A 57,671-nucleotide genomic window follows, 5' to 3' on the forward strand; every position below is an offset into this window, starting at 1 on the left:
CAGGACATCGTGCAGCAGCGCGATCAGTACTTCGATCTGTTCCTCGGCGTAGGCGGGAAAGCTGAATACGCCCGCGTCGTCCCGCGCCAGGTTGACGAGCTCGATACCGATCGAGCGGCTATTAAGGTTGTCCCCTGCGTCCCAATGGCTCGCGCCGGCATGCCAGGCGCGCTGGGTCTCGTCCACCAGGCGAAACACGCGCAATTCCTCATAGCCGACGGCGCGATAGCCGGGATCATCGGGGTCGGGCAGCAGGTAATGCGCACTCACCCCATCCTGTGTCAACGTGCGCAGGGAGGATGCAAACGGCGCCGCGGTGTAATGCACGATGACCTGGCGCACGGGCTCGCCATTGCGCCCGTTGAAGCCGGTAGCGGGATAACTGGTGTCGATGACCAACATGAGAGCCGTCCTTTTCAATACAGGCCAAGTCGTTCGGCCCGTTCAAACGCAAAAAAATTACCGCCATCCTGAAGGTTCGGACGCCAGGCGGGCGGTAACTATTTGGCTCTCAAAGAAAAGCGATCAGCGCCGCAGCGGCATGCTCAGCTCGACGCGCAGGCCATCGGGGAGGCTGTCGAAGGTCAGCGAGCAGGCGCAGCGCTGCACGATCGCCTGCACGATCGCCAGGCCCAGGCCACAGCCTTCGCTGCTGCCGTTGCGCCAGAAGCGCTGAGTGAGGTATTGCAGGTCTTCGCTGGAGATCTGCTTGCCATGGTCGCGCACGCGAAATACCACCTTGTCGGCGTGGTTGAACACGTTCAATTCCACGCGGGTGTGCGCCGGAGTGTGGCGCAACGCGTTGTCCAGCAGGTTGCGCAATGCGGCGACCGCCAGGCCCACCGGCATGTCTACCGGGGCGCCGCAGAGGTTGTCCGACAGGCTCAGGTCGATGCGCGCGTTGTCGCCGGCGTTGGCGTCCTGGATGGCCAGACGCGCGACTTCTTCGGCGCTGGACTGCAGCCCATCGTCAAACGAAAGACTGCCTTCCACCCGCGCCAGCAGCAGCAATTGCTCCAGGGTGCGATGCAGGCGGTCGGCGCCCTCCTCGGCGTGGGCCAGGGATTGGTCGCGGGCGGCGCCGTCGGTCATGCGCGCCACCTGCAGGTGAGTCTTGATCGCCGTCAGCGGGCTGCGCAGCTCATGGGCCGCATCGCCGGTGAGGCGGCGTTCGCGCTCGATGGTCTTGGCGATGCGCTGCAACAGTTGGTTCTGGGTGTCGAGCAGCGGTTTGAGTTCGCTGGGCAGCGGGTGGATCTGCAGCGGTTCGAGGGAATCGGCGCTGCGCCGCATCAGCGCGTCGCGCATGCGGTTGAGCGGCAACAGGCTTTGGCCGATGCCCAGCCACAGCAGGCACAGGCACCCCAGCATCGCCACGCCCACCGGCACCGAGGCTGCCAGCAGGATCGACAGGTTCAATGCCTCGCGCTCCACCTGGCGGTCGGCGGTGGTGATCAGCAGGTCGCCACGGGACAAGGTAAAGCTGCGCCAACCCACGCCATCGATGACCTGGTCGCGAAAGCCGCTCTTGCGCGACTCCAAGCCCTCATCCGGGGTGGTATGGCTACGCGCGAGGACTTCCCCGCGCAGGGAACTGACCTGACAGGCCATGCCGCCCGGCACATTGAGTTGTTCGGCACTGAAATGCGCACCACCGCTGACACTGGCCAGGCCCGGCATCTGTTCGGTCAGCCCGGCCACCATGCGCGCAGACGCCACGAGGCGCTGGTCGAGGGAAAACATCATCTGGTTGCGCAGGTCATTGAGCATCCAGGCCGCCGCCAGAGCCCAGATCAACACAAATGCAACGCCCAACTTGAACGTCAGGCGCAGACGCAGGCTTTTCAAGACGCGTCCTTTGCCGTGCCCGCCGGCCCCAGGCGGTAACCGAGACCGCGCACCGTTTCGACGATACCGTTGCCCAACTTGCGCCGCAGGTGGTGGATATGCACATTGAGAGCGTTGCTTTCCAGCTCGTCATTAAAACCGTAGACGCTGTCTTTGAGCTGCTCGCTGGAGAGCACGCGGCCCTTGTTGTGCAGCAGGGCCTGCAACAGCGCCTGTTCACGGCGGGACAGGTCCACCGGCTGACCGCTGAGGAAAGTTTCACGGCTGCTGGGGTCGTACGTCAGGCAGCCGTGCTCGATCAGGTTGACGCTGCGGCCCGCCACGCGGCGCAGCAGGGTTTGCAGGCGTGCGGCCAATTCGCGCAGGTCGAAGGGCTTGAGCAGGTAATCGTCGGCGCCGGCCTGCAGGCCATCGACACGGTTGGTCACCGAGTCCCGGGCGGTGAGGATCAGCACCGGAATCTCCAGGCCCTGGCTGCGTTGTTGCTGCAGCAGCTTGAGACCGTCTTCGTCGGGCAGGCCGAGGTCGAGCACCATGATGTCGAAGGTCGCGGCCTTGAGCATCGCGCGCGCGGCGGCGGCCGAGGCCACGCGCTCGACGGTAAAACCCTGGGCAGTGAGGCCGGCCACGATGCCGCTGGCGATCAGTTCGTCGTCTTCGCAGACCAGTACGTGCATGCTGAACCCTTCATGAAAGATGGGGCGATTAGAAACACAGCCGATTAAGCGCCGATTATGCCGCGAAAAGAGGCCGCCCCAAGATAATCCCTACACTCTAGAATAGCGCCCGGTTAATCATCGGTTAATCAACGCCACACATTGTGGCCTCACTTGCATCGAACTAAGGCTTGACCATGCGGCATCTGTTTACCTTTCTGCTGGTGTTGTTCGCCGGGTTCGCCCAGGCCGCGCCGGGCAGTCCCTTCGACACCAAACCCGAGTTCCTGCCGGTGGGCAAGGCATTCACCTTTACCTCCGAGCGGCTTGAAAGCGGTGAGACCCAGCTGTATTGGCAGATTGCCGACGGTTACTACCTGTACCAGCAACGCATGAAGTTCGACGGCCTCGCCGAAAAGCCCGCGCTGCCGCCGGGTGAAGCCCATAGCGACGAGTTCTTCGGCGAGCAGCAAGTGTATCGCCAGGGCCTGGAAGTCAAGCTGCCGGCGGGCACCACCGGCCAGGTCAAGCTGGGCTGGCAGGGCTGCGCCGACGCGGGCCTGTGCTACCCGCCGCAATCGATCACCGTGGACCTGGGCGGCAACCCGGCCGTCGCCGCCACTGCGCAGGCGCAGGATCAAAGCCTGGCCAGCGGCCTGCAACAACGCAGCCTGGGTTGGAGCCTGCTGGTGTTCTTCGGCCTGGGCCTGCTGCTGGCGTTCGCGCCGTGCTCGTTGCCGATGCTGCCGATCCTCGCCGGCCTGGTGGTCGGCAGTGGCGCCAGCCCACGTCGCGGCCTGGCCCTGGCCGGCAGCTATGTGGTGTGCATGGCGCTGGTGTATGCAGGCCTGGGCGTGCTGGCCGCCCTGCTCGGCGCCAACCTGGCGGCGCTGCTGCAAACCCCTTGGATCCTCGGCAGCTTTGCAGCGTTGTTCGTGATCCTGGCCCTGCCGATGTTCGGGTTCTTCGAGCTGCAACTGCCGGTGGCCTTGCGCGACCGCCTGGATAACGTCAGCCGCAACCAGCGCGGTGGCAGCCTGCTCGGCGCCGGGATGCTCGGCGCGTTATCCGGCCTGCTGGTCGGGCCGTGCATGACCGCGCCCCTGGCCGGCGCCTTGCTGTATATCGCCCAGAGCGGCAATGCACTGCACGGCGGGCTGATCCTGTTCGCCATGGGCATCGGCATCGGCATCCCGCTGTTGCTGCTGGTGACCGTGGGCAATCGTTTCCTGCCCAAGCCGGGCACCTGGATGAACGTGCTCAAGGGCGTCTTCGGCTTCCTGTTCCTGGGCACTGCCGTGCTGATGATTCGTCCCGTGGTGGATGACAGCCTGTGGCTCGGCCTGTGGGGCGCCCTGGCGATTGCCATGGCTTATTGCGGTTGGCGCCTGGCTCAGGACTTCGGGCGGGTGGCCATGCTGTTCGGCGCCGGCTCCGTGGTGCTGGGCCTATGGGGTGCGTTGATGCTGGTGGGCGCCGCCGGTGGCAGCGACGATCCGTGGCAACCGTTGAAGGTCTACAGCGGCTCGGGTATTGCCGGCGCGCCGACGGCCCACGACGCGTTCCTCACGCTCAACGACCCGGCCGCGCTGCAAACCCAACTCGACAGCGCCAAGGCCCAGGGCCAGTGGGTGCTGGTGGATTACTACGCCGACTGGTGCGTGGCCTGCAAGGTCATGGAAAAACAGGTGTTCGGCCGCCCCGAAGTCCTCGCGGCGCTTAAGGACGTACGCCTGCTGCGCCTTGACGTGACTGCCGACAACGCCGCCAGCCGCGAACTGCTGGGCCGCTATCAGGTGCCAGGGCCGCCGAGTTTTGTGTGGATCGGCCCGGACGGTCACGAGCGCCGCGCCCACCGCATTACCGGTGAGGTCGATGCCATGACCTTCCTGCAACGCTGGACCCAAGCCCGGGACGCCCTCTGATGCTGACCCTGACCATCGGCACCTTCGCCATCGCCCTGAACCACATCCTGCTGATCGGCGCGCTGATTCTCGCCACATTGGTGGGCTGGCGCGTGGCCAAGCGTGGCGGTGAAAATCCGGAGTCGGTGCTGTTCAGCCTGTTCCTGCTGGGGATGCTGGCCGCGCGCATCAGTTTCGTGCTGGCGTACTGGGGCTATTACCGTAACGACCCACTGCAGATGATCGATCTGCGCGACGGCGGTTTCCTGGCCTGGCCGGGCGTGATCGTGCTGATCCTAGGCGCCCTGCTCTACGGCTGGCGACGCCCGTCACTGCGCAAACCGCTGAGCGCCGGGGTTATCACCGGCCTGCTGTTCTGGGGCATGACCAGCCTGTCGTTGAACGTGTATGAAAAAGGCACGCGGCTGCCCGACATCACCTTGCGCAATGCCAATGGCGACGTGGTGCAATTGGCCGACTATCAGGGCGGCCCGCTGGTGATCAACCTGTGGGCCACATGGTGCCCGCCGTGCCGCCGTGAAATGCCGGTACTGGAAAGCGCCCAACGCATGCGCCCCGACGTGACCTTTCTGTTCGTCAACCAGGCCGAGAGTATGCAAAGCGTCAGTATCTTTCTCATCACCCAGGGCCTGACCCTGGACAACGTCTTGTTCGATGCCAGCGGCCGCCTGGGCCAGGCCGTGGGCTCCATGGCCCTGCCGACCACGCTGTTCTATACCGCCGACGGACGCCTGATCAACAGCCATCTGGGGGAGTTGTCCCAAGCCAGCCTGGCCCGTGCCCTGGAACCTTTCGACACCGTCCCCGCCGCCACAAGGAAACCGACATGCCCCGCCTCCGCCACCTGCTGACCCTGCTGCCGCTGACGCTGGCGGCCACCCTGGCCCACGCCGAAGACTGGCCGGCACCGATCAAACAGATCGAAGCCAAAGGCGCCAAAATCATCGGCAAATTCGACGCTCCCAGCGGCCTCACCGGCTATGCCGCGCAGTACCAGAACCGCGGCATGGCGCTGTACCTGACCGCCGATGGCAAACATGTGATTGCCGGCAGCCTCTACGATGCCCAGGGCAACGACCTGAGCAACGCGCCCCTGGAAAAACTGGTGTATGCGCCAATGGCCAAGGAAGTCTGGGCCAAGATGGAAAAAAGCAGCTGGATCCAGGATGGCGACGTTAAGGCACCGCGCATCGTCTACCTGTTCAGCGACCCCAACTGCCCTTACTGCAACATGTTCTGGGAACAGGCGCGACCTTGGGTGAAGGCCGGCAAGGTGCAACTGCGCCACATCATGGTCGGTATCATCCGCGAAGACAGCCCCGGCAAATCCGCCGCGCTGTTTGCCGCCAAAGACCCGCAAAAAGCCCTGGAAGAACACGAAGCCGCCGGCAAAGGCAGCAAGTTGCAGGCGCTGGCCAAGATCCCGGCGGATATCGAAGCCAAGCTCGATGCCAATATGAAGTTGATGGATGAACTGGAGTTGTCGGCGACGCCGGCGATTTTCTATCTGGATGACAAGGGCGGGTTGCAGCAGCAACAGGGGGCGCCGTCGCCGGATAAATTAGAGAAAATACTGGGAGCAAAATAAATATCTTGAGTCATGTAAAAACGAAGCCTCCACATGGGAGGCCTCGTCCGTGTTTCAAGGGAAGCCAGATTAAATTTCCTGCACTGTAATTTGGGTCACATCGAAGTCGTTGCCAGGCGCTACTCCCATCTGAAGATTATCCAGACTGAGGCGCATGGTGCTTGAGTCGGCCTCGAATACACCCTCGATCAATTGCCAGGAGGTACCCGGTAGCGTTACGGCAGAAATGTCCTGCCCATTGGCCACCAGGATTAAACGCGGTTTATTAGGGACCCCACTGCCGTCACGAATCTGAGCACTGAACTTGTACTTACGCCCCTGTTCCAGTTCTACGTAGTTTTTGAACAGTTTCTCACGTTGCGTAACAGGGTTGCTGGTGTTGGTATTGCCGTAGTCAAACAGGTAGTAGCCTCTCGGGTTGCCAGGCACTGCGCCTGTCTTGAGAATCAAATCCGAGCTATGCGCGGCGCCCGGTCCTTTCTGCCAAGCATTCCAGGATTCGCCGTCCGGATCAAAGTCGGTGTAATCGTAATACCGATGACGCACGTTCAACTCCAATACAGGGAACTCAATAGCCGCACCCTCGGAAGTGCTGCCGTCCGCAGTCACTTTGCAAGTAAACGTCAGGTCGCTGCGATTCTTCAGTAACTCAAGTTCGGATCGCTGCAGAACATCCTTCAATCCATCCTCCAGCTCCTGCGCAGTTACTCCTTTGCCCAAATACACTTCAAAGGCGTAGCTGCTCCCATCTTTATGGGTGCCCGCACCTCGTAACCAGACCTTCTGCTCCGGCAAGATAAACCACCACGGTTCAACAGTGATATCCGCATCCCCGTCAAAGGTCCGCAAGTCCAGAATGTCACCCGTCGCCTGCGGCACTACCGGCGTAGGCAACCGCGTCGGCCTGCTGATCTTCAACGCAAAGGTTTTGGACGGTGCAAATTGACAGTCGCTGGTAACGGTGTAATCGATAAGGACTGTTTTCCCCGCGCCAAGAATCACCGCTTCACGAGGGGCCGTGAAATCGACATAGCCACGATCGCTGTCTCCGCTCTTGGAGCCAAGCTGCAGGATCGTGCCGTTCGGGTTGATCCAACGCGCTGAGATCGTTTGATGGCGACTCATGCGTGCATAGGCTACTCGTACAGTCACACCAAAGCGGCCGTTCCAAATCGTCAGGTCTGAGCCATCGGCCTCAAGCACGGTAGCTGCCTTGAGATCCAATTCTTTCTGGATAACGTGCAGCTCCAATCGCCGGAATCGCGTCGCGCTGTGCTTATCGGACTGCCCATTGAAATTCACGGCAAAATGCACCTCAAGGTCGCTGCAATCCGCCAGTTTTTCCAACTCCAGGCGCGGCAACGGCGTATAGACGCCACTGGTTAGCCACTCACTCGTCACGGGCACACCTTCCAGCACCTCAAAGCTATAGAGCGTGTCATCCTCCAGCTTCCCAGTCACCCAAAGCCAGCACGGTTGACCCAACGCAATGTAGGGCCAGCGGTCCACGGTGGCGGTGGCGTCACCGGTAAAATGATTGAGATTCAGCGTACCGTTGGTGGCCTCCATGACGACCGGCTTGGGCAGGCCGCTGATACCCAGCACTTCGACTGTTCGCGGCGGCGATAACCACGCACTACCGTCGCACCGACTGACGCGGTACGTGAGCGTAATGTCTTGCTCAAAGTTCGCGCTGATCGCCGATGGCGGTACCGTAAACACCAGGCTGCTTTCACCTTCGACCGGTTGTCGACACTCCAGCAACGGAGAGCCCGGCCCAGGGGTGCCGGAGAATGTCGGGCACACCGTGTCCCCGCAGCACATGCCCTCATACGTCACGACCATATGTGCGCCGTCAACCGTGTTCACCGGGTTGACGACCCAAGCCTCGCCTGTGTTTACCGCTTCGCGCAATTCAGGCGCCGACAGGGTCAGGTGAGGCTCGGTAAGCACCGTCAGTGATAACGGAGGAAACATTCTGTAGACCGGCTGCCCCTCCTTACGAGGGCGGAACTCAACAAAAAAGACCGTATACAACTCGCTGCCATGCTTGAGCTTGGCCAACTCCTCTCGCGGCAGTGCTCTGCTCCAACCCTGCTGAACATCTTCATCAGTCACTGGCGAGTCGAGAAAGAAAACCCACCTGGCATTGGAACCATCGGCATAAGTTCCAGTAACAGCCACATAGACAAGTTGCGTCGTTCCAATAAAGACCCAAGGCGCGACGTAAAGATCAGGATCTTTACAGCACAACAGCGAAAGATCGAGCTTATCGCCATGAGATTGGAGGAACTGAGGCTTGGGGAAATTGGGGAGTTTAATTCGGACCTGACCTAGAGGCGATGTATACGGCTCGCCATCGCGGGTAACGGTGTATGAAAAAAGCGCAAAATTATCCAGGCGCATACCGACGTACAACGGCGGTATGTGGAAATCGATGCAGCCTTCTTCTACCCCATTCTGCGGCTCAATTGGCGCCCAATCACCCGACGTGCTCGCCCAGGACAGGGAGATAGTGTCCGTCCCGCGCATATCTTCGTAACAGACACGGACAGTGCCCCCCTCCAGCAGTTTCAGGGGGTCAATCGAACTCTGGCCCTCAGCCTCGACCAGGATAGGCTCGGGTAAGTGCAACGTCGTATCGACCAACAAGCGCGCGGTAGTGCGCGGGTGAAATTCCAGGGCGTTTTTGGGCAGTTGTGTCTCGAAGATCGGATCAACCGGAACCGCAGGCACGGGAGCCGTGCCATCAAAAATCACTGCCATGTGGACAGTCAGGGACGAATAGTCCTCTCGCTGCGCCATCCAAGCCCGTGAAAGCTTGAACTCGAAGACATGCCCGGCAATCGCCTCGGCCGCCGTCACTACATGGTCCCGGGCTGCCCAGGCAAACGCAAAGGGTGGAAGGTGCTGGTCACCGGCCACGTTGATAAACAACCGCTGCCCGGCCTGAATCATCGGCCACGCGTTGACCTTAATGGTCTCATCGCCGCTGAAGGTGGCCATATCCAGTACCCAGTCGTTGTGGATGTACTGCACATGGGCAAATACCGGCAACGATTCGCGCAGGTCTTCTTCCCTGATCTGTTGGACTTCCAAGTCCAGCCTGAAGGATTTCTGTACTTGGCTACCCACGGTGGCTTCATACCGCACCTGTACCGTGTGCCCAATGCAATAACTGATCGTTTGCGCCGAAATATCGACGACGTTGACACCGTCCGCTACGGCGACAGGCTCGAATACTGGCTCTGTCTGACCCATGATTTCCATGTAGAACATGACGTGGGTGGCCCCTGCTGGCAGTGCCAGCGTTGCTGTCGTGCCGGCAACTGCATCGATGGGGTACAGCACGTTGCCGTTCGCCGCGAACTGAATAATAGGCAAAGGCAAATTTGTTGAAGCCGGCCCCGCTGATGGCGGTGTCGGTGCAACGCTAACGGCTTGGGCGGAAGGTGGGCGTTTTCGAGAGGGTGGCTTAGCCATGATAAAACTCCTTTCCTGCGTTAAATGACCAGCAAGGTTGGCCTTAGGGCCAGGTACTTGAGGCATCTATCTAACGCCTGGATCAGGAGCGCGGCTACTGTCAGATTTGACAGGTATTTAGCAGAATTCCGTTTTTTCGGATGAACGGCCCCCTCAAAATGACTGAAGAAACTCGGGCCAAGATAGGCGCCATCGGGGCATCGGTATCTACACATCCTCGATAAAAACACAGCCTGAAAACGTGAGCTTTTATGGTGAATGGGGCTGCTTCGCAGCCCGGCGCGGGGCAAGCCCGCTCACCACATGTGTCAGTCTTCAGGACTTAAGTAGATGCAACGAGCATCGCAGATCAGAGCCCTTCCAACTCGGCCATCAGATCACTCAACCGATCCACCTTCTCCACACTGATCTCATTACCCGCCAACCCTTCGATGTACTCGGCCAACTCCGCCACGGTGCTGCACTCGAACATCGCGCGCAGCGGTACGTCCCGTTGCAGGGTTTTCTGCACGCGCGATGCAATCTGTGTGGCCAGCAGCGAGTGCCCGCCCAGTTCGAAGAAGTTGTCCTGTACGCCTACCCGTTCGACTTTGAGCACCTCGGCCCAGATAGCGGCCAGGGTGGTTTCCAGTTCATTGCGCGGTGCCAGGTAGTCCTGGCGGTGCAACTGGCCGATGTCCAGGGCCGGCAGGGCATTGCGGTCAAGTTTGCCGTTGGCGTTGAGCGGCAGGCGCTCAAGCCATAGCCAGTGCAGCGGCACCATGTATTCCGGCAGTTCGGCGCGCAGGCGTTGCTTGATGCGGTCCAGGCGTTCGCTCGGGTTGAGCGCCGTATCCGCAGCGACCAGGTAACCCACCAGGTGCTTGCCGTTGGCGCCTTCCTGTACACCGACGGCCGCGTCGCGCACGTGCGGTTGCTCATGCAGGCGCGCTTCGATTTCCCCCAGTTCGATGCGGTAGCCGCGAATCTTCACCTGATGATCGACACGCCCGACATATTCCAGCACGCCATCGCTGCGCCGCCGCGCCAGGTCACCGGTGCGGTACAGGCGCTCGCCCGGCGCGCCGAACGGGTCGGGTACGAAGACCGGCGCGGTGCGCAGCGGGTCGCCGACATAGCCGCGCCCTACCCCGGTGCCGGCCACGCACAACTCGCCGACGGCGCCTTGAGGCACCAGTTCCAGCGCGCCATCGAGCAGGTACAAACGGTTGTTGTCGGTGGGTGTGCCGATCGGCAAGTAGGTGCCACGGGTGGAGGCCAGGTCGACGCGGAAGAACGCCACGTCATCGGAACATTCCGCCGGACCGTACGCATTCACCAGGCCAATCTCGGGGTAGCGCTGCAGCCACTGGTGCGCCAGCTCCGGCGGCATCGCTTCGCCGGTCGGCAGCATCCAGCGCAGGCCGTCCAGGCTGATACGGTCCTGGGCCAGCATGCCCTGGATCAGCGACGGCACGCTCTCCAGCACGCTGATGCCCTGGGCCTGCACATGCATCAGCAAGCCTTGCGGATCGTGGGCCAGGGTATTGGGCACGATGTCCACCCGTGCGCCGAACAACGGCGCGGCGAGAAATTGCCACACGGAAATATCGAAACTCTGGGACGCGGTCTGGGCAATCACATCCGCCGAGGTCAGACCCAGGTACGGCACCTTGCTCAATTGGTTATTGAGCATGCCGCGCTGTTGCACCATCACGCCTTTGGGCAAGCCGGTGGAGCCGGAGGTGTAGATCACGTAGGCGAGGTTGTCCGGGCCGCTATACACCCCTGGGTTTTCGCCTCGCGACGGCACGTCGTCCCACACCAGCAACTGGCAGTCAATCCCGTCCAGCAGCGCGATGGCCTGCTCGCGACAGGCCTCGCTGCACACCAGCAGCGGCGTGCGGCTCAGCTCGATAAGGCGACGCAGACGCTGGCTCGGCAAGCCCGGATCCAATGGCAGGTAGCCGGCACCGGCCTTGAAGCTGCCGATGATCATGCCCAGCAGATCCAGGTTGCGTTCAGCCAGCAACGCCACCGGTTGATCCAGGCCGACACCCGCTGCGATCAAGGCATGACCCAGGCCATTACCGCGGCGGTTCAACTCGTCATAGCTCCATTGCTGATCAAGGCAACTGGCGGCGATACGCTGCGGGTGCGCGGCCACCTGGGCTTCGAACAGCTCCACATAGCTGCGCTCCAGCGGGTAGGCGTGCGCGCTCCGGTTGCAACCCTCCACCAGAAACTCGCGCTCCTGCTCACCGATCAGCGGCAACTCGGCCATGTCGCCATGGAAGCCCTGCACCAGCGCCAGCAGCAGGCGTTTGAACTCGGCGAGCAAGCCTTGCACGGTGCTCTCGTCGAAGTAGCGCTGGTCGTAGGACAGGTGCAAACCGAGGTCATCACCGGGGTAGCACACGGCGGTCAGCGGGAAGTTGGTGTGGGTGCGGCCGGAGTCCGAGGTGGCGTTAAGGCTGTGGGCACGGTCCAGCACCGTGGTGTCCACCGGGGCGTTTTCGAACACGAACAGGCTGTCGAACAGCGGCTGGCCCTTGGGCAGTTCGCTGTGTTCCTGCAGAGTCACCAGCGGCAGGTATTCGTACTCGCGCAATTGCATGTTGCTGTCGAGCAGGCCGCTCAGCCACTGACGCACACTGCAGGGCTGGCCGTCTTCGGGCAGTTGCACCCGCAGCGCGATGCTGTTGATGAACAGGCCGACCGTGTGTTGCATCTCGGGCATGTCCACCGGGCGACCGGCCACGGTCACGCCGAACACCACGTCACGATCGCCGCTGACCCGGCGCAGGACCAAGGCCCAGGCCGCCTGGGCGAACGTATTGACGGTCAGTTGATGGGCCTGGGCCAGCTCCCGCAGTTGTGCGCCGTCACGTGCATCGAGGCGGGTGTAGCAATCGCCCACCACCATGCCGCCACTGTGGCCGGCGTGTTCGCGCAGGAATGGCCGGTCGCTGGGGATTGGCGTGGTTCGTTCGAACCCTTGCAGGTTCTGCTGCCACCACTGACGCGCCTCATCCAGGTTGCGGCGTTGCAGCCAGGCGATGTAGTCGCGATAGCGCGGCGGCGTGGCCAGTTGCGCATCGCGGCCTTCACCGAGGGCCAGGTAGATTTCAAAGAAGTCGTTCATCAGCAGCGAACGGCACCACGCATCGATGAGGATATGGTGGTTGCTCATCATGAACCAATAGCGTGCCTCACCCACGCGAATCAGGCGCAGGTGGAACGGTGCCTGGTTGAGCAGATCGAACCCGGCCTCGCGCTCGGTCTTGAGCAACGCTTGCAGACGCGGCTCGTGCTCGGCTTGCGGGTCGTGGCTCCAGTCCAGGTATTCAATCGGCGCACGGCCCGGCTTGTGGATCACCTGCAGCATGTCTTCGCCGACGTTCCAGCAGAACGAGGCGCGCAGGGCTTCGTGGCGGGCGATTACCGCTTGCCAGGCCTGGGCGAAACGTTCGGGGTCCAGCGCGCTGTTGATGCGGTAGCGGTCCTGCATGTAGTAGAGGCCGGTGCCCGGTTCCAGCAGGGTATGCAGCAGCAGGCCCTCTTGCATCGGCGTGAGTGGGTAGACGTCCTCGATCGCCTGGGCAGGCACCGGCAGGCTGTCCAGTTGCGCCTGGGTCAAGCGTGCCAGGGGGAAGTCGGACGGCGTGAGGCCGCCGGCATCGGTCTTGAGGCAATGCGCGATCAGGCTGTGCAATTGGGCGAGGTAGGCGTCGGCCAGCTCGCGAATCACCTGTTGATCATGGCGTTCGCGGCTGAAGGTCCAGCGCAGCACCAGCTCGCCGCCGTACACCTGGCTGTCGACGCTCAGTTCGTTGGGCAGCGGCGCATCCGGATCATGGGCCAGGCCGGTGGACTCCTCCAGCGGATGGAACAGCGCATCGGCGCCGAAGCTCTGGTCGAACTGACCAAGGTAGTTGAACGTGATTTGCGCGCTCGGCAGTGCGGCCATGCGCTGTGTGCACAAGTCATCGGCCAGGTAGCGCAGCACGCCAAACCCCAGGCCCTTATGGGGCAAGGCGCGCAGTTGCTCCTTGATTGCCTTGATCGAGTCGCCCAGCTCCGCCTGCGGTGTCAGGCGCAATGGATAAGCGCTGGTAAACCAGCCGACGCTGCGGCTCAGGTCGATATCGTCAAACAGGGGTTCGCGGCCATGACCTTCCAGCTGGATCAGTGCCGAGTCATGGCCGCTCCAACGGCACAGCACCCGCGCCAGGGCCGTCAGCAGCAGGTCATTGACCTGGGTGCGATAGGCGCTCGGTGCCTGTTGCAACAACTGGCGGGTGTGTTCGGCATCCAGGCGCACGCTGACCGTCTCGGCATCGCGATTACGCCGTGCGCCTTGGGGGCGCTGCACCGGCAATGTCACGGCCGGGCCGGCCAACTGCGCTTGCCACACGCTCAATTCTTCGCGCAGGGATTCACTCTGGGCATAGGCCTGCAACCGCGCAGCCCAATCGCGCAGCGCACTGGTCTTGGCCGGCAAGCTGACGGGTTGGCCGTCGCTGAGTTGGCGATAGACGGTTTGCAGGTCTTCCAGCAGCACGCGCCACGACACGCCGTCGACGACCAAGTGATGAACCGCAATCAGCAAGCGCTGCTGGCCTTGCGGGCCGTCGACCAGCAGGGCACGCAGCAGCGGCCCGTGCTCCAGGTCGAGGCTGCGCTGGGTGTCGGTGAACAAGGCGCTGCACTGCGCCATGTCGCGCACCTGCGCCTGCATCAGCACGCCGGCTTCCGGCACATCCCGATAGTCGGCATGCCACTGCGCGCCGCGCTGGCTGAAGCTCAGGCGCAGGGCATCGTGGTGCTCCAGCACCGCCAGCAATGCCTGCTCCAGGCGTCGGGGATCGAGCAGGTGCAGCGGTTTGAGCAGCAATGCCTGATTCCAATGCTGGCGCGCGGGGATGTCGGTGTCGAAGAACCAGTGCTGGATCGGCGTCAGCCCGGAGCTGCCGGTGAGTACACCTTGCTCGGCCACGACCCGCTCCGATCGGGTGGCGACGGCGGCCAGGCTTTGCACGGTCTGGTGCTGGAACAGGTCGCGCGGGCTGAAGTGAATGCCCGCCTGGCGCGCGCGGCTGACCACCTGGATCGACAGGATCGAATCGCCGCCCAGTTCAAAGAAGTTATCGTCCAGGCCGACTTGCCGCACGTTCAACACCGCGCACCAGATCGCGGCCAGGGTACTTTCCAGGGCGTTGCGTGGCGCCACGTAGTGTTGGCGATTGGCCTCGGGGTCCGGTTGCGGCAAGGCGCGGCGGTCGAGCTTGCCGTTGGCGGTCAACGGCATGCTGTCGAGGATGATCAGGTGCGCGGGCACCATGTAATCCGGCAGTTGTGCCTTGAGGTGGGCTTTGAGCGCCTCGCGCAAGGCGGCGTGGTCGGCGCCCCCGACCAGGTACGCCACCAGTTGATGGCCGCTCGGGGCCTCCAGTGCCAGCACCACCGCTTCGCGCACCTGAGGATGTTCCAGCAGGCGGGTTTCGATTTCCCCCAGCTCGATGCGGAAACCGCGAATCTTCACCTGATGGTCGATGCGCCCCAGGTACTCCACCAGGCCGTCGGCGCGCTGGCGCACCAGGTCGCCGGTGCGGTACAGGCGCCCGCCATCGGTGGCAAACGGGTCGGCGACAAAACGCTCGGCGGTCATGCCTGGACGCTGGTGGTAACCCTGGGCCAGCCCCGCCCCGCCGATGTACAACTCGCCGCTCGCGCCCTGGGGCACCAGGGCCAGATCGGCATCCAGAATGTACGCCACACGCTCACCGACAATGCTGCCGATCGGCACGCTGCCGGTGCCCTCCTCCCACTGCGGCGGCGCCAGGCTGGCCAGCGGCATCACCACGGTTTCGGTGGGGCCGTAGGCATTGAAAAACAGCTGGGGCTGGAACGCCGCGCGGATGCGCTGCAAGTGCTCGCCGGTCAGGGCTTCGCCGCCGGTGATGCACATGCGCACCGGCGATGTCTGCCGTTGGGTCGCCAGCCACTGCGCCAACTGGCTGCCGTAGCTCGGAGTAAAGCCCAGCACCGTAACGCCATGGGTGCGGATCAGCGCGCAGATCTGCTCGGCGTCCCATTGCCCCTCGGCCCGCAGCACCACGTGGGCGCCGCTGAGCAACGGCACCAGCAAACGCTCGGTGGCGGCGTCGAAGTTGATCGAATAGAAATGCAGCTCACAGTCGTCGGCGCGCATGCCGAAACGCTCAATCACGGCCCGGCAATGCATGGCGATTTCACCGTGTGACACCACCACGCCTTTGGGTTTGCCGGTGGAGCCGGAGGTATAAATCAGGTACGCCTGGTGCTGCGGCAGGTTGATAAAGGGCAGTTCATCAGCCGGGTAATCGGCAAGCGCGGCAAGGTCATCTTCCAGGCACCAATGGGCCACCGTCGCCGGCAATTCGCCGAGGGCTTGGAACATCGCCGCATCGCTGAGCAGCAGGCCGATGCCGCTGTCTTCGATCATGTAATGCAGACGGTCGAGCGGGTATTCCGGGTCCAGCGGTACGTAGGCGCCGCCGGCCTTGAGGATCGCCAGCAGCCCGACCACCATCTCCAGGGAACGGGGCAGCGCCAGGCCAACGCGCACCTGCGGCCCCACGCCACGCTCGCGCAGCATCCAGGCCAGGCGATTGGCGCGCGCATCCAGCTCGCGGTAGCCGAGGGTTTCGCCGGCAAAGGTCAACGCCGGGGCGTCGCCACGCCGCTGAGCCTGTTGGCTGAACAGCGGATGCAGGCACTGGTCGAGGCGATGCACGCCGGGCTCGGCGCCGAGGCTGCGTTGCAGTTGGCCCCGCTCGGCGGCACTCAGCAACGGCAATTCGCTCAAGCGCTGACGCGGGTCGGCGATCAGCGCTTCGAGCAGATTGCGCCAATGTTCGGCCATGCGCGCGATGCGTGGTTCGTCGAACAGGTCGGTGCTGTAGGTCAGGCAGCACCCCAGGCGATGATCGAGATCGGTGACTTCCAGGTTGAGGTCGAACTTGGTGGCGCGCGCATCGTTGGCCAGGTACTCGACGGTCATCCCGGCCAGTTGGCGGCTCTGCTGGAACTCCCAGCGCTGCACGTTGCACATCACTTGGAACAGCGGGTTGTATGCCGCGCTGCGTGGCGGTTGCAGGGCTTCGACCAGGTGATCGAACGGCAGGTCCTGATGGGACTGGCCTTCGATCACGGTGTGGCGGACGTGCTCAAACAATTGGTGGACAGTCATCTGCCCATCGAGCCGGCAACGCAGCACCTGAGTGTTGAGGAACGCGCCGATCAGCCCCTCGCTCTCCGGCCGGATGCGGTTGGCCACAGGGGCGCCGATGCGCAGGTCGGTCTGGCCGCTGTAGCGGTAGAGCAACACGGCCAGGGTCGCGGTCATGGTCATGAACAGCGTCAGGCCGTGCTCGGCATTGAACGCCCGCACGCGCGCGGCCAGTTCATCGCTGAGGTCGAAGCGATACAGCTCGCCTCGGTGGCTTTGCACCGGCGGCCGTGGGCGGTCTGCGGGCAATTCCAGCAAGGGGTGTTCGCTGCCCAGTTGCGCGGTCCAGTAATCCAGCTGGCGCTGACGCTCGCCGCTTTCCAGCCATTGGCGCTGCCACACGCTGTAGTCCAGGTACTGCACCGGCAACGGCGCCAGCGGCGACTCGCGCTCGTCGATAAACGCTTCGTACAGCGCGCTGAGTTCACGGGCAAAGATGTCCATGGCCCAGCCTTCGGTGACGATATGGTGCAGGGTCAGCACCAGGTAATGCTCCTGCTCGCCGGCCTTGACCAGGCATGCGCGCAGCAATGGCCCGGTTTCCAGGTTGAACGCGGTGTGGGCTTCGTGATCGGCCAACTGCTGCAGGCGCTGCTGGCGCTCGGTAGCATCGAGCGCGGACATGTCCCGCCAATCCATGCGCACGCCGGTCTGCGCCGAGACCTGCTGACAGGCCACGCCGTCGACGCTGGGGAACGTGGTGCGCAGGGTTTCGTGACGCATGATCAGGGCCTGCAACGCGGCCTCGAAACGCCCCACGTCCAGCACGCCGCGCAGACGCGCCATGCCACCGACGTTGTAGGCCGGGCTGTCCGGTTCCATCTGCCAGAGGAACCACATGCGCTGCTGGGAATAGGACAGCGGCACCGGCTGGCGACGGTCGACCCTGGCGATGGCGGTGTGCTGATTGCGCTGACCAGCCGCCTGGATCAGCGCGACCTGTGTGGCAAATGCTTCAAGCTCGCTGGCATCGAACAGGGTGCGCAACGGCAGCTCGACATCGCAGACCTGGCGGGTGCGGGAAACGATCTGGGTGGCCAGCAGCGAGTGCCCGCCGAGGGCGAAGAAATCATCACGCAGGCCCACTTGCGGCATACCGAGCACCTCACGCCAGATCGCGGCGATCTGCTGTTGCAAGGGCGTCTGGGGTTCCACGTGTTCGCGGGTATGCCACACCGGCTCGGGCAATGCGCGGCGGTCGAGTTTGCCGCTGGGGCTCAGGGGCATCGCGTCCAGGCGCATCAGTTGCGCGGGCACCATGTACTCCGGCAGCTCGGCGGCCAGGGCGGCTTTGACCGCGTGTTCATCCAATGCGGTGTGCGCGGTGTAGTAACCGATCAATTGCGCGTCACGCACCTGCACCACGGCCTGGGCGATGCCGTCCAGGGCCAGCAGGCGCGCTTCGATTTCTTCCGGCTCCACGCGGAACCCGCGCAGCTTGACCTGCTGGTCGAGACGACCAAGGTATTCCAGCACGCCGTCGCGGCCCCAGCGCACCCGGTCGCCGGTGCGATACAGGCGCGTGCCCGCATCCCCCAGCGGGTCGGCGACGAAACGTTCGGCGGTCAACCCCGCACGTCCCAGGTAACCGCGCGCCAGGCCGATGCCGGCGATGCACAGCTCGCCCGGCACCCCGGCCGGCAGCGGGTTGAGGTGTTCGTCGAGCACGCGGCAGATCACATTGCCCAGCGGCCGGCCGATCGGTGAGCGCTCGCCATCCTCGGCCTGGCAGTGCCAGTGGGTGACGTTGATCGCGGTTTCGGTCGGCCCGTAACGGTTGTGCAACTGCACCGCCGGCAACTGCGCCAGCACGCGGTTGCGCAGCTCGGCGGGCAAGGCTTCGCCACCGCAGAACAGGCGACGCAGACTGGTGCATTCGGCGCTCAGCGGCTCGTCGATAAACAGCTGCAACAGCGGCGGCACAAAGTGCAGCGTGGTCACGCCGTAGGTCTGCACCAACTGTGCGATGCGGTGCGGGTCGCGGTGTTCGCCGGGCCCGGCCAGTACCAGGCGGCAGCCGCTGATCAACGGCCAGAAGCACTCCCATACCGATACATCGAAACTGATCGGTGCCTTTTGCATCAGCACATCGCTGGCGTCCAGCCGATAGGTGGCCTGCATCCATTGCAAGCGCTCGGCCAAGGCCCGATGGGTGTTGCCCACGCCTTTGGGCTGGCCGGTGGAGCCGGAGGTGTAGATCACGTAGGCGAGGTTGTCGCCATGCAGGTGCAGGCCCGGCGCTTGGGTCGGCCAGCTGTCCAGGTGCAGGCTGTCCATGGCGATCACGCACACGCCGTCGGCGCTCGGCACCCGGTCGAGCAGTGCGGTCTGGGTCAGCAGCAAGTGCACGCCGCTGTCCTTGAGCATGTAGGCCAGGCGCTCGGCCGGGTAGTCCGGGTCCAACGGCACATAGGCGCCGCCGGCCTTGATGATCGCCAGCAGGCCGATCAGCAACTGCGGCGAACGCTCGGCGGCGATGGCCACGCACACATCCGGGCCGACGCCTTTGTCGCGCAGGTAATGGGCCAGGCGGTTGGCCTGGCTGTGCAGTTGGGCGAAGCTCAGGCTGCCGCCGTCCCACACCAACGCAGTGGCGTGCGAGGTGTGCCGCCCGAGGGCTTCGGGCAGCCATTGCCGGGCCGGTGCGCAGGGCGCGGCGTTCCACGCCTGCTGCTCGTCATGTGGCAGCAATGGAAGGTCGCCGAGGGCCTGTCGCGGCTGTTCACACACACCGTTCAGCAGGTGGATAAAGTGCTCGGCCAGGCGCTGGATAGTCGCCGCGTCGAACAGTTCGTCGGCGTAGTCGAACGACAGGCTCAGGCGCCCATTGCGGTCCTCTTCGCTGTGCAGCTGCAGGTCGAACTTGGCCTCGCGGCTGTGCCACGGCAATTCGTCGGCGAGCATCCCAGGCAGGCGGCGCAGGGCGCTCAAGTCGCGCTGTTGATGGTTGAACATGACTTGGAACAGGCCCTGTTCGCGGGCCTGAGGGAAGGCTTCCAGCAGTTGCTCGAACGGCAGGTCCTGATGGGCCTGGGCCCCCAATGCGGTGTGGCGGGTGGCGGCCAGCAGCTCACTGAACGGCATACGCCCGTCCAGTTCGGCGCGCAGCACCAAGGTATTGATGAAAAAGCCCACCAGCCCCTGGGTTTCCTGGCGCGGGCGGTTGGCGTTGGGCACGCCGATGCGAATATCGCGCTGGCCGCTGTAGCGATAGAGCAGGGTCTGGAACGCCGCGAGCAACAACATGAATGGCGTGGAGTCGTGCGCCAGGGCGGTCTGGCGAATGGCTTCGCTCAGAGGCGTGCTCAAGCGCACGCTGTGCCGCGCCGCGCTGCGGCGGTGCTGCGCGGAACGCGGATGATCGGTAGCCAGGCTCAGCACCGGATGTTCATCGCCCAGTTGCGCCTTCCAGTACGCCAGTTGGCGCTGGCCCTCACCGTCGGCCAGCCATTGGCGTTGCCAGCTGCCGTAATCGGCGTAGCTCACGGCCAGGGGCGCCAGCGTCAGCGCCTGGCCCTGGACGGCGGCGGCATACAGGCGCGAAAACTCGTCGAGCAGAATAGTCAGCGACCAGCCGTCGGCGATGATGTGGTGCAGTGTCACCAGCAACTGGTGATCCTCATCGTCCAGGCGCACCAGGGTCAGCCGCAGCAGCGGGCCTTTTTCCAGATCGAACGGGGTGTGCGCCTGGTCCTCGCGGATCTGCGCCGCGCGAGCCTCGCGCTCGGCGGTGGGCAGGTCGCCGAGGTCGATGAGCGGCAGGTCGAACACCGCCTCGGCGTCGATGCGCTGACAGGCCTGGCCGTCGCGTTCGTAGAAGCGTGTGCGCAGGGCATCGTGGCGCTGGATCAACTGCGCGAAGCTGGCGCGCACGGCGTGTTCATCCAGCTCGCCGCGCAGGCGCAAAGCGCCGGGGATGGTGTAGGCGCTGCTCCGTGGGTCGAGTTGCCAGGTAATCCACAGGCGGTTCTGCGCCAGGGATTGGGGCCGTTCATCGTCGCGCGACAAGGCGCGGATAGCACCCTGGGCCACACCGCCATCCTGTTGCAGGCGCGCGACCTGCGTGGCGAAACCGTGCAAGGTCGGCGCCTCGAACAGCAGGCGCAGGTTCAGCTCCAGGCCCAGGCTTTCACGCAGACGCGCGATCACTTGGGTAGCGTTGATGGAGTTGCCGCCGAGCAGGAAGAAGTGGTCGTCGGCGGCAACGCTCGGGACCTGCAATTGCTCGCACCAGATCGCGGCGATCCGGCGCTGCAGATCGGATTCCAATGCGGCCTGAGCGGCCGGCACCTGCCGACCGGGGAATTGCGCATAGCTGTCGAGGCTGCCGTCGGCATGGCGCAGCCCACAGGCCGCGCGCTGCACTTTGCCGCTGGAGGTCTTGGGCAAACCGCCGGGGTTGAGCAGCACCACCACCGATGGCGCCTCTTGATAGGCCTCGGCTACTGCCTGGCGGATCGCTTTGATCAGCGCTTCGGGCGGCAGGATTTTCTGCACGCTGCGGCTGATTTCGGCGGCGATGCCAATACCCTCCACGCCCTGGTCGCTCACGGCGAACGCCGCCACCCGGCCTTTGCGCACCCCTTCCACTTCGCGTTCGATGGTTTGTTCGATGTCCTGGGGATAGAGGTTGTGACCGCGCACGATCAACAGGTCCTTGAGACGGCCGGTGATGTACACCTCGCCGTCACGGATAAAGCCCAGGTCGCCGGTGCGCAGCCAGGTACGCCCGGCGTGCTGTACAAAGGTCCTGGCGGTGGCTTCGGGGTTGCGCCAGTAGCCGTGGGCGATGCTCGGGCCGCTGGCCCACAGCTCGCCGACGACGCTGTCGGGCAGTTCGCTCAAGGTGTGCGGATCGGCGATCAGCACCGCGTGTTCCGGCTGGCTGGTGCCGCAGCTCATGATCGCACTGCCCTGCCCCGGCTCGGCACGGTTGGCGGCCAGCGCCTGGTCGTCGACCCGCAGTGCCGCGATGCCCTGGCCGCGAGTACCGCCGGCCACGAACAACGTAGCTTCGGCCAGCCCGTAGGAGGCGAAGAAATGGTTCGCGGTGAAGCCGCACACCGCGAACTTCTCGGCGAAGCGCTCCAGGGTGTCGAGGCGGATCGGTTCGGAACCCGAATACGCCACGCGCCAGCGACTCAGGTCGAGGCGCTCCAGGGCTGACTCGCTGACCCGCTCGCTGCACAGGCGGTAGGCGAAATCCGGGCCGCCGCTGATGGTGCCGCCGTATTCGCTGATCGCTTGCAGCCAGCGCAAGGGCCGGCCAAGAAAGTACGAAGGCGACATCAGCACACACGGCACGCCGCTGAAGATCGGTTGCAGCAGACCGCCGATCAGGCCCATGTCGTGGTACAGCGGCAACCAGCTGACGATCACGTCGTCCGGGTTGAGGTCGATGCCGAAGCCGCGGCGGATCAGCACTTCGTTGGCCACCAGATTGCCGTGGCTGACTTGCACCCCCTTGGGCAGCGCGGTGGAACCAGAGGTGTATTGCAGGAAGGCGATGTCATCGGCTTGCAGGTCGGCGGCGACCCACTGCTCGGCGAGCTGCGCATCGAGGGTGTCGACGCTCAGCACCGGCGGCGCGTTGTCGAGTTGCGCCAGGCCGTCGCTCAGGCTGGCGATGGTCAGCAACAGGCGCGGCTCGGCGTCGCCGATGATCGACAGCAGGCGCTCCTGATGGTGACGACGCGTGGACTCCGGAGGGTAGGCAGGCACCGCGATCACGCCGGCGTACAGGCAACCAAAGAACGCCGCGACGTAATCCGGGCCGCTGGGGAACAACAGCACCGCGCGGTCGCCCAGGCTCGCGTGCGCCTGCAGGGCGGCGGCGATGGTGCGGGCGCGCAGGTCCAGGTCGCGGTAACTGAGCACCACGTTGTGCTCGACCGACTCGGCCAGGAAGCGCAGCGCCACCTGATCCGGGGTGTGCGCGGCGCGACGTTGAAGGGACTGGACCAGGGTACGGGGAAGTTCGAAGGCGTCCATCATGGGGTTCCTGCCTGAAATCGGCTTACGGGGAAATCGGAAAAATTGAGGGCGTTCAGCTGGCGGCCAGTTGCCGCGCCTCGCCATTGCGCCAGCGCGCCAGGTGCGCCTCGGCATAGCGCCGCACGCAGCGCAGCACTGCGCTTTCCTGCTGCATCAGGAAGAAGTGGTGACCGTCGAACCAGTCCAGGGAGAAGCCGCTCGCGGCCTCGCGCTGCCAGTCGAGCAATTGGTCGGCGCGTACGCTGTCCTGCTTGCCGCCCAACACATGGATCGGCATGCCCAGCTGCGGGCGCTCGCCATAATTGAAACTGCCGCAGAGCAGAAAATCGGCGCGCAGGATCGGCAGCATCAGCTGCATCAATTCGGGGTTGGCCAGGGCTTCTTCAGTGGTGCCCTGCAATTGGCGCAGGCGGGCGATCAGTTGCTCATCGGTTTTTTCAATCGCGTATTCGCTGACGTCGCGCTGCGCCGGCCCGGCGGTGCCGGAGGCGAACAGCGCCAGCGGCGCGGGAAGGTTGCGGGCATGCAGCGCGTGGGCCAGTTCGAAGGCCAGCAGGCCACCAAGGCTGTGGCCGAACAACGCATAGGGGGCGCTCAGGTCGTGGCTGATCTCCTGCGCAAGTTGCGCCGCGAGGGCCTTGATGTCGCGCTGCAAAGGCTCTTCCATGCGCATGCCACGGCCGGGTAACTCCAGCGGACAGATGTGCAGCCAGTCCGGCAGCGCGCGCCGCCAGCGCATATACACCATGGCGCTGGCGCCGGAATAGGGCAGGCAATACAGACGCATTCGGCTCGGTGCGCTCATCGCTGGAGCACTCCGATGTGAGACACGCTGTGTGCACGATAAAAACCCATCTCGCCCTCCTGCGGGTGCTGATCCTTGGCCGCTGCGCTAACGGAACTGTCACCCAAGAGAACGGACGGCATCGGCAAATAATTAGTCGCCGGCGGCGCACACGAGGCGTGCCTATGCCGCGCCGAAAGGCATAAGATTAGTTCGTCTTCTCATTTGACAATCATTATCATTAAGCATAATTTGTTGCCCGATGTGTAGGAGGCCTCAGCAAGGAAGCCCTCCCCTAACCTCTCAGCGACAAGGTGATTTCCATGACGGAACCAGTAACCACAGGCAGGTGCGACTCACCCCTTCTCCAGGCATTCGTCGACAATCGAACGATCCTGGTGAAGATCGCGGCACGTATCACCGGGTGCCGCTCGCGGGCCGAAGACGTAGTGCAGGACGCCTACTTCCGGTTGCAGTCGGCGCCGACGATTACGTCATCGTTCAAGGCCCAGCTCAGTTACCTGTTCCAGATCGTGCGCAACCTGGCGATCGATCACTACCGCAAGCAGGCGCTGGAACTCAAATACTCCGGGACCGAAGAGGAAGGCTTGAATGTGGTGATTCACGGTGCTTCGCCGGAGACGTCCCACATTAATTTCAACACCCTGGAAAACATCGCCGACGCGCTGACGCAACTGCCCCAGCGCACCCGCTATGCATTCGAGATGTACCGCTTGCACGGGGTACCGCAAAAGGACATCGCCAAGGAGCTGGGCGTCTCGCCAACCCTGGTGAACTTTATGATTCGCGATGCGCTGGTGCACTGCCGCAAGGTGTCGGGAAACCACAGCGATACGTTTGCGCGGCGGGTTTGATGGAGGTTGCGCCCGCCGAGCAACGCGCCGCCGTTCAAGGCACCGGCATCACATCGATGCGGTAAGGTTCGAAAATTTTCAGCATCTGGCCGTTGTCGCGCAGGCCCTTGAGCAGAGCGGCGAAGGCCTCGCCGGTGATCGGCGCATTGGGGCGCAGCAGCGCGTAGTGGTGATACACCTGGTCGATACGTTCGGAGACCAGGAACTGCTCGCCGACTTTCGGATTGCGCACCATGAAGTCACTCAGGTACGAACGCGTCACCAGCGCAATGTCGGCGCGGTCGCGGGCGACCATCTGCAGGTTGCTGTCATGGGAATAGGTCAACGTGGCGTTGAAGCGTTCGGCCAGGAACTTGGGGTCGGCGTTGAAGTTGGCGAAAGCGTAGTGATACCCGCTGAACACCGCCAGACGCTTGCCGGTCAGATCGGCGAAATAGCGCTGGTCGCGCCCGTCCTCACGCTGGGCGACGAAGATTTCCGCGTCTTCCAGGCCCATGTCGACGCTGATGTGGGGAATGCCCTGCCAACCCCAATCGGGGTTTTCAAAGATCGCCATATCGACCCGGCCTTGCTCGAAATCACGGAAACGCCGGGGAATGGAAGTGGGCACCAGCACAAACTGATAATCGCCCTGGGCGCCGTTCAACGCTTCCACCAGCTGGGGCAGCAACCCCGTGTCGGCGCCCTGCTCGGGGCGCACGGTGTAGGGTGGGAAATGCGCCGCACCGATCCGCACCAGTTGCGCAGCCGAAGCGGGCATCCACCCCGCGGTGCCCAGTGCCCATAAAGTAACTCCTGCAGCCAACCGCCATGGCGATAACATCAAGGCACACACCGTTCAATACTCTGATGGCATTAAGCTAGGCGTTTTTGCCCACAGAGACAACTTAACCATCGGCAAATTAACCACTTGCGCCTCAAACCCCCTCTAAAACCATCAACAACGCTTCCTGCGCCAACTGCTCGAGGGTCAGGCTTCCCTCGGCGCGGAACCACGTGGTGGTCCACGACAGTGCACCCGTCAGGAAACGCCGGGTGATGCACACGTCGCCGCGAATGTAGCCGGCGGCCTTGGCCTCACCCAGCACCTGCAGCCAGATCTGTTCATACACGTCTCGCAACGCCAGCACGTGCGCCTGGCCCTCGGCCGACAACGAACGCCATTCATACACCAGCACCGCCATGGCTTCGCCGCTGCCGCCCATGATCGACTGCAATTCACAGCGGATCAGCGCCAGCACACGCTCGCGCACGTCACCCGCCTCTTCCAGCGACGCACGCATCAATGCGGTGTTGTAGTGGATGGTCTCTTGCATCACCGCCCACAGAATCTCGTCCTTGCTCTTGAAGTGATGAAAGATACTGCCGGACTGGATGCCCACGGCGCCGGCCAGGTCGCGCACCGTGGTGCGCTCGAAGCCCTTATTGCGAAACAGGTGAGCCGCCGTCTGCAGCAACTTGCCCCGGGCGCTGTCGGGGTCGGTCAATTGGCCGCCGTCGACCAGGGTGCGCATCACCCGCAGGGCTTTTTGCTCATCCATGTTTCTCTCCTTTCCTGCTCGCGAACGTCTTGGCCGGCAATTTAGGCGGTGCCGGCCACCCAAGCAAGCGCTCGGGCTTAACGTGCAAGTGCAATGTACAAACCAAGTGCTTGCCTGGTAGCCGGTGTGGTGGATTGCCGAGGCGGTGACCTGATGAGGCAGGCAAAGACACCAGGCCCCCACGAAAAAACAGCGCGGAACTACAAGAGCCGTCTACGCTCTATCCCCCAGGACGGGAAGAGTACGGGAACCTGCACCATGCCTCATTGGCTGATTATTGACCTTGAAGCCACGACGGATGAAGGCGGCTGGCCCGTGACGGAGATGGAAGTCATCGAGATCGGCGCGAGCCTGGTTAACCGCCAGGGCCGCGAAGTGGATCATTTCCAGCGCTTTGTACGGCCGCAGCGCCGCCCTTTGCTGACGCCGTTCTGCCGCCAGCTCACCCATATCACCCAGGCCAATATCGACGCGGCGACGCCGCTGAGCGAGGTGTGGCCGCTGTTCGAACGCTGGCTGGGCCAGCACCAGACGCGGTTGGAAGGCTGGGCCAGCTGGGGCGACTACGACCGCCAGCAACTGGAACTGGAGTGGCAACGCCACGGCCTGGACAGCGCCCTGGCCCACACACCCCACATCAACCTCAAGCAACGCTTCGCCAAGGCCCGGCGCCTGGACAAACCGCTGGGGCTCAACGGCGCGCTGCAACTGGCCGGCATGCAGTTCCATGGCCAGCAGCACCGGGCACTGGAAGACGCACGCAACACTGCCCGCCTGTTGCCGCTGATTTTGCCGGTCTAGGCAGCCTTGCCACGCTTGGGCATACTGGCCGACCTTTTCCATAACGCTGCCCTCGCTCCTGCAGGGAAGGCAACTTTTCCGAGGATTCGCCCATGTTCAAAGTCAACGAGTACTTCGACGGCACCGTCAAGTCGATCGCGTTCGGCACCGCTGAAGGCCCGGCGACCATCGGCGTGATGGCCCCGGGTGAATATGAGTTCGGCACCGCCCAGCGTGAAATCATGCACGTGGTCTCGGGCGCCCTGACCGTCAAACTGCCGGACGCCGACGACTGGCAGACCTTCGCCGCCGGCAGCCAGTTCAACGTACCGGCCAACAGCAAATTCCAGCTGAAGGTCGAGGTCGACACCGCTTACCTGTGCGAATACCGCGGCTGAGGATTCCGCCCGGCAAAAAAATGCCCGTCTCCTGGAGACGGGCATTTTTGTATGGGCGCTGAATTATTCGAGGATTGTCACTGGCATGCCGACTTCCAGGCGGCCCACGCCATCGTTGACCAGGTTCTGGCCAAACATCGCGCCGGCTTCGGTCTTGCGGTAACCATTCAAGGTGGCGAACGGTTCGCGATCGGCGCTGCGCTCACCGGTGCGCGGGTCGATGGTGGTGAGAATGCACCGCGAGCACGGCTTGACCACCCGGAACTCCACGTCGCCGATGCGCAGGCGCTTCCAGCTGTCTTCGGCAAACGCGTCGGCGCCTTCGATCACCAGGTTGGGCCGAAAGCGCAGCATCTCCATGGGGCGGCCGACCTTCTCGGACAGGTCGTCCAGGGAGGCCTGGCCAATCAGCAGCAAGGGATAACCGTCGGCCAGCGCCACCTGATCATCGTCCCGGCCATAGCCGGACTGCGTGGTACGCGCACGTTGCGGCGGCATGTGCACCAATCGGGTCGGCTTGCCGATAAATTCGCTGACCCACGCCGCCGCGGCGTCGCCGGCGTCCGGCAGGCGCACGGTGTCACGCCAGATGGTCACGCCACGCAAGTTGGCGTCTTCGCCGGGCAACGCAACGTCGAGGGAGGGGTGGCCGGGGGAACTCAGGGTCAGGCCGCCGGCGCTGTTCCACAACGCCGACAGTTGGCTCATTTTGTTTTCGGTGCGCTGCGTCAGGAAGCGCCCGCTGGGTTCGTCCACCAGCATCCAGCGTCGATCCCCGTCCAGCCCGAGTTTATCCAGGCCGACATGCGGCAAGGGCTGGGCCTTGCCGGATTTCAAGGGATAACGGTACAACGCGCTGAGACGAAGCATGGGCCTGCATTCCTGGGAGACGAAGCCGTCACCCTAAGGTCAAGCCGGCTGTTCGTCCAGCATCAGTCGCTGACGCACCACATCCACCAGTTTGTCGGGTTGGAATTTGGACAGGAAGTTGTCGCACCCGACCTTCTTGACCATCGATTCGTTGAAGCTGCCCGACAGCGACGTGTGCAGCACCACATACAGCTTGCGCAGGCGTGGGTCGTTGCGGATCTCCGTGGTAAGGCGGTAGCCGTCCATTTCCGGCATTTCCGCGTCGGTGAAGATCATCAGCAGCTTGTCGGTCATCACGTGCCCGGCGTCGGCCCAGGATTTGAGCATGTTCAGCGCTTTGAGGCCGTCGCTGGCGATGTGCATCTTGATCCCCAACTGGCCGAGGGTGTCACGCAGCTGCGACAGCGCCACGTTGGAGTCGTCCACCAGCAGCACTTCGCGGCCACGGGCCCGTTCGAGCACCGGGTCTTCGAGCTTCTCCCGCGAGACCTTGGCGTTGTACGGGACGATCTCGGCGAGGACTTTTTCCACGTCGATGATTTCCACCAACTGGTCATCGACCTTGCTGATGGCGGTGAGGTAATGCTGGCGACCGGCACTGGTCGGCGGCGGCAGAATGGCTTCCCAGTTCATGTTGACGATGCGGTCCACGCCGCCCACCAGGAACGCCTGCACCGAGCGGTTGTACTCGGTCACAATAATGGTGCTGTTCGGACCCGGCACCAGCGGGCGCATGCCAATCGCCTGGGACAGGTCGATCACCGGCAGGGTCTGGCCCCGCAGGTTGACCACGCCGCAGACAAACGGGTGGCGCTGGGGCATCAACGTGAGCTTGGGCAGTTGCAGCACTTCCTGCACCTTGAACACGTTAATGGCGAACAGCTGCCGCCCGGCCAGGCGAAACATGAGGATCTCCAGGCGATTCTCACCCACCAATTGCGTGCGTTGATCTACCGTGTCGAGAATGCCGGCCATTAAGAGCTCCTGAAATGCGCTGGTAAGTGCTGCGCCTGGGGATTGTGCAGTTCACTAAGTGGTTTATCGGCGGCGAGCGCCAGATCTTGACCCCGTTAACATGCCACGTAAATTAATTGATGTCACACTGACATCATGCTTTACTGAGCGTGCCTCTTCATGACGGCAAATGAGCCCATTGCGCGACACTCAAATCGACGTAAGGTTCCACCGTGTAAGGGATTCCCCTATACGCAATCAGGCCCAACCTGATATTCGCAATATCTAATAGCCATTAATGTGACGCCATTCTCATTGCATGAATGGAGTCAGGCTTTTGTTTGCCATCCCAAGTCCTCGCCCCCTGGGTCTTCCAGGCGTCCACGTCGCGACAACAGAAGGTGTGCAATCAAGCCCGCGCATGGCGGCTGCGCCGCGCCGTCACCGTCATTTCAATAAGTTTCCTACTCAAAACTCAGAAGCCACCTACAGGTACGAGTCAAATTTCAGCGCTAGTTTTAAGCCATTCACCCGCAGCGACATCTCATCACCCGACCGTATGTTGTGGAGACTTGCATGATGAACGACGGTAAAGAATGGCAGCGCGCACTGCCCGAATTTCTGCTCGAAGCAGAAAAGCTGCTGAACAAATCGGAAGAATGCCTGAGCCACCTGCACCTGATTCGCAATGACAGCGACGCGATCGACTGCATGAAAATCAGCCTCAGCAGGCTCGCCGAAAAGGCCGACGCCCTGGCCCTGCAGGCGATCGGTGAATTCTCGCGGCATATCCAGACCCTGATCGCCAACGCGCAGAACCCCTTGCAACTGCATGACCAGGCCCTGGAAGCATTGCATGCCTGCCTGACCTTGCTGGCGTGGCAGCTGGAGTTGATCGACACCAGGACCGGCGAATTGGCGCTGGATGACACCGAACAAACCACCCTCATAGCCACGGTTACGCTGCAGATTCCGCAGAAGACATTCAGCCACAAGCCGCAGCAACGTTTGCATCATATGTGGTGATGGGCAGCGGTCTTCTAAGGCGACGGATTATCTAAAAGCGACATACGCAAAATATCATTTAGCCATCAACGACAGAATAACTATACAAGTTCGCATAACTTGTAAAACATTCTGAGTTAATGCGATGAGACTGTCTCTGTCCATTAACCGGGATAATCGACCAACGCCGCCTGGTGCCAGGCGACCGACGGTTACAGGGGTGGTACTATGCGCCGCTCGAAGTCATTGAACTTCTTGTATATAAACGCTTCGGCCATGCACTTCAGACTGAGCCTCGTCAGACGTGTCCGAACTTTCGCAACGACTTCTCATTGGCTCCATCCGCTATGTACGCCAGCCTCAAGTCACTCCTCGCCAGGTCCGCGTCCCGCAGCCATGCTCGCCGCCTGATCTTTGGCCTGTGCCTTGCCTCGCTGCTGATCAGCCTGTGGGCCTTTAACCACGCCGCCCCGTTGCCGCTGAGCGTATTGCTGCTGAACCTGGCCACGCTGCTGGTACTCGGCCTGCAACAGTGGCGCTCGCGCAAGTCCATTCGCCTGCAGCCGCAGGAACTGGCCGATCGCCTGCTGCAGGTGCAGGAAAACGAACGTCACCGCCTCAGCCGCGAACTGCATGACGACATCGGCCAATTACTGACCGCCGCCAAGCTTCAAAGTGAATGGCTCAAGCGTCGCCTGCCGCAAGACCTGCAAAGCCAATGCGCGGTGCTATGCAATACGCTGAACGAGACCCTGGCCAAGGTGCGCGACGTGTCGGCCATCCTCAATCCCCGGCAACTGACCAGCCTGGGGCTGGAAGCCAGTCTGCGCGCGCATTTGCTCAAGACCCTTGAAAACACCCCTGTGCACTGGAGCCTGGAATGCCAGCAGCGGCTTACCGGCATCCCGGAAGAGATGGCCGTGGCGGCGTTTCGCATCACCCAGGAAGCGGTAACCAACATGCTGCGTCATGCTCACGCGCATAACCTGCTGGTGCGCCTGCAACGCCTGCCCGAAGGGCTGTCGCTGAGCATCAGTGACGACGGCCAGGGCTTCCTGCCCGCCGGCAACCCAGGCCGCGAAGGCCAGCGGGGCATGGCCGGCATGGCCGAACGCATTGATCAACTGGGCGGCACGCTGTCGGTCAACAGTCAGCCTGGTCATGGCACACGCATCGACGCACTTTTTCCCTGGGCGCCGCGCGCCCTCGAACGGGCCAGCTCCCCTAAGGTTCTCGAGTGACCTGCACATTACTCCTGGTGGATGACCATGCACTGATCAGGGCCGGCGTGCGTGCGTTGATCCAGGATATTCCCGGCTATACGGTGATCGGCGAAGCCAGCGACGGCGCGCAGTTGCTGGAGCAATTCCACGTGCTGCAACCCGATATGGTGCTGCTGGACCTGTCGATGAAGCACACCAGCGGCCTTGACGCGCTGCAGCAGCTCAAAAGCGCCTATCCCCGCTGCAAGGTGCTGATCCTGTCGATGCACACCGACCCGGAACTGATCATGTGCGCACTGGAAGCCGGCGCCCATGGCTACCTGCTCAAGGACACCAGCGCCAACGAGCTGGAACACGCCCTGCGCGCCCTGCGCAACAATGAGCGCTACCTGAGCCCGGCGATCGCCCACACGGTGATCAGCCAGGCGCTGGTACGCAGCCAGGGGCCCGCCGTGCCGGTCGGCCACAGCCACAACCTCACGCCGCGCCAGTTGGAGATCCTGCGCCTGATCGTACGCGGCAAGTCCACCCGCGAGATCGCCCACGGGCTGGGGCTGAGCATCAAGACCGTGGAAGCCCATCGCTCGCAGATCATGAAGCGCCTGCAGATATTCGACGTGGCGGGGCTGGTGTTATTCGCGGTGCGCGAGAAGATCATCAGCCTGGACGACTAGGGGCGAGCCCAGCGGCAGGTGCACCCGCAGCGCCTTGGGCAGTGTTTCGAAACGCAGGTCGTCGCCCTTGAGCGGTTCGCCGTCCAGATTGATGTAAAGCCCTTCGGCCTGTTTGATCTGCACCCACGGCAGGCGCGCGCGCACGAACATGTTGTCCAACCCCCAGCCATTGCTCATCAGCTCGCGCAAAGTGCCGACCACTTCCTGCGGCGCCGGCAGAATGCTCACATCGAGCAAACCATCATCGGCCATTGCCTGCGGGCACAGCACATGCCCACCGCCGGCCTGGCGACCGTTGCCGATGCCCAGCGCCAGCATCTCGCCCTTCCACTGGAAATCCGGGCCTTCCAGCTCGCCGTAGGCAGCCTTCAACTCGCTGAAACGCGTGAGGCCGGTAAACAGATACGCCGCGCCGCCCAGGACTTTCTTCAAGTCTTCGGAGGTATTGGCGGTGACCTGGCTGCCGAACCCACCGGTGGCCATGTTCAGAAAAACCTGGCCGCCCACCTGGCCCAGGTCGATCGCCCGCGGCGCCACGTCCAGCAGTGCCAGGGCCTGGGCCGGTTCCAACGGCACCCCGGCGGCCTTGGCAAAATCATTGGCGGTGCCCAGCGGCATCAGTACCAGGCTGGCATCGGCCCTGGCCTGGGCCATCGCCTCGGCCACGTCGCGCAAGGTGCCGTCGCCGCCGCCGGCAATGATGTGCGTATAGCCCTGCTCCAACGCCTCGCCCACCAGGCGCCGAGCGTCGCCGCCCTCCCACGTCACCCGCACCGCCAGCTCCCAACCCTGCTCACGCCGGGCCAGCACGGCGCTGCGCACGTCCTCGTTGAGGGCTTGCTTGCCGTGAAGGATCAACAGTGCCTTGGGGGTGCTCATGCGGGGAATCTCCTGATTCAAAGGTGCTTGAAGGATGTGGACCTTGGAGGAGAAGAAAAAAGTCAGTGGGATTGGAAATTAATTGGGCGGCCGGGCGCTCCCCATCGCAGGCGCGACGCTCCTTAACGCCTGACACCTGGTTCTGTAGTGAGCAGGCTTGCCCTGCTCGGCACAGACGCAATCAGCTCTTGTGCAACTTACTCATCAACTGCGCCTCAGCCTGGGTCAAGCCGCACGACTGGGTCAGGTCGTCCACCGTCGCGCCCATCCCCACCAGCTTCGCCGCCTGGGCAAACGACAGGTTGGCAGGATCGCGCTGCTCCAGCTGCTCGAGCTTGTCCGGCATCGGAGCGAGGATCGCGCGCAGTTCATGCACCTCATCCCCGACCCGCACCGCGCTCTTCTGGTAATGGTCGACGCGCTTGACCAGTTCCAGAATGCGCCGATCGCGCACAGCCTCGCGCTCGGCCTGCTGCAGTGCCAATTCGCGCTGCTGGGCCATGTAGCGCAGCAGAAAACCCAGGGTCCCGGCCCACAACAGGGCCAGGACGATCACCGCGACCTCAAGGAACAATCAGATGCTCTCCAGTTCCGACCACTCTTCTTCGCTCATCATTTTGTCCAGCTCAACCAGAATCAACAGTTCGTTGTTCTTGTTGCACACGCCCTGGATAAACTTGGCCGACTCTTCGTTGCCCACGTTCGGCGCGGTTTCCACTTCCGATTGGCGCAGGTAGACCACTTCGGCGACGCTGTCGACCATGATCCCGACCACTTGCTTGTCGGCCTCGATGATGACGATACGCGTGTTGTCGCTGACTTCGACCGTGTCCAGGCCAAAACGCTGGCGGGTGTCGATCACCGTCACCACGTTGCCGCGCAGGTTGATGATGCCCAGCACATAGCTTGGCGCACCGGGAACCGGAGCGATCTCGGTGTAGCGCAGCACTTCCTGCACGCGCATCACGTTAATACCGTAGGTTTCGTTGTCCAGTTTGAAGGTAACCCATTGCAGGATCGGATCATCCAAACCTTGTGCGGACGCTGACTTGTTCATATCTCTGACCCCTTCAAATGCCGATGTAGGCGGCGTGTGTACTTCTTTTGGCCGCACACTCGTGCGGCCGTTGTTGTCCCATCAACTGCGTTTGTTCACCGGCATCGCTTTAACCGCACCGCTGGCGATCAACTCGGCCAGTTCGGCGACGTCAAGCAACGCGCACATGTGTTCGATCACGGTGCCGGCCAGCCAGGGCCGCTGGCCCCGGTGGCTGCGCCATTTGATTTCGTTGGGGTCCAGGCGCAACGAGCGGCTGACCTGATGCACCGCCAGCCCCCACTCGTAGCCCTGAACGGAGATCACGTACTGTAAGCCCTGGCGGAAATCGTCGCGGTAGCGGTCGGGCATCACCCAGCGCGCGGTATCCAGCACCTTAAGGTTGCCGGCCTGGCTGGGCAGGATGCCGAGGAACCATTCCGGCTGCCCGAACAGCGGCGTAAGCTCGTGACCTTCGAGCGAATAGATCGAACCCAGGCACACCAGGGGCACCGCCAGGGTCAGACCGGCGACGTCGAACAACAGGCATTCGAACGGCTCGGCGGCCCATGCCGGGCGGCCATCGCCGCTTGCCGGAGGCGGAGTGATGCTCGGTGGCAGGTGCACTTGCACCACCGGTTCGACGACCACGGGCGCCGGCACCACAGGCTCCGGCACCACAACGACGGCCGGCGCGGCGACAGGCACCACGATCCGGGCGTCCCGTGCCTGCTCTTCCAGCACGGCCAATTGGAATTCATCCAGCGCACTGCTGGTTTCGACTATCGGCTCCAGTACCAGCACCGGTTCCGGCAGATCTTCGTCGGTTGCTTCCTGCAGCAGGGCATCCAGGTAGGATTCCAGCGCCAGCTGCGGCCGGGTCTTGGTCTTGAGGTCGACGGGACGGTTCATCATGCCACCTGCGCCACGAGTTGCTGGGACAGCAGGTGCTTGAGCAACGCGCGATAAGCCAGCACGCCACGGCTCTTGCCATCGAACTGCGAAGGGGTGAGCCCGGCGCGGCTGGCGTCACGCAGGCGCGTGTCCACCGGAATGTAGCCTTGCCAGATGGTGTCCGGGTACGCATCGCGCAATACACGCAACGTACCGAGCGACGCCTGGGTGCGGCGGTCGAACAGGGTCGGCACGATGCTGAACGGCAGCGGCTGCTTGCGCGAGCGGTTGATCATCGCCAGGGTGCTGACCATGCGCTCCAAGCCCTTGACCGCCAGGTGCTCGGTCTGCACCGGGATCACCAGTTGCTGGCTGGCGGCCAACGCGTTGACCATCAACACCCCCAACAGCGGCGGGCTGTCGATGACGGCGTAGTCAAAGTCCTGCCACAGTTGCGCCAGGGTCTTGGCGATGACCAGGCCCAGACCGCTCTGACCTGGCGACTGGCGCTCGAGAGTGGCCAGTGCGGTGCTGGACGGCAACAGCGAAATACGCTCGTCGCTGGTGGGCAACAGCAACTGCCCAGGCAGGTCGCCGGGCACGTTGCCCTTGTGCAGGAACAGGTCAAAGCAGCTGTGTTCCAGCGCATCCGGGTCATAGCCGAAATAGCTGGTCATCGAGCCGTGGGGGTCCAGGTCGACCACGACCACGCGCTTGCCCGCCTCGGCCAGCAAACCGGCCAGAGCGATGGAGGTGGTGGTCTTGCCGACTCCACCTTTTTGATTGGCAACTGCCCAGACTCTCATTCGGATGGTTCCTCCCGGCAGGCACAGGCGCGACCGAGACATTGCATAAAGTTATTGAGCCGGTGACGGAGAATTGACGGCGCTCTGACGAACCGGCGGCTTAATCGCTGGCGGTGCAGTTTGTGTGCCAGCACGCCTCAAGGCCGCATCCGGTGTTGCATTGGCGGTGCCGGTGCCGGTCAGGCTGCGGCGCACATCCAGGTTGCGCGACACCACCAGCACCACCCGACGGTTGCGCGCACGTCCTTCCAGCGTGGCGTTATTGGCCACCGGCTGGAACTCGCCATAACCCACCGACGCCAGGCGACCGGGGTTCACACCCTGCATCGCCAGCATGCGCACAATGCTTGCCGCGCGCGCCGACGACAGTTCCCAGTTGGTGGGGTACTGCGCGGTGCTGATCGGAATATTGTCGGTGAAGCCTTCGACGTGGATCGGGTTCTCGAACGGTTTGAGGATAGCCGCCACTTTATCGATGATGGTGAACGCCTGGTCGCTGGGCATCGCATCGGCACTGGCAAACAGCAGGCTGGAATTAAGCTCGATCTCGACCCACAACTCATTGCCGCGCACGGTCATCTGGTTGGAACTGATCAGGTCGCCGAATGCGGCGCTGATGTCATCGGCGATGCTCTTGAGCGGGTCGCTGGTGCCCCCCACCCCGGCGGCGGTTTCATCGCTGTCGTTGACCAGCGGTTTGGCCGGGGTCACGGTGCGGGGCCGTTCCTCACCGATGGGGATCGGCTTGAGCGAACGGTCGGCGTCGTTGAATACGCCGATCAGCGCCTGGGAAATCACTTTGTACTTGCCTTCGTTGATCGACGAGATGGAGTACATCACTACGAAAAACGCGAACAGCAGGGTGATGAAGTCCGCGTAGGACACCAGCCAGCGTTCGTGGTTAACGTGTTCTTCAGGCTCGCGACGGCGACGGCTCACAACCCATACCTCCCATCAATCCATGAAGCCCTGGAGCTTCAATTCGATGGAGCGCGGGTTCTCGCCCTCGGCAATCGACAGCAGGCCCTCGAGCAGCATTTCACGGTAACGCGCCTGGCGCATGGCGATTGACTTGAGCTTGCTGGCCACCGGCAGCAGCACCAGGTTGGCGCTCGCCACCCCGTAGATGGTGGCGACGAAGGCCACGGCAATACCGCTGCCCAATTGCGACGGATCGGCCAGGTTACCCATCACGTGGATCAGGCCCATTACCGCACCGATGATGCCGATGGTCGGCGCGTAGCCGCCCATGCTTTCAAAGACTTTGGCGGCATTGATGTCGCGGCTTTCCTGAGTGAAGAAATCCACCTCCAGGATGCTGCGGATCGCTTCCGGCTCGGCGCCGTCCACCAGCAACTGCAGGCCTTTGCGCGCGTAGCTGTCGGGCTCGGCATCGGCCACGCCCTCCAGGCCCAGCAGGCCTTCCTTGCGGGCGGTAAGGCTCCAGTTGACCACGCGGTCGATGCCGCCGGCCAGGTCGACGCGCGGCGGGAAAATAATCCAGATCAGGATCTGCATAGCGCGCTTGAACGAACTCAATGGCGACTGCAGCAATGCGGCCCCCACCGTGCCGCCGATCACGATCAGCGCCGCCGGCCCGTTGGCCAGGGCGCCGAGGTGGCCGCCCTCAAGGTAGTTGCCGCCAATGATCGCGACGAACGCCATGGTGATGCCGATCAGGCTCAAGACATCCATCAGAGGCAGGCCTCCACCAGGTGCTTGCCGATGTCATCCAGGCTATAGACCGCATCGGCCAGGTCGGCCTTGACGATCGCCATGGGCATGCCATAGATCACGCAGCTGGCTTCGTCCTGAGCCCAGATCGCACTGCCGCCCTGCTTGAGCAACCGCGCACCTTCGCGACCATCGGCGCCCATGCCGGTGAGCACCACCGCCAGAACTTTGTCGCCGTAGGACTTGGCCGCCGAACCGAAGGTGATATCAACGCAGGGCTTGTAGTTGAGGCGTTCGTCACCCGGCAGGATTTTGATCGCGCCACGCCCGTCGACCATCATCTGCTTGCCGCCCGGGGCCAGCAGCGCCAGGCCCGGACGCAGGATGTCGCCATCTTCGGCTTCCTTGACGCTGATGCGGCACAACTTGTCCAGGCGCTCGGCGAAGGCCTTGGTGAATGCCGCCGGCATGTGCTGGATCAGCACGATCGGCGCCGGGAAGTTGGCCGGCAACTGAGTGAGCACGCGCTGCAACGCTACCGGGCCACCGGTGGACGTGCCGATGGCCACCAGCTTGTAGGCTTTGCGCTTGGGCGCCGGCGAGTGGCTTGTCGATGCCGATGCCCGCGCGGGAGCCGCCGCCGGCCGGGCAACCGGCGCGGGGGCCGGACGCCCGAACGTCGAACTGCTCGGCGCCGCCGGAGCAGCCGGAGCAGGTGCCGGCGAAGGCGAAGGCGCGCTGAACAGGCTGCGACGGTTGCTGCGGGAAATGCTGTGAACTTTCTCGCACAGCAGTTGCTTGACCTTCTCGGGATTGCGCGAGATGTCTTCGAAATTCTTCGGCAGGAAGTCCACGGCCCCCGCATCCAGCGCGTCGAGGGTCACTCGGGCGCCTTCATGGGTCAGCGAGGAGAACATCAACACCGGAGTCGGGCAGCGCTGCATGATGTGCCGCACCGCCGTGATGCCGTCCATCATGGGCATCTCGTAGTCCATGGTGATGACATCCGGCTTCAACGCAATGGCTTGATCAATCGCCTCTTTGCCGTTGGTGGCCGTGCCGACCACCTGGATGCTTGGATCGGCGGAAAGAATTTCCGAGACGCGGCGGCGGAAGAAACCCGAATCGTCCACCACCAGGACCTTGACTGCCATAAACACTCCGTTAGGCGGGGCGGGCTGACCGCCCTGCCCCGCCAGAATCAAATACGCCGAGCGGCGTAACGCTTGAGCATGCTCGGAACATCGAGAATCAGCGCGATCCTACCGTCACCGGTGATGGTCGCACCCGACATGCCCGGGGTTCCCTGCAGCATTTTGCCCAAAGGCTTGATGACCACTTCTTCCTGGCCGACCAGTTGATCGACCACAAAGCCGATACGCTGGGTGCCCACGGAGAGAATCACCACATGGCCTTCGCGCTGTTCTTCATGCGCCGCCGATGCCACCAGCCAGCGCTTGAGGTAGAACAGCGGCAACGCCTTGTCGCGCACGATCACCACTTCCTGGCCGTCCACCACGTTGGTGCGCGACAGGTCGAGGTGGAAGATCTCGTTGACGTTGACCAGCGGGAAGGCGAAGGCCTGGTTGCCCAGCATCACCATCAGGGTCGGCATGATCGCCAGGGTCAACGGCACCTTGATGACGATCTTGGAACCCTGGCCCTTGGTCGAGTAGATATTGATCGAGCCGTTGAGCTGGCTGATCTTGGTCTTGACCACGTCCATGCCCACGCCACGGCCCGACACGTCGGAGATCTCGGTTTTGGTCGAGAAGCCTGGGGCGAAGATCAGGTTGTAGCACTCGGTGTCGGTCAGGCGGTCGGCGGCATCCTTGTCCATCACGCCACGCTTGACCGCGATGTTGCGCAGGATGGCCGGATCCATGCCCTTGCCGTCGTCGGTGATCGACAGCAGGATATGGTCGCCTTCCTGCTCGGCCGCCAGGATCACCTTGCCGCCACGGGACTTGCCCGAGGCTTCACGTTCTTCCGGGGTTTCCACGCCATGGTCGACGGCGTTGCGCACCAAGTGGACCAGCGGGTCGGCCAGGGCCTCGACGAGGTTTTTGTCGAGGTCGGTTTCTTCGCCTACCAGTTCCAGGTTGATTTCTTTCTTCAGCTGGCGCGCCAGGTCGCGAACCAGGCGCGGGAAGCGGCCGAAGACTTTCTTGATCGGCTGCATCCGCGTTTTCATCACGGCGGTCTGCAGGTCGGCGGTCACCACGTCGAGGTTCGACACGGCCTTTTGCATGGACTCATCGCCACTGCTCAGGCCCAGGCGCACCAGGCGGTTACGCACCAGTACCAGTTCGCCGACCATGTTCATGATGTCGTCCAGGCGCGCGGTATCGACCCGCACGGTGGTTTCGGCTTCAGTCACAGGCTTGTCGGCCACCGGCGCGGCGGCGGCCGCTCGTGCAGGGGCAGCCGCGGCGGCCGGAGCAGGCGCAGGCTTGGCGGCCGGGGCGGCGGCCTTCGCGGCTACCGGTGCAGGCTTGGCGGCGGCGGCCGTCGCTGCGGCGGCCGGGGCCACTTCGCTGAACTTGCCTTTGCCGTGCAAATCGTCCAGCAGTGCTTCGAACTCATGATCGGTGATCAGCCCGTCGCCGGCGGGTTGGGCCGGTGTCGCCGGTTTGGCGGCGGCCGGTGCCGCAGGGGCTGCTGCGGTGGCGGCCACTTCCGGCAGCGCATCGGCGGCGAAGGTGCCCTTGCCATGCAACTGGTCGAGCAACGCTTCGAATTCGTCGTCAGTGATATCGGTGCTGGCAGTGGCAGCGGCCGGCGCCGGCGCTGCGGCGGCGGGTGCCACGGCGTCGGCGGCGAACTGGCCCTTGCCGTGCAACTGATCGAGCAGCGACTCGAACTCGGCGTCGGTAATGTCTTCGCTGGTCGGCGCCTGCGACGGGGCCGCTGCAGCAGGAGCTTCAGCTTCGGCCTTGACCGCGCTGAGAGAGCTGAGCAGCTGTTCGAACTCGCTGTCGGTAACGTCCGGTTCCGGCGCCGGCTCAGGTTCCGCCACCGCCTCAGCCACGGGCTCGGCCGCCAGGTCGGCAGGCTCCGCGTAACGCGCCAGGGCGGCCAGCAGTTCCGGGGTGGCAGCGGTGATCGGGGCCCGTTCGCGCACTTGGCTGAACATGCCGTTGACCGCATCGAGTGCTTCGAGAATCACGTCCATCAACTCCGAGTCGACGTGCCGCTCACCCTTGCGCAGGATGTCGAACACGTTCTCGGCGATGTGGCAGCACTCCACCAGCTCATGGAGCTGGAGGAAGCCGGCGCCCCCTTTTACAGTATGAAAACCGCGAAAAATTGCATTGAGCAGGTTCGCATCATCCGGGCGGCTTTCCAGCTCGACCAGTTGTTCGGACAGTTGCTCTAAAATTTCGCCGGCCTCTACAAGGAAATCCTGAAGGATCTCTTCATCGGCGCCGAAGCTCATGTGGGTGCTCCTTAGAAGCCTAAACTGGATAACAGGTCATCTACGTCATCCTGACCTGACACAACGTCTTCACGTTTATCGGCATGAATCTGCGGACCTTCACCCTTGGCGAGATGTTTTTGTGGATCTTTTTCCGAGAGGATCGCTTCGCGGTCATGTTCGATGCCGGCGAAACGGTCAACCTGGCCTGCCATGAGCACCAGTTTGAGCAAATTGCTTTCCACTTCGGTGACCAACTGCGTCACACGCTTGATCACCTGACCGGTCAGGTCCTGGTAGTCCTGGGCCAGCAGAATGTCGTTGAGGTTGCTGGACACCGTGCGGTTGTCCTGCTCGCTGCGTGACAGGAACCCTTCGACCCGGCGTGCCAGCTCGCGGAACTCTTCAGCCCCCACTTCCCGGCGCATGAAGCGGCCCCAGTCGGCATTCAGGGCCTGGGCTTCATTGGCCATGCCGTTGACCAGAGGCGTGGCGTTTTCCACCAGGTCCATGGTGCGGTTGGCCGCCGCCTCGGTCAGCCTGACCACGTAGGACAGGCGTTCGGTGGCATCGGTAATCTGCGAGATTTCTTCGGCCTGGGGCATGTGCGGGTCAATCTGAAAATTGACGATTGCACTGTGCAACTCGCGCGTGAGCTTGCCCACTTCCTGGTACAGGCCTCGGTCACGGGTCTGATTGAGCTCATGGATTAACTGCACCGCGTCGCCGAAATGACCTTTTTCAAGGCTGTCGACCAGTTGGTGAGCATGTTTTTTCAGGGTTGACTCAAAGTCTCCCTGTGACGTTTCTTTCTGCTCCATAGCTCCCCCGCGATGGCATTAGCCGTGGATGCGTTCGAAGATTTTTTCGATCTTCTCTTTCAACGCCTGTGCAGTGAATGGCTTGACCACATAACCGTTAACGCCGGCCTGGGCAGCTTCGATAATCTGTTCACGCTTGGCTTCGGCGGTCACCATCAGCACGGGCAGGTTGCGCAGCTTTTCGTCGGCGCGCACCCAGCGAAGCAAGTCGATGCCGGTCATGCCGGGCATGTTCCAGTCCGTGACCAGAAAGTCGATGCCTCCGCTGTTGAGGATCGGCTGCGCCGTGATGCCATCATCCGCCTCGACCGTGTTGGTGAACCCAAGGTCACGCAACAGGTTTTTTATGATCCGCCGCATCGTTGAGAAGTCATCAACGATGAGGATTTTCATGTTCTTGTCCAATTCGACCTCCAAGCAGTCTTAAACGCGCCCAGCACCTGGACGCGCCATTTCAATCAACAGGCATTACACAAAAAGGACTGCCGGGGCCACCACGGGCCGAACCCGCGCAGGCCCATGGCCCACGCGGTATCGCTCTGCAGTGTCCCCACACTGCCTGTCAGCGCGCTCGCCACTCTCCCAGACGTCCCCGCAAGCGGGCGGCGCACTGGCTATGCAACTGGCTGACCCGCGATTCGCTGACCCCCAGCACCTCACCGATTTCCTTGAGGTTCAGCTCTTCGTCGTAGTACAGCGCCAACACCAAACGTTCACGCTCCGGCAAATTGGCGATTGCGTCCGCCAATGCCCCCTGGAAGCGTTCATCCTCCAGGTCGCGCGACGGCTCCATGTGAGCGCTCGCGCCGTCCTCGTGCAGCCCTTCATGCTCGCCGTCCTGCAACAGGTCGTCGAAACTGAACAGGCGGCTGCCCAAGGTATCGTTCAAAATCCCGTAATAATCGTCGAGACTCAATTGGAGTTCGGCCGCAACTTCATGATCTTTAGCGTCACGACCGGTTTTTGCTTCAATTGCTCGAATTGCGTCACTGACCATGCGCGTATTGCGATGCACCGAACGGGGTGCCCAGTCACCTTTACGCACTTCATCGAGCATCGCGCCGCGAATACGGATACCCGCATACGTCTCGAAACTCGCACCCTTGGTGGCGTCGTACTTGGTCGACACCTCCAGCAGGCCGATCATGCCCGCCTGGATCAGATCCTCCACCTGCACGCTGGCCGGCAACCGGGCCAGCAAGTGGTAGGCAATGCGCTTGACCAGGGGCGCATAGCGCTCGATCAGTTCACCCTGGCTGTCACGCGCCGATTTTTTGTAGAGGTTGTAACCGCTCGATGTCATAGCACTGGCCCTGCGCTCGTCTGATGCACCAATCGCTCGACGAAAAACTCCAGATGCCCACGCGGGTTGGCGGGCAGCGGCCAGGTATCGACCTTCTGGGCAATAGCCTTGAACGCCAAGGCGCATTTCGAACGAGGGAATGCTTCGTAGACCGCGCGCTGTTTCTGCACGGCCTTGCGCACACATTCGTCGTAGGGAACTGCGCCGACGTATTGTAAGGCGACATCGAGAAAGCGATCCGTGACCTTGGTCAACTTGGCGAACAGGTTGCGCCCTTCCTGCGGGCTCTGGGCCATGTTGGCCAGGACGCGGAAGCGGTTCATGCCGTAGTCACGGTTAAGGAGTTTGATCAGGGCGTAGGCGTCGGTGATCGAGGTGGGTTCATCGCAGACCACCAGCAATACTTCCTGCGCGGCGCGCACAAAGCTGACCACGGACTCGCCGATCCCCGCAGCGGTGTCGATCACCAGCACGTCGAGGTTGTCGCCGATATCGCTGAACGCTTGAATCAGCCCGGCATGCTGCGCGGGGCTCAGGTGCACCATGCTCTGGGTGCCGGAAGCGGCCGGCACGATGCGGATCCCGCCGGGGCCTTGCAGCAGCACATCGCGCAGCTCGCACCGGCCTTCGATCACATCGGCCAGGGTGTGTTTGGGCGTCAGCCCCAGCAGAACGTCGACGTTCGCCAGTCCCAGGTCGGCGTCCAGCAGCATGACGCGACGGCCAAGCTCTGCCAGCGCCAGGGACAAATTCACTGACACGTTAGTTTTTCCGACGCCACCTTTGCCGCCGGTCACCGCGATCACCTGTACGGGATGCATGCTGCCCATTTTATTTCTTTACCTTGTCTTGCTTAGACGCAGGCTACATGGCTTGGCCGCGTGAATCGCTTGCAGACCATCAATGTAGGTACATTGCATTGTGTTCATGTTGCTCAGCCCACCCGTTTTGCCGGGCTGTGGTACAGATCAGCGAACATATCGGCCATCGCTTCCTCGCTAGGCTCGTCCTGCATTTGCACGCTGACGGCACGGCTGACCAACTGATGACGGCGCGGCAGATGCAGATCATCCGGAATCCGCGGCCCGTCGGTCAGGTAGGCGACCGGTAATGCATGACCGATAGCCAGGCTCAACACTTCGCCCAGGCTGGCGGTTTCGTCCAATTTGGTCAGGATGCAACCGGCCAGCCCACAGCGTTTGTAGCTGTGGTAGGCAGCGGTAAGAACCTGTTTCTGGCTGGTGGTTGCAAGCACCAGGTAATTTTTTGACTTGATCCCACGCCCGGCCAGGCTTTCCAGCTGCATGCGCAGCGCCGGATCGCTGGCTTGCAGGCCGGCGGTGTCGATCAGCACCACGCGTTTGCGCAGCAGCGGGTCCAGGGCGTTGGCCAGGGACTGGCCCGGGTCGACATGGGTCACCGGCACGTTAAGAATGCGCCCCAGGGTCTTGAGCTGTTCCTGGGCACCGATACGGTAGCTGTCCATGCTCACCAGCGCGATGTTATGCGCGCCGTACTTGAGCACATAACGCGCCGCCAGCTTGGCCAGGGTGGTGGTCTTGCCCATGCCGGCAGGGCCGACCATGGCGATCACGCCGCCCTCTTCCAGAGGTTCGATTTCCGGGGTGACGATCATGCGGGCCAGGTGCGCCAGCAGCATGCGCCAGGCCTGGCGTGGCTCGTCGATTTCAGTGGTCAACGCCAGCAGGTCGCGGGACAACGGGCCGGACAGGCCGATGCGTTGCAGGCGACGCCACAGGTTGGCTTGCTGCGGCTTGCTGCCTTGCAACTGGTTCCAGGCCAGGGAGCCCAGTTGCACTTCCAGCAATTCACGCAGGCCATTGAGTTCAAAACGCATCGAATCGAACATGCGCTGGTCGACGGCGGCGGCCGGGGCTGGCGCGGCGGGACGCGGCGGTTCGACAAACGTAGGTTCAACCAGCGGCTCGGCGGCGGTCAGCGGCAGGCCGGCGAACAACTGGCGATTGGTGGTGGCATCGCTGTCGCCGCGCATGCTCAGTTCGGCCTGGGCCGAGACGATGCGCGAAGCGGTCTTGCGCAACTCGTCCTCGAGCTCCATGTTGGGAACGCGTGGCGCCAGCGCCGAGGGGGTGTAGTCCAGGGCAGCCGTCAGCTCGACACCGCCGGCAATACGACGGTTACCGATAATCGCGGCGTCGGCGCCCAGCTCATCACGGACCAGTTTCATGGCCTGACGCATATCGGCGGCGAAAAAACGCTTCACTTGCATAACCCACTACCCTCAGCCGTTGGGCCCTACTGTCGCGACGATAGTCACTTGCTTGTTGTCAGGAATTTCCTGATAAGCCAACACGTGCAAATTCGGTACTGCCAGGCGTCCAAACCGCGACAACATCGCTCGGACCGGACCCGCCACCAGCAGAATCACCGGTTGGCCCTGCATTTCCTGGCGCTGTGCGGCGTCGATCAACGAACGCTGCAGTTTTTCAGCCATGCTTGGCTCCAGCAGAACGCCTTCTTCCTGGCCTTGCCCTGCCTTCTGAATACTATTGAGCAATATTTGTTCCAACCTTGGCTCCAAGGTGATAACAGGCAGCTCGGAGTCAATCCCTACAATGCTTTGCACGATTGCGCGGGACAATCCGACGCGCACCGCGGCCACCAGCGCGGCGGTATCTTGACTCTTGGCGGCGTTGTTGGCGATGGCTTCGGCAATGCTGCGGATGTCGCGCACCGGCACTTGTTCGGCCAGCAGCGCCTGCAGCACTTTGAGCAATTGCGACAGCGACAGCACGCCCGGCACCAGCTCTTCGGCGAGTTTTGGCGAGGCTTTGCCGAGCAACCCCATCAATTGCTGGACTTCCTCGTGGCCGATCAGCTCGTGAGAGTGCTTGTACAGGATCTGGTTCAGGTGCGTGGCAACCACGGTGCTGGCGTCGACCACGGTGTAGCCCAGGGATTGGGCCTGGCTGCGCTGGCTGATTTCGATCCACACCGCTTCCAGGCCGAAAGCCGGATCTTTGGCGGTAATACCGTTGAGGCTGCCGAACACCTGGCCGGGGTTGATCGCCAGTTCGCGATCGGGGTAGATCTCGGCTTCGGCCAGGATCACGCCCATCAGGGTCAGGCGGTAGGCGCTGGGCGCCAAATCGAGGTTGTCGCGAATGTGCACGGTGGGCATCAAAAAGCCCAGGTCCTGGGACAGCTTCTTGCGCACGCCCTTGATCCGCGCGAGCAATTGGCCACCCTGGTTGCGGTCCACCAATGGGATCAGGCGGTAGCCGACTTCCAGGCCGATCATGTCGATCGGGGTCACGTCATCCCAGCCCAATTCCTTGGTTTCCTGGGCGCGGGCCGGGGATGGCAGCAGTTCCTGCTGGCGAGCGATCTCTTGCTGGGCCTGGACCTTGACCATGTTCTGTTTTTTCCAGAACAGGTAAGCCGCGCCACCGGCCATGGCTGCCATGCTCAGGAACGACACGTGCGGCATGCCCGGCACCAGGCCCATGATCGCCATGATGCCCGCCGCCACGGCCAGGGCCTTGGGCGAGGCAAACATCTGCCGGCTGATCTGCTTGCCCATGTCTTCGGAGCCCGACGCACGGGTCACCATGATCGCCGCCGCTGTGGATAACAACAGTGATGGCAATTGCGCCACTAAACCGTCACCGATGGTCAGCAAGGCGTACACCTTACCGGCATCGCCGAAACTCATGCCGTGCTGGAAGATACCGACCGCCATGCCGCCGATCAGGTTGATGAACAGGATCAACAGGCCAGCGATGGCGTCACCGCGCACGAATTTACTGGCACCGTCCATGGAGCCGTAGAACTCGGCTTCCTGGGCGACTTCCAGGCGGCGCGACTTGGCCTGGTTCTGGTCGATCAGACCGGCGTTGAGGTCGGCGTCGATGGCCATCTGTTTGCCGGGCATGGCGTCGAGGGTGAAACGCGCGCTCACCTCGGAAATACGCCCGGCGCCTTTGGTCACCACCACGAAGTTGATGATCATCAGGATGGCGAACACCACGATACCGACCACGTAGTTACCGCCGATCACCACTTCACCGAAGGCCTGGATCACCTTACCGGCGGCGGCGTGGCCGTCCTGACCGTGCAGCATCACCACGCGGGTCGACGCGACGTTGAGCGCCAGGCGCAACAGGGTCGCCACCAGCAGGATGGTGGGGAACACCGCGAAATCCAGCGGACGCAGGGCGTACACGCAGACCAGCAGCACCACCACGGACAGCGCGATGTTGAAAGTGAAGAACACGTCCAGCAGAAACGGCGGCATCGGCAACATCATCATTGCCAGCATCACCAGCAACAACAACGGCACACCCAGATTGCCCCGCGACAGGTCAGTCAGGGTGCCACGGGCCGTGCTGAGCATTTGAGAGCGATCCACCACCGGTATTCCTCGTTTCCTTGAAGCAAACTTTTGACGCCAGCTGGCGACTTGCAGGCGGTATTGCAAGAAGCCTTCCAACTTTACTTTTGTGCCTGGAGAACCGCACAAACACTCGGGGGATCGGATGTTGTCATCCAAATGTAATGAGGGGGCTTGCCCCCGATTGCTGTCTGTCAGGCCTGGATCAGGTGCCTGATACACCGCCATCGGGGGCAAGCCCCCTCCCACATTTGCGCTATGTGCAGCCAGCGCTGCTGAGGACATTTATTGCAAGAATTGGGGACCGTCTCTAGGAGGCCCGCTCGCTAGTCCAACACCGAAGAACTGAAGCTCAAAGGGCGCGAACGTTTTCAGCCTGAGCACCTTTGGGCCCCTGGGTAACCTCGAACTCCACTTTTTGCCCCTCTTCAAGGGTCTTGAATCCGTCGCTCTTTATGGCCGAGTAGTGGACAAATAGATCGCCCCCCCCGCCGTCCTGAGTGATAAATCCAAAGCCCTTCTCCGCGTTAAACCACTTCACAGTACCTGTTGCCATTGCCGTTCTCCGTACACTTCAATTAAACGCAGATCAGCTTGATCTCGCACGCATAGACTCCATCAGGACGATGGATTTTCTGAAATGCCACTCTCTGGCCCTGCGAAAGCAAACGACCGCCTGAGCTGAGCAGATCGACCGCCACCACCTCACCCCACTCCTCCGGAGCGATCAAACCCTTGCCGGTCTGTGGGTCATACGCTTGAACCCAGCCTTTAAAAACCTGCATTTCCCACTCCCTGCATCTTGATGCGCAGCGAGGTTATGGAACCGCGAGAAAGCGATGCTGGCTACTGTCAAAGTTGACAGGTAGACACTGATCAGCGACGAGTGGTAACGGCCAATGGGAGGACTTATGGATGAGGAGACCTTGCGGTGAAAGCAGGCCTGCCACAGCACGACTGATTACCCGACGGCTCAGGAGTCGCGGCGCAGATCCGGCGGAATCGGCAGATCCTTGAGCGGATCAGGACGCTTGCCCTTGCCGGCGCGATACTGGCGAATCTGATAGACATACGCCAACACCTGGGCCACCGCCAGATAAAGCCCGGCGGGAATTTCCTGGTCGAGGTCGGTGGAGTAGAAAATCGAGCGCGCCAACTCCGGCGATTCCAGCAGCAGGATGTCGTTGGCCACCGCGATTTCGCGGATTTTCAGCGCGGTGAAGTCGCTGCCCTTGGCCAGCAGCATCGGCGCCCCGCCCTTCTCCGGGTCGTACTTGAGCGCCACCGCGTAGTGGGTCGGGTTGGTGATGACCACGTCGGCATCCGGCACCGAAGCCATCATCTTGCGCTGCGACATTTCGCGCTGCAGCTGACGGATGCGCTGCTTGACCTCGGGCCGACCTTCCTGGTCCTTGTGCTCGTCGCGCACCTCCTGCTTGGTCATCAGCAGTTTCTTATGGCTTTCCCACAGCTGGATCGGAGCGTCCACCGCAGCGATGAGGATCAGCCCGGCCGCCATCCACAGCGCACTCCAGCCCACCACCTGCACGCTATGGATAATCGCTGACTCCAACGGCTCATGGGCAATGCGCAGCAAGTCATCAATATCGGACGACAACACCGCCATGGCCACGAACAGAATCAATATGAACTTGGCCAAGGCCTTGAGCAGCTCGACCAGCGCCTTGGCCGAAAACATGCGCTTGAGCCCCGCCGCCGGGTTCATGCGGCTGAACTTGGGCGCCATGCTGCTGGCGGCGAACAGCCAGCCGCCAAGGGACACCGGGCCGATCAGCGCGGCCAGCAGCAACGTAATCAGAATCGGCTGTACCGCCAGGATCGCGATCTTGCCCGAGTGCAGCAGGTACTGGCCCATCGCGCCGGGGCTGAGCAGTACCTCGCGGGGCAAGGCGAAGTTGAGCTTCATCAGCTCCATCAGATCCAGGGCCAGGCCGCCGCCATAGATCAGCAGCGCACCGGAGCCGGCCATCATGGTGGCGACGGTATTGAGCTCTTTGGAGCGGGCGATTTCGCCCTTTTCCCTGGAGTCCTTTTTGCGTTTCTCCGTGGGGTCTTCTGTCTTGTCCTGACCACTCTCGCTCTCGGCCATGGCTCAGCGCGCCCGTGCCAGATCACGTAAAAACTGCAAGGCGTCGGTCGCCAGCGGTTGATACTGATTGAGAATGTCGGCCAGGCCGATCCAGAAAATCCCCATGCCCAACACCAGGGTCAATGGGAAACCGATCGAGAAGATGTTCAGTTGCGGCGCCGCACGGGTCATCACGCCAAACGCGATGTTGACCACCAGCAGCGCCGTGATCGCCGGCAATACCAGCAACAGTGACGCGCCCAGCACCCAGCCGAGGCGCCCGACGATTTCCCAGAAATGGTTCACCACCAATCCTGAGCCCACCGGCAGCGTGATGAAGCTTTCGGTCATGACTTCGAACGCCACCAAATGACCGTTCATGGCCAGGAACAGCAAGGTCACCAACATGGTCAGGAACTGCCCGATCACCGCCGCCGACACACCGTTGGTGGGGTCGACCATGGAGGCAAAGCCCATGCCCATCTGGACCGAGATGATTTGCCCGGCGATCACGAAGGCCTGGAAAAACAGGCTCAGGGAAAAGCCGAGCAAGGCGCCGATCAGGATTTGCTCGGCGATCAGCAGCAGCGCGCTCAGGTCCAGCGCATTTACCGGCGGCATCGGCGGCAGTCCGGGCACGATCACCACGGTGATCGCCACCGCGAAGTACAGGCGCACCCGCCGCGGTACCAGGGTCGTGCCGAACACCGGCATGGCCATCAACATCGCCGTCACGCGAAACAGCGGCAGGATGAACGAGGCCACCCAGGTGCTGATCTGCGTGTCGGTCAAGGCCAGCAAGGATTGCATCGGGTCAGCCGATCAACTGCGGAATACTGCCGTACAACTGCAGGATGTATTCCATGAACGACTGCACCAGCCACGGCCCGGCGACGATCAGCGTGACCAGCATCACCAGCAGGCGCGGCAGGAAGCTCAAGGTCTGTTCGTTGATCTGGGTCGCGGCCTGGAACATCGCCACCAGCAGGCCCACCAACAGGCTGGGCACCACCAGCACGGCGACCATCACGGTGGTCAGCCACAGCGCTTCACGGAACAGGTCGACGGCGACTTCTGGAGTCATAGCGCTATACCCCTCCGAAACTGCTGGCCAAGGTGCCGATAATCAACGCCCAGCCGTCCACCAGCACAAACAGCATGATCTTGAACGGCAACGAGATGATCAGCGGTGACAGCATCATCATCCCCATGGCCATCAGCACGCTCGCCACCACCAGGTCGATGATCAGGAACGGGATAAAGATCATGAAGCCGATCTGGAACGCGGTCTTCAATTCCGAGGTGACGAACGCCGGCACCAGAATGGTCAGCGGCGCCTGGTCGGGGCTGGCGATGTCGGTACGCTTGGACAGGCGCATGAACAGCTCAAGGTCGCTGGAGCGGGTCTGCGACAGCATGAAATCCTTGATCGGGCCCTGCGCCTTGTCGATGGCGTCTTGGGCGGTGATTTTCTCCGCCAGGTAAGGTTGCAGGGCTTGCGTGTTCACCTTGTCGAACACCGGCGCCATGATGAACAGCGTCAAGAACAGCGCCATGCCGGTGAGGATCTGGTTCGAAGGCGTCTGCTGCAGGCCCAACGCTTGCCGCAGGATCGAGAAGACGATGATGATCCGCGTGAAGCTGGTCATCAGCATGACAAACGCCGGGATAAAGCTCAGCGCGGTCATGATCAGCAGGATCTGCAGGCTGACCGAATACTCCTGCGCGCCGGCCGCGTTAGTGCCCAGCGTAATAGCCGGGATCGACAGCGGGTCGGCGGCGAACGCCAGCGGCGCCGCAAGCCACAGCATGAGCGTCAATAAAACGCGCATTACTTATTATCCTTCTGGTCCTTGCCCAGCAACTCCATCAGGCGCTGGGCAAATTCCGGCGTGGCGGACTGGGTCTTGTCGACATTCACAGGGGTCTTGAGCACGTGCAATGGGGTGATGCGGCCGGGTGTGATACCCAGCAGAATCTGCTCCTCGCCCACTTGCACCAGCACCAGGCGATCACGCGGGCCGAGGGCGCGGGCACCAATCATCTCGATGACCTGGCCGTTGCCCGGCCCCACGCGCTGCACGCGGCGCATCAGCCAGGCCAGCACAAAGATCAAACCCACCACCAGCAACAGGCCCAGCACCAACTGGGTCAGTTGCCCGCCCACGCTGCCCACCACCGGCGCGGCAGCGGCCTGAGCCACTGGCTCGGCCGCCCAGGCCGGCAGGGGCAGCGCGATTAACAGTCCCACCGTGAGCCGGTTCATATCAGCGCAGCTTCTTGATGCGTTCGCTCGGGCTGATCACGTCGGTCAGACGGATACCGAACTTTTCGTTGACCACTACCACTTCGCCGTGGGCGATCAGCGTGCCGTTGACCAGCACGTCCAACGGCTCGCCGGCCAGGCGATCCAGCTCGATCACCGAGCCCTGGTTGAGTTGCAGCAGGTTGCGGATGTTGATTTCGGTGCTGCCCACTTCCATGGAAATCGACACCGGAATATCGAGGATAACGTCCAGGTTCGGACCGTCGAGGGTCACCGGGTCGTTGTTCTTCGGCACGCTGCCGAATTCTTCCATCTGCAGGCGGTTGCCGGCTGGCGCGGTGGCGGCATCAGCGGCCAGCAGGGCATCGATATCGTCCTGGCCGACATCGCCGGTTTCTTCCAGGGCAGCCGCCCATTCATCAGCCAGGGCCTGGTCTTCGGCGGAAGTGTTTTCGTGTTCGGTAGCCATTACATGTCCTCGGCAAAGCAAACATTTATAAATTAGGGGTCAGCGGCGGGTGATCGGCTCAACCACTTGCAATGCCAGGTTGCCCTTGTGGGAACCGAGCTTGACCTTGAACGACGGCACGCCATTGGCGCGCATGATCATTTGTTCCGGCAGCTCCACCGGGATGATGTCACCAGGCTGCATGTGCAGGATGTCGCGCAGACGCAGCTGGCGGCGCGCCACGGTGGCGCTGAGCGGCACGTCGACGTCCAGCAGGTCTTCGCGCAGGGCCTTGACCCAGCGCTCATCCTGGTCGTCCAGGTCGGACTGGAAGCCGGCGTCGAGCATCTCGCGCACCGGCTCGATCATCGAGTACGGCATGGTCACGTGCAGGTCGCCGCCACCGCCGTCGAGTTCGATATGGAAGGTGGAGACCACGATGGCTTCGCTGGGCCCGACGATGTTGGCCATGGCCGGGTTCACTTCCGAGTTGATGTACTCGAAATTGACTTCCATGATTGCCTGCCAGGCTTCCTTCAAGTCGATGAAGGCCTGCTCCAGCACCATGCGCACCACCCGCAGCTCGGTGGGGGTGAATTCACGGCCTTCGATCTTGGCGTGACGGCCGTCACCGCCGAAGAAGTTGTCCACCAGCTTGAACACCAGTTTGGCGTCGAGGATGAACAGCGCGGTGCCGCGCAGGGGCTTGATCTTGACCAGGTTGAGGCTGGTGGGCACGTACAGCGAATGCACGTACTCGCCGAACTTCATCACCTGCACGCCACCCACCGCCACGTCCGCCGAACGGCGCAGCATGTTGAACATGCTGATGCGCGTATAACGGGCGAAACGTTCGTTGATCATTTCCAGGGTCGGCATGCGTCCACGGACGATGCGATCCTGACTGGTCAAGTCATAACTTTTGACGCTGCCGGGCTCGGCAGCCATTTCGGTCTGTACCAGACCATCGTCGACGCCATGCAACAGCGCATCGATTTCATCCTGGGACAGCAGGTCCTGCACGGCCATGTCGTGATCCTACTGCAATACGAAGTTAGTGAAGAGCGCCTGTTCGACCACTACTTTGCCGAGCTCTTTCTGGGCCACTTCCTGCACGCTGGCGGTGACCTTCTGGCGCAGCATTTCCTGGCCGACCGGGGTGGCCAGGGTGTCGAAGCTCTGGCTGGAGAACAGCATCACCAAGTTATTGCGGATCACCGGCATGTGCACCTTGAGGGCATCCAGGTCCGATTGGTTGCGCGCCAGCAAGGTGATGCTCACCTGCAGGTAACGCTGACGGCCGTTCTGATTGAAGTTGGCGACAAACGCCGGAAGCATCGGCTCGAAGATTGCCGGTTGCTTGACGTTGGTAGCGGTTTCGGCGGCGGGAGCCGGTTTGCTGGCACTGCTGTGCATGATGTACCAGGTGCCGCCCACCGACGCGCCAATGGCCAGGAGCAGGCCCACGACTATCAACAGAATAAGCTTGAGCTTACCTTTGCCCGCGGGTGGTTTTGCTGCTGCGTCTTCGCTCTTCGCCATGCCAATAATCCGTCACTATTCGGGGATTCATAGATCTACGGGAAGGCAAGAGCAAGTGTTATGCCAGAGTTGTCTGGCTGAACACAGACAAAGGAACACCACAAATCAAGTGTGGGAGGGGGCTTGCCCCCCAATAGCGGTGTATCAGCCAACCGATGTATGAACTGACACATCCTCATCGGGGGCAAGCCCCCTCCCACATTGTGATCTGGTTTCGTCAGTGGGTAATTAAGTTGGAATGCGATTCGAGTGGGAGGGGGCTTGCCCCGATGAGCATGGGTATCTACACAAGTCTTAAAGGCTGACACATAACTCTGTAGTGAGCGGGCTTGCCCCGCGCCGGGCTGCGAAGCGGCCCTATTCCAGGCGATGTGGTTTCAGCTGACACTCCGAGGTGCCTGGGTTTGGGGCCGCTTCGCAGCCCAGCGCGGGGCAAGCCCGCTCACCACATCAAAGCCAGCTCACCAGATCAAAGCCCACTCACCACATCAAAGCCAGCTCACCACAGCAAGCCCCCTCCCCCATTTTGTCCTATGCCATACCTACATCAGGCGTAGTAATCGACGGCGCTGGAGCCGATCACCGTTGAAGTCACGGGCGCCACTGCTTCGGCCACATCAATGTGGCTGCCGTTGTCACCGCTGTCGCCGCCCCGCCCGCTGCGGCTAACGCCCCCCGTCTGCGCCTGTTGTTGCTGCTGTTCCTGACCACGGGACTGGTCGGACACGTTCACATCCACCTGCCCCATGCCTTGCTGGGCGAACATTTCACGCAGGCGGCCGGACTGGCTTTCCAACGCTTCACGCACCACTGGGTGGGCGCTCATGAAGTTGACCTGGGCCTGCTGGTCGGCGGTCATGTTGACCTTGATATCCAGGCGCCCGAGTTCGGCCGGCTGCAACTGGATTTCCGCCGACTTGAGGTTGGCGCTCGACAGGTACATCACGCGGTTGACGATCTCATCGGTCCAGCCGCTCTGGTGCATGGCCAGCGGCGCATTCGCGACGGGCGGCAAAGCGTTGGCGGTTTTCGGCGTGGCGGCCTGGGTCAGGGCGGCCAGGCGGTTGGCGAAGTCATCGACACGCGTGTCGCTGCCGGCGCTCTTGAGGTCCTTGAGGCCGTCGTCGATCAAACCGCCAAAGGCCTTGTCGCCCCCTTGGTCGGTGCTGTCCTTGGTAGCCTGCTGGTCGACCAGGGTGGCCAGGCCGGCAGCGAAATTCTGCGCGGCGGTCGGTTGGTCCAGGGTCGGCGTCGACGCATTTTTGGCTGGCGCCTGGCTGCTGGCCGACACATGACCGCCCTGCTCCATGGCCAGGCGCACGGCCGGCATTGCATCCAGCGGGTCGGCCGCAGGGTCGAACGCGGGCTTGGCCTCTTCGCTCGCGGCCACCGGCACCGGCGGCGCGGCAACCAACGGCTGGACGTGATCATCCGGCGTGTCGGCGACTGGTGTCGGGGCTTCCACCGGCAACGGCACGGCGACCGGGGTGACGGCCGCGATCAGCGCCGGGTCGACCACCGGGTCGGCCGGGAGCTGCTGCACCAGGGCCGGATCAACCGGGGCATCATCGTCCGGACCGACGCTGTCGTCCGCCTTGGCCGCAGGCGGGCCGGCAGGCAAAGGATTGCCGCTATCGGCAACCGCCGGTGCCTTGGCGGCAGGCTTGTCACTCCCGGCAGCCGGCTTGGCGCTGGCATCGACGGGCTTGTCGCGGCTGGGTCTGGTGGAGTTGTCGTCGCCTTTGGACGCAGGCTTTGAACCCTGGCTGGCGAACACTTGAGCGAAGCCAGGGCCCTTGTCCCGTGGCTCCGCAGCCACCGCCGGTAGATTGGCGGCGGGCGCTTGAGGCTTGGCCGCGGGGGCAGCCTGAAGAAGCGAATTCGGGGCGACTGGCATGGTAAAGGTCTCCACTGCATGGGGATCGGGGATGCAGTATGAGGAGATAGAGCAAGAGTCGGGCCAGGTTTGGTTTCGGCTGAGTGAGGGTTGGTTGCCACCGTCACATCTGGAAGCGCTGACGCTCCGACTCGTACAGCGGCTTGACCAACGCAAACTCAAGATCGATCTGATCCACCAGTGCCTCCAGATCGCCGGCCGCCTCGGCGGATTCGGCCTCCAAGCGCTGGCACAAGTGCGCCAAGCGCACCGCTCCGAGGTTGCCGCTGCTGCCTTTGAAACTATGGGCGATACGCCCCAGCGCCTTCGCGTCGCCCCGAGACTGGCGCAATGCTTCGATGCGTTTTTGCGAATCGTCAAGAAAAGTATCGAGCAACTTGGGGTACTCGCTTTCCATGACTTCCTGCAAACCCGACAACACTACCGGGTCCAGATGAACATCAACCACTTGCTCGCTCCTTGATCAAGAATCGGCGGATTATGCCAGAGCCTCCCACGAAAACTCCACGCACACACACCGCCCGCCGTCGGACCAACGCACGTCGTGACTGAGCCGACGTACCAGGCTCAAGCCGCGACCGGACAGACGGTCGATATCCAAGGGCTGCGCCAGCACCTTGTCCACATCAAATCCCGGCCCGCTGTCCTCGATGCGCAGGGTCATCGTGCCGCCGGCGTCGGTCGGCACCACTTGCACCTGCACTCGCACGTAACCGCTGTTCAATTCGGCCAATCGTTCGTTGCGCCGGCGATAGTACTCGGCAAAGCCCTGGGCATCGCGTTTGAGCCGTGAGTCCAGGCCCAGCACGCCATGTTCCAGCGCGTTGGAGTACAACTCGGCCATCACGCTGTAGAGTGCGCCGCTCTGCGCGCGCAGGCCATGGATCTCCAGCAGCAATTGCAACAGGTAGGGCAGCGGGTTGTAGCGCTTGAGGGTCTCGGCGCGGAACTCGAAATTCACCGACCAGTCCAGCGGGCACGACTGGCCGCTGTCGGCATACAACGGCCCACTCGCACGCAACGCCGGGCCGGACTGCAAGGTGATCTCCACCATGCTCACGTCATCGCGCGCCTCCCCGCGAAATGCCGCCAGGGCCTGCTCGACATCTTCGAACAAGCGATCAGGCTCGCGGTTGGCAGCGAACACCTGCTGCAAGCGCTCGACCCCGAACAACTGGTTATTCGCGTCGGCGGTCTCCAGCACGCCGTCGGACAACAGAAACACGCGATCCTCCAACGCCATGGGCCAGACTTCAGTGCAGTCATTGAACAGCTCGGCCGACAGCACACCCAACGGCAAGTGCCGCGATGCCAGCGATGTGCGTTTGCCTGTGGCGACCTGATGCACATAGCCCTCGGGCATGCCGCCGTTCCATACCTCCACCACATGGCGATCGGTGCTCAGGCACAACAAAGTGGCGCAACAGAACATGTCCACCGGCAGGATGCGTTTGAGCTTGGCGTTCATCTCGCGCAGGATCTGCGCCAGGCCATAGCCCTTGGCGGTCATGCCGTAGAACACGTCCGCCAGGGGCATGGCCCCCACCGCCGCCGGCAAGCCGTGGCCGGTAAAATCCCCCAGCAGCACATGCATATCGCCCGACGGCGTGTAGGCCGCCAATAACAGATCGCCATTGAACAGCGCGTAAGGCGACTGCAGGTAGCGGATATTCGGCGCGGCATTGATACAACCGGAGTGGGCGACCTTGTCGAACACCGCCTTGGCCACCCGCTGCTCATGCAACAGGTGGTCATTGTGCTTGGCGATCAGATCGCGCTGCTGCAGCACCGTGGCCTGCAACCGACGCAGGCGGTCCATGGCGTTGATTTTTGCGCCCAGGATCAGCGGGTTGTAGGGCTTGGGCAGGAAGTCATCGCCACCCGCGTCCAGACACTCGGCCAGGTCGGCGCTGTCGCTCAGGGAGGTGAGGAAGATGATCGGCACCAGGGCTTCCCCCGACAGCTGCTTGATCCAGCGCGCAGCGGCGAAGCCATCCATCACCGGCATCAGCGCATCCATCAGCACCAGTTGCGGGCGCTCACGGGTAAACACTTCGACGGCTTCGCGACCATCGGCAGCGGTGAGCACCTGATGGCCCTGGCGTCGCACAATGGTCGACAGCAACAGCAGGTCGGCGGGGCTGTCGTCGGCGATCAGGATCGTGAGCGCCTCATGGGCGGGGGCCAGAGCGCTCAATTGATGTCAAACAGCCGATCGAAGTTGGCGATAGCGAGGATCTTGCGCACGTCAGGGTTGCTGTTGATCACAGTAACCTGCGATTCGTCGCCACCGGCGTGGTCGCGCAGCAGCAGGAGCATCCCCAGCGCCGAGCTGTCCATGTAAGTGGTTTCCTTGAGGTCCACGATATAGGC

The 57,671-nt window shown here is 62.7% G+C and carries 48 protein-coding genes (2 of these 48 running past the window's edge); 9 read left to right on the forward strand and 39 right to left on the reverse strand.

All coding sequences use genetic code 11. The features are described 5' to 3' along the window. From QRN10_RS04900 to QRN10_RS04910, 3 genes are all read right to left on the reverse strand, one after another. Nucleotides 1–402 carry the 5' portion of an N-acetylmuramoyl-L-alanine amidase gene (locus QRN10_RS04900; protein WP_285427940.1) on the reverse strand. Its footprint begins 366 nt before the window's first position, so 402 of the gene's 768 nt are visible here — the first part of the coding sequence; it begins with the start codon at nt 400–402; its stop codon lies off the left edge, out of view. A gap of 123 nt (nt 403–525) precedes the next feature. After that, nucleotides 526–1,848, reverse strand: a complete 1,323-nt coding sequence (locus QRN10_RS04905) for an ATP-binding protein (protein ID WP_181075765.1) — start codon at nt 1,846–1,848, stop codon at nt 526–528. Further along, nucleotides 1,845–2,525 carry a response regulator gene (locus QRN10_RS04910; protein ID WP_181075766.1) on the reverse strand — a complete coding sequence of 227 codons (681 nt, stop codon included), beginning with the start codon at nt 2,523–2,525 and terminating at the stop codon, nt 1,845–1,847. Before QRN10_RS04910 ends, QRN10_RS04905 begins: the two co-directional genes overlap by 4 nt. Before the next feature lie 176 nt (nt 2,526–2,701). Here QRN10_RS04910 and dsbD point away from each other — a divergent pair, with 176 nt between their 5' ends. From dsbD to dsbG, 3 genes are read left to right on the forward strand one after another with little or no spacing between them, the layout of a single operon-like run. After that, on the forward strand, nt 2,702–4,429 hold the full coding sequence (gene dsbD, locus QRN10_RS04915; RefSeq protein WP_266246275.1) for a protein-disulfide reductase DsbD: 1,728 nt from the start codon (nt 2,702–2,704) through the stop codon (nt 4,427–4,429). Then, complete coding sequence (locus QRN10_RS04920; RefSeq protein WP_181075770.1) at nt 4,429–5,280, forward strand: TlpA disulfide reductase family protein; 852 nt, start codon at nt 4,429–4,431, stop codon at nt 5,278–5,280. The genes dsbD and QRN10_RS04920 overlap by 1 nt, the downstream gene beginning before the upstream one ends. After that, entirely contained in the window at nt 5,256–6,017 is a 762-nt protein-coding gene (gene dsbG / locus QRN10_RS04925; RefSeq protein WP_253508722.1) for a thiol:disulfide interchange protein DsbG, read from the forward strand. The genes QRN10_RS04920 and dsbG overlap by 25 nt, the downstream gene beginning before the upstream one ends. 69 nt (nt 6,018–6,086) lie before the next feature. Here the strand turns inward: dsbG and QRN10_RS04930 are convergent, their stop codons facing one another. The 3 genes from QRN10_RS04930 to QRN10_RS04940 form a co-directional block, all read right to left on the reverse strand. Beyond that, entirely contained in the window at nt 6,087–9,500 is a 3,414-nt protein-coding gene (locus QRN10_RS04930; RefSeq protein WP_285427941.1) for a hypothetical protein, read from the reverse strand. Nucleotides 9,501–9,849: 349 nt separating this feature from the next. Beyond that, nucleotides 9,850–22,746 (reverse strand): non-ribosomal peptide synthetase, encoded by a 12,897-nt coding sequence (locus tag QRN10_RS04935; RefSeq protein ID WP_285427942.1) that lies wholly within the window; start codon nt 22,744–22,746, stop codon nt 9,850–9,852. Between the two features lie 52 nt (nt 22,747–22,798). Next, complete coding sequence (locus QRN10_RS04940; protein ID WP_285427943.1) at nt 22,799–23,551, reverse strand: thioesterase II family protein; 753 nt, start codon at nt 23,549–23,551, stop codon at nt 22,799–22,801. A 302-nt stretch (nt 23,552–23,853) separates the two neighbouring features. Here QRN10_RS04940 and QRN10_RS04945 point away from each other — a divergent pair, with 302 nt between their 5' ends. Then, nucleotides 23,854–24,405 carry an RNA polymerase factor sigma-70 gene (locus QRN10_RS04945; protein WP_181075780.1) on the forward strand — a complete coding sequence of 184 codons (552 nt, stop codon included), beginning with the start codon at nt 23,854–23,856 and terminating at the stop codon, nt 24,403–24,405. A gap of 34 nt (nt 24,406–24,439) precedes the next feature. On the opposite strand, the gene QRN10_RS04950 is transcribed toward QRN10_RS04945, so the two are convergent. Beyond that, nucleotides 24,440–25,228, reverse strand: coding sequence for a substrate-binding periplasmic protein (locus tag QRN10_RS04950; protein ID WP_181075782.1), 789 nt, complete (start codon nt 25,226–25,228; stop codon nt 24,440–24,442). Nucleotides 25,229–25,322: 94 nt separating this feature from the next. Then, a complete protein-coding gene (locus tag QRN10_RS04955) occupies nt 25,323–25,946 on the reverse strand; it encodes a TetR/AcrR family transcriptional regulator (protein WP_266246279.1) in 624 nt (207 codons plus the stop codon). A gap of 258 nt (nt 25,947–26,204) precedes the next feature. Between QRN10_RS04955 and QRN10_RS04960 the strand changes: the two genes are divergently transcribed. After that, the gene (locus QRN10_RS04960) at nt 26,205–26,747 is read left to right on the forward strand and encodes a 3'-5' exonuclease (protein WP_181075786.1); all 543 of its coding nucleotides are present in this window, start codon (nt 26,205–26,207) and stop codon (nt 26,745–26,747) included. 92 nt (nt 26,748–26,839) lie between these two features. Next, nucleotides 26,840–27,124, forward strand: coding sequence for a pyrimidine/purine nucleoside phosphorylase (gene ppnP / locus QRN10_RS04965; protein WP_181075788.1), 285 nt, complete (start codon nt 26,840–26,842; stop codon nt 27,122–27,124). Between the two features lie 63 nt (nt 27,125–27,187). Here ppnP and QRN10_RS04970 read toward each other — a convergent pair whose 3' ends face one another. Together QRN10_RS04970 and QRN10_RS04975 are read right to left on the reverse strand one after the other, a co-directional pair. Beyond that, nucleotides 27,188–27,994, reverse strand: a complete 807-nt coding sequence (locus QRN10_RS04970; protein WP_285427944.1) for an MOSC domain-containing protein — start codon at nt 27,992–27,994, stop codon at nt 27,188–27,190. A gap of 39 nt (nt 27,995–28,033) precedes the next feature. Then, the gene (locus QRN10_RS04975) at nt 28,034–28,969 is read right to left on the reverse strand and encodes a chemotaxis protein CheV (protein WP_181075792.1); all 936 of its coding nucleotides are present in this window, start codon (nt 28,967–28,969) and stop codon (nt 28,034–28,036) included. A 555-nt stretch (nt 28,970–29,524) separates the two neighbouring features. Between QRN10_RS04975 and QRN10_RS04980 the strand changes: the two genes are divergently transcribed. The 3 genes from QRN10_RS04980 (at nt 29,525) to QRN10_RS04990 (ending at nt 31,850) form a co-directional block, all read left to right on the forward strand. Then, nucleotides 29,525–29,974 (forward strand): hypothetical protein, encoded by a 450-nt coding sequence (locus tag QRN10_RS04980; RefSeq protein WP_253508732.1) that lies wholly within the window; start codon nt 29,525–29,527, stop codon nt 29,972–29,974. A 326-nt stretch (nt 29,975–30,300) separates the two neighbouring features. Then, entirely contained in the window at nt 30,301–31,194 is an 894-nt protein-coding gene (locus tag QRN10_RS04985) for a sensor histidine kinase (RefSeq protein ID WP_181076168.1), read from the forward strand. Then, nucleotides 31,191–31,850: a response regulator transcription factor gene (locus QRN10_RS04990; RefSeq protein ID WP_181075795.1), complete on the forward strand. Its 660-nt coding sequence runs from the start codon at nt 31,191–31,193 to the stop codon at nt 31,848–31,850. The genes QRN10_RS04985 and QRN10_RS04990 overlap by 4 nt, the downstream gene beginning before the upstream one ends. Here QRN10_RS04990 and yegS read toward each other — a convergent pair. The 29 genes from yegS to QRN10_RS05135 all read right to left on the reverse strand — a co-directional run. Continuing rightward, complete coding sequence (gene yegS, locus QRN10_RS04995; protein WP_253508734.1) at nt 31,809–32,729, reverse strand: lipid kinase YegS; 921 nt, start codon at nt 32,727–32,729, stop codon at nt 31,809–31,811. The genes QRN10_RS04990 and yegS overlap by 42 nt on opposite strands. 181 nt (nt 32,730–32,910) lie before the next feature. Beyond that, nucleotides 32,911–33,303: a DUF2802 domain-containing protein gene (locus tag QRN10_RS05000; RefSeq protein WP_181075799.1), complete on the reverse strand. Its 393-nt coding sequence runs from the start codon at nt 33,301–33,303 to the stop codon at nt 32,911–32,913. Next, a complete protein-coding gene (locus QRN10_RS05005; RefSeq protein WP_005790025.1) occupies nt 33,304–33,786 on the reverse strand; it encodes a chemotaxis protein CheW in 483 nt (160 codons plus the stop codon). Nucleotides 33,787–33,867: 81 nt separating this feature from the next. Next, nucleotides 33,868–34,677, reverse strand: coding sequence for a CheW domain-containing protein (locus QRN10_RS05010; RefSeq protein WP_285428012.1), 810 nt, complete (start codon nt 34,675–34,677; stop codon nt 33,868–33,870). Next, entirely contained in the window at nt 34,677–35,465 is a 789-nt protein-coding gene (locus tag QRN10_RS05015) for a ParA family protein (RefSeq protein ID WP_181075803.1), read from the reverse strand. Before QRN10_RS05015 ends, QRN10_RS05010 begins: the two co-directional genes overlap by 1 nt. A gap of 51 nt (nt 35,466–35,516) precedes the next feature. Beyond that, a complete protein-coding gene (gene motD, locus QRN10_RS05020; RefSeq protein ID WP_181075805.1) occupies nt 35,517–36,404 on the reverse strand; it encodes a flagellar motor protein MotD in 888 nt (295 codons plus the stop codon). A 15-nt stretch (nt 36,405–36,419) separates the two neighbouring features. Next, nucleotides 36,420–37,160, reverse strand: a complete 741-nt coding sequence (locus QRN10_RS05025) for a flagellar motor protein (protein ID WP_181075807.1) — start codon at nt 37,158–37,160, stop codon at nt 36,420–36,422. Beyond that, the gene (locus tag QRN10_RS05030) at nt 37,160–38,293 is read right to left on the reverse strand and encodes a protein-glutamate methylesterase/protein-glutamine glutaminase (protein WP_266246281.1); all 1,134 of its coding nucleotides are present in this window, start codon (nt 38,291–38,293) and stop codon (nt 37,160–37,162) included. The genes QRN10_RS05025 and QRN10_RS05030 overlap by 1 nt, the downstream gene beginning before the upstream one ends. Nucleotides 38,294–38,340: 47 nt before the next feature. Continuing rightward, complete coding sequence (locus tag QRN10_RS05035) at nt 38,341–40,578, reverse strand: chemotaxis protein CheA (protein WP_266246282.1); 2,238 nt, start codon at nt 40,576–40,578, stop codon at nt 38,341–38,343. Nucleotides 40,579–40,589: 11 nt separating this feature from the next. After that, on the reverse strand, nt 40,590–41,378 hold the full coding sequence (locus tag QRN10_RS05040; protein WP_253508746.1) for a protein phosphatase CheZ: 789 nt from the start codon (nt 41,376–41,378) through the stop codon (nt 40,590–40,592). An 18-nt stretch (nt 41,379–41,396) separates the two neighbouring features. Next, nucleotides 41,397–41,771, reverse strand: coding sequence for a chemotaxis response regulator CheY (locus QRN10_RS05045; RefSeq protein ID WP_162276696.1), 375 nt, complete (start codon nt 41,769–41,771; stop codon nt 41,397–41,399). A gap of 169 nt (nt 41,772–41,940) precedes the next feature. Continuing rightward, nucleotides 41,941–42,681, reverse strand: a complete 741-nt coding sequence (gene fliA, locus QRN10_RS05050) for an RNA polymerase sigma factor FliA (RefSeq protein WP_181075814.1) — start codon at nt 42,679–42,681, stop codon at nt 41,941–41,943. Next, complete coding sequence (gene fleN / locus QRN10_RS05055; RefSeq protein ID WP_003192912.1) at nt 42,678–43,511, reverse strand: flagellar synthesis regulator FleN; 834 nt, start codon at nt 43,509–43,511, stop codon at nt 42,678–42,680. The genes fliA and fleN overlap by 4 nt, the downstream gene beginning before the upstream one ends. 104 nt (nt 43,512–43,615) lie before the next feature. Continuing rightward, complete coding sequence (gene flhF / locus QRN10_RS05060) at nt 43,616–44,932, reverse strand: flagellar biosynthesis GTPase FlhF (protein ID WP_181075816.1); 1,317 nt, start codon at nt 44,930–44,932, stop codon at nt 43,616–43,618. Nucleotides 44,933–44,944: 12 nt separating this feature from the next. Beyond that, nucleotides 44,945–47,059 carry a flagellar biosynthesis protein FlhA gene (flhA, locus tag QRN10_RS05065; protein ID WP_502941371.1) on the reverse strand — a complete coding sequence of 705 codons (2,115 nt, stop codon included), beginning with the start codon at nt 47,057–47,059 and terminating at the stop codon, nt 44,945–44,947. A gap of 349 nt (nt 47,060–47,408) precedes the next feature. Beyond that, entirely contained in the window at nt 47,409–47,612 is a 204-nt protein-coding gene (locus tag QRN10_RS05070; RefSeq protein ID WP_285427947.1) for a cold-shock protein, read from the reverse strand. Nucleotides 47,613–47,634: 22 nt separating this feature from the next. Then, on the reverse strand, nt 47,635–47,841 hold the full coding sequence (locus tag QRN10_RS05075) for a S1 domain-containing protein (protein WP_181075821.1): 207 nt from the start codon (nt 47,839–47,841) through the stop codon (nt 47,635–47,637). A 188-nt stretch (nt 47,842–48,029) separates the two neighbouring features. Beyond that, on the reverse strand, nt 48,030–49,166 hold the full coding sequence (gene flhB, locus QRN10_RS05080) for a flagellar biosynthesis protein FlhB (protein WP_181075823.1): 1,137 nt from the start codon (nt 49,164–49,166) through the stop codon (nt 48,030–48,032). Between the two features lie 3 nt (nt 49,167–49,169). Further along, nucleotides 49,170–49,955: a flagellar biosynthetic protein FliR gene (gene fliR, locus QRN10_RS05085; RefSeq protein ID WP_181075825.1), complete on the reverse strand. Its 786-nt coding sequence runs from the start codon at nt 49,953–49,955 to the stop codon at nt 49,170–49,172. Between the two features lie 4 nt (nt 49,956–49,959). Then, entirely contained in the window at nt 49,960–50,229 is a 270-nt protein-coding gene (gene fliQ / locus QRN10_RS05090) for a flagellar biosynthesis protein FliQ (protein ID WP_034099472.1), read from the reverse strand. Between the two features lie 4 nt (nt 50,230–50,233). After that, nucleotides 50,234–50,977, reverse strand: coding sequence for a flagellar type III secretion system pore protein FliP (gene fliP, locus QRN10_RS05095; RefSeq protein WP_253508748.1), 744 nt, complete (start codon nt 50,975–50,977; stop codon nt 50,234–50,236). Beyond that, on the reverse strand, nt 50,977–51,411 hold the full coding sequence (fliO, locus tag QRN10_RS05100; protein ID WP_181075829.1) for a flagellar biosynthetic protein FliO: 435 nt from the start codon (nt 51,409–51,411) through the stop codon (nt 50,977–50,979). Before fliO ends, fliP begins: the two co-directional genes overlap by 1 nt. A 1-nt stretch (nt 51,412) precedes the next feature. Then, the gene (gene fliN / locus QRN10_RS05105) at nt 51,413–51,880 is read right to left on the reverse strand and encodes a flagellar motor switch protein FliN (RefSeq protein ID WP_181075831.1); all 468 of its coding nucleotides are present in this window, start codon (nt 51,878–51,880) and stop codon (nt 51,413–51,415) included. Nucleotides 51,881–51,919: 39 nt separating this feature from the next. Next, a complete protein-coding gene (gene fliM, locus QRN10_RS05110) occupies nt 51,920–52,888 on the reverse strand; it encodes a flagellar motor switch protein FliM (RefSeq protein WP_181075833.1) in 969 nt (322 codons plus the stop codon). Nucleotides 52,889–52,897: 9 nt separating this feature from the next. Next, nucleotides 52,898–53,401 carry a flagellar basal body-associated protein FliL gene (gene fliL, locus QRN10_RS05115; RefSeq protein WP_181075835.1) on the reverse strand — a complete coding sequence of 168 codons (504 nt, stop codon included), beginning with the start codon at nt 53,399–53,401 and terminating at the stop codon, nt 52,898–52,900. A gap of 547 nt (nt 53,402–53,948) precedes the next feature. Beyond that, nucleotides 53,949–55,298 carry a flagellar hook-length control protein FliK gene (locus QRN10_RS05120; RefSeq protein WP_285427949.1) on the reverse strand — a complete coding sequence of 450 codons (1,350 nt, stop codon included), beginning with the start codon at nt 55,296–55,298 and terminating at the stop codon, nt 53,949–53,951. Between the two features lie 103 nt (nt 55,299–55,401). Beyond that, nucleotides 55,402–55,746: an Hpt domain-containing protein gene (locus QRN10_RS05125; protein WP_181075839.1), complete on the reverse strand. Its 345-nt coding sequence runs from the start codon at nt 55,744–55,746 to the stop codon at nt 55,402–55,404. A gap of 30 nt (nt 55,747–55,776) precedes the next feature. Continuing rightward, nucleotides 55,777–57,495, reverse strand: coding sequence for an ATP-binding SpoIIE family protein phosphatase (locus tag QRN10_RS05130; RefSeq protein WP_285427950.1), 1,719 nt, complete (start codon nt 57,493–57,495; stop codon nt 55,777–55,779). Further along, nucleotides 57,492–57,671: the 3' portion of an STAS domain-containing protein gene (locus QRN10_RS05135; RefSeq protein WP_181075843.1), read on the reverse strand. Its footprint extends 126 nt past the window's final position; 180 of the gene's 306 nt are visible here — the last part of the coding sequence; the start codon falls outside the window, past its right edge; the stop codon is at nt 57,492–57,494. Before QRN10_RS05135 ends, QRN10_RS05130 begins: the two co-directional genes overlap by 4 nt.

The organism is Pseudomonas sp. lyk4-R2A-8 (assembly GCF_030209095.1).
Lineage (GTDB): Bacteria > Pseudomonadota > Gammaproteobacteria > Pseudomonadales > Pseudomonadaceae > Aquipseudomonas > Aquipseudomonas quebecensis.

What these genes read in the sequence shown, in the direction of transcription:
- fliR (WP_181075825.1), bottom strand. Translation starts at nt 49,955, where the DNA reads ATGCAATCCTTGCTGGCCTTGACCGACACGCAGATCAGCACCTGGGTG.
- flhA (WP_502941371.1), bottom strand. Translation starts at nt 47,059, where the DNA reads ATGCTCAGCACGGCCCGTGGCACCCTGACTGACCTGTCGCGGGGCAAT.
- QRN10_RS05045 (WP_162276696.1), bottom strand. Translation starts at nt 41,771, where the DNA reads ATGAAAATCCTCATCGTTGATGACTTCTCAACGATGCGGCGGATCATA.
- yegS (WP_253508734.1), bottom strand. Translation starts at nt 32,729, where the DNA reads ATGAGCACCCCCAAGGCACTGTTGATCCTTCACGGCAAGCAAGCCCTC.
- fliL (WP_181075835.1), bottom strand. Translation starts at nt 53,401, where the DNA reads ATGGCGAAGAGCGAAGACGCAGCAGCAAAACCACCCGCGGGCAAAGGT.
- fliP (WP_253508748.1), bottom strand. Translation starts at nt 50,977, where the DNA reads ATGCGCGTTTTATTGACGCTCATGCTGTGGCTTGCGGCGCCGCTGGCG.
- fliO (WP_181075829.1), bottom strand. Translation starts at nt 51,411, where the DNA reads ATGAACCGGCTCACGGTGGGACTGTTAATCGCGCTGCCCCTGCCGGCC.
- QRN10_RS05120 (WP_285427949.1), bottom strand. Translation starts at nt 55,298, where the DNA reads ATGCCAGTCGCCCCGAATTCGCTTCTTCAGGCTGCCCCCGCGGCCAAG.
- QRN10_RS04945 (WP_181075780.1), top strand. Translation starts at nt 23,854, where the DNA reads ATGACGGAACCAGTAACCACAGGCAGGTGCGACTCACCCCTTCTCCAG.
- QRN10_RS05010 (WP_285428012.1), bottom strand. Translation starts at nt 34,677, where the DNA reads ATGAACCGTCCCGTCGACCTCAAGACCAAGACCCGGCCGCAGCTGGCG.
- QRN10_RS04980 (WP_253508732.1), top strand. Translation starts at nt 29,525, where the DNA reads ATGATGAACGACGGTAAAGAATGGCAGCGCGCACTGCCCGAATTTCTG.
- QRN10_RS04960 (WP_181075786.1), top strand. Translation starts at nt 26,205, where the DNA reads ATGCCTCATTGGCTGATTATTGACCTTGAAGCCACGACGGATGAAGGC.
- dsbD (WP_266246275.1), top strand. Translation starts at nt 2,702, where the DNA reads ATGCGGCATCTGTTTACCTTTCTGCTGGTGTTGTTCGCCGGGTTCGCC.
- QRN10_RS04935 (WP_285427942.1), bottom strand. Translation starts at nt 22,746, where the DNA reads ATGATGGACGCCTTCGAACTTCCCCGTACCCTGGTCCAGTCCCTTCAA.
- fliQ (WP_034099472.1), bottom strand. Translation starts at nt 50,229, where the DNA reads ATGACTCCAGAAGTCGCCGTCGACCTGTTCCGTGAAGCGCTGTGGCTG.
- QRN10_RS04930 (WP_285427941.1), bottom strand. Translation starts at nt 9,500, where the DNA reads ATGGCTAAGCCACCCTCTCGAAAACGCCCACCTTCCGCCCAAGCCGTT.
- fliA (WP_181075814.1), bottom strand. Translation starts at nt 42,681, where the DNA reads ATGACATCGAGCGGTTACAACCTCTACAAAAAATCGGCGCGTGACAGC.
- QRN10_RS04955 (WP_266246279.1), bottom strand. Translation starts at nt 25,946, where the DNA reads ATGGATGAGCAAAAAGCCCTGCGGGTGATGCGCACCCTGGTCGACGGC.
- dsbG (WP_253508722.1), top strand. Translation starts at nt 5,256, where the DNA reads ATGCCCCGCCTCCGCCACCTGCTGACCCTGCTGCCGCTGACGCTGGCG.
- QRN10_RS05040 (WP_253508746.1), bottom strand. Translation starts at nt 41,378, where the DNA reads ATGGAGCAGAAAGAAACGTCACAGGGAGACTTTGAGTCAACCCTGAAA.
- QRN10_RS04950 (WP_181075782.1), bottom strand. Translation starts at nt 25,228, where the DNA reads ATGTTATCGCCATGGCGGTTGGCTGCAGGAGTTACTTTATGGGCACTG.
- ppnP (WP_181075788.1), top strand. Translation starts at nt 26,840, where the DNA reads ATGTTCAAAGTCAACGAGTACTTCGACGGCACCGTCAAGTCGATCGCG.
- flhF (WP_181075816.1), bottom strand. Translation starts at nt 44,932, where the DNA reads ATGCAAGTGAAGCGTTTTTTCGCCGCCGATATGCGTCAGGCCATGAAA.
- QRN10_RS04920 (WP_181075770.1), top strand. Translation starts at nt 4,429, where the DNA reads ATGCTGACCCTGACCATCGGCACCTTCGCCATCGCCCTGAACCACATC.
- fliN (WP_181075831.1), bottom strand. Translation starts at nt 51,880, where the DNA reads ATGGCTACCGAACACGAAAACACTTCCGCCGAAGACCAGGCCCTGGCT.
- QRN10_RS05035 (WP_266246282.1), bottom strand. Translation starts at nt 40,578, where the DNA reads ATGAGCTTCGGCGCCGATGAAGAGATCCTTCAGGATTTCCTTGTAGAG.
- QRN10_RS04910 (WP_181075766.1), bottom strand. Translation starts at nt 2,525, where the DNA reads ATGCACGTACTGGTCTGCGAAGACGACGAACTGATCGCCAGCGGCATC.
- QRN10_RS04985 (WP_181076168.1), top strand. Translation starts at nt 30,301, where the DNA reads ATGTACGCCAGCCTCAAGTCACTCCTCGCCAGGTCCGCGTCCCGCAGC.
- QRN10_RS05075 (WP_181075821.1), bottom strand. Translation starts at nt 47,841, where the DNA reads ATGCAGGTTTTTAAAGGCTGGGTTCAAGCGTATGACCCACAGACCGGC.
- QRN10_RS05005 (WP_005790025.1), bottom strand. Translation starts at nt 33,786, where the DNA reads ATGAACAAGTCAGCGTCCGCACAAGGTTTGGATGATCCGATCCTGCAA.
- QRN10_RS05070 (WP_285427947.1), bottom strand. Translation starts at nt 47,612, where the DNA reads ATGGCAACAGGTACTGTGAAGTGGTTTAACGCGGAGAAGGGCTTTGGA.
- fleN (WP_003192912.1), bottom strand. Translation starts at nt 43,511, where the DNA reads ATGGGCAGCATGCATCCCGTACAGGTGATCGCGGTGACCGGCGGCAAA.
- QRN10_RS05030 (WP_266246281.1), bottom strand. Translation starts at nt 38,293, where the DNA reads ATGGCAGTCAAGGTCCTGGTGGTGGACGATTCGGGTTTCTTCCGCCGC.
- QRN10_RS05025 (WP_181075807.1), bottom strand. Translation starts at nt 37,160, where the DNA reads ATGGATGTCTTGAGCCTGATCGGCATCACCATGGCGTTCGTCGCGATC.
- fliM (WP_181075833.1), bottom strand. Translation starts at nt 52,888, where the DNA reads ATGGCCGTGCAGGACCTGCTGTCCCAGGATGAAATCGATGCGCTGTTG.
- QRN10_RS04940 (WP_285427943.1), bottom strand. Translation starts at nt 23,551, where the DNA reads ATGAGCGCACCGAGCCGAATGCGTCTGTATTGCCTGCCCTATTCCGGC.
- flhB (WP_181075823.1), bottom strand. Translation starts at nt 49,166, where the DNA reads ATGGCCGAGAGCGAGAGTGGTCAGGACAAGACAGAAGACCCCACGGAG.
- QRN10_RS04975 (WP_181075792.1), bottom strand. Translation starts at nt 28,969, where the DNA reads ATGGCCGGCATTCTCGACACGGTAGATCAACGCACGCAATTGGTGGGT.
- QRN10_RS04970 (WP_285427944.1), bottom strand. Translation starts at nt 27,994, where the DNA reads ATGCTTCGTCTCAGCGCGTTGTACCGTTATCCCTTGAAATCCGGCAAG.
- QRN10_RS05015 (WP_181075803.1), bottom strand. Translation starts at nt 35,465, where the DNA reads ATGAGAGTCTGGGCAGTTGCCAATCAAAAAGGTGGAGTCGGCAAGACC.